Raw genomic sequence first — 57,671 nt, 5'->3', positions numbered from 1 at the left:
AACTGGGACGTCTATCGGCAATTGATGGAGGTAAACTACTTTGCCCCCGTGGCGCTGACTCGACAGTTGTTGCCGCTGATGGTGGAACGGCGTAGCGGGCAGATCGCGGTGGTCAGTTCGGTTGCCGGCAAAGTCGGTGCCCCGCTGCGTACTGGCTATTGCGGGGCCAAACACGCGGTTGTCGGTTATTTCGATGCCTTGCGCGCAGAAGTCGAAGCGGCTTACGGCATTCAGGTAAGCGTGATCCTGCCAGGTTCGGTGCGGACATCGGTTGCCATTAACTCATTGGAAGGCAACGGTACTTTGCGAGGCCGTTCCGACGACAATATTGAACACGGCATACCCGTGAAAACTGCAGCCGAGCTGATTCTGAATGGCTTGAAAATCAATAGTCGGGAAATTGTAGTGGCCGAAGGTATGGAGGCGATGGCCCTGCGGCTGCGCACTCAAGACCCGGAGCAGCTCTACGCAGTGACGGCCCAGGAGGGAGTACGTCTGGCGAAACTTCGTGAGGAGCTGGGGGGCGGTGTTTCCTTGGATCCCGCTAAGCTTTCACCAGGCTAAAGACAACTTCGACGTCTTGAGACATGGACCAAGGCCGATCTTGTTTGCTTCGAGCAATTTAGCGTTCAGAGATAGCCCGTAGAAGCAAGAGGCACTGATAGGTAAATCTCGTCCGCTTAGCAGAGCTGAAATGCAAGGCGGTCGACACGTTGGTGAATATCACTGCTGTTTCACCTGGTGTTGGTCAGGCTGTCGGATGCTCGGTGGCTACCAGCAATCGGGCAATGGTCGTGAATGGGGTAGTGCTGGAATCGACGAGTTTCTAGAAACGAAATCGATTTTTCTCGGTTAGTTTTTAACGCTCCTATGGTCGTGTGATCTGGGGAGCGTCTTAGGGAACGGTTGACGCTAATTCGGCGGTAAACTACCGAGAAACGGCTCTTCTGAAAGGTAATGACGTAAGTAGGTAATCATTAGAGTTTTGCTATCTTCGAATGCTTCGTCATTCAAGGTGCTTCGCCGATCTATCACTATCTCAATTGTCGATGCAGTATAAATTAGTCAATCCAACGGAGAGCTTTCTCTATTGATCTTCCCGGCATTCTAGAGATTGTGAGTGCGTCCAAAAAAACGCCCCATTGGCGTTCAAGAATATATATGTAGCAGGTGCTGCAATTCCAAGTTCAGGAGCGGTGAGGGCTATGCCATGTCGGTATAACCGTCATAGTCCACTTATATTTAGTTTGGTTTGCAGTTGATAACTATTCGAGCCGTCTGATCATACTAATAATGCCCAGCGTAAGGAGTCACTGTGCAGCACCTAACTCGCATTCTGCTCGACTTGAGTCTTCGTATGAAAATGATGATTGGTTTTGGTCTCATTTTTACGATTACTTTGGCAATATCATGGCTTGGGCAGCGAACTCTGGAGAATAACCAGCAAAGCTACGAGGACCTGTTACGCATACGAGATATCGATACCAATCTGGCTCTAGCTCGCCAGCAAGAAAAAAATTATCTGATGCGCGGTCAGGCCCAGTTCATAGAGCAAGCAATTACGTTGGTCAATGAAGTCAGTGACCAAGCCAAGCGTGGTGAGGTGCTGCTACCTAGTGAGGAGAGTAGGGGTTTGATGCGGCAGGTCCAACAGAATGTCATCCGTTATCGAGAGGATTTGCAGCTGCTGCGCAGGGCCACTGAAGAGAACCATGCTGCTCAAAAGGCCATGGAGGACTCGGCTGGAGCAGCGCTGGAGCGTTTCGAGGTTCTCGCTGAGCGCCTGCGTGAAGCGACTGTAACAAGGATCCAGCAGTCCAATGATCAGAGCAGTCTTACTTTGCTCGATCAGGCTTATCAAGCAAACGCTCTGGCTTCCGAGTTATTGGAAACTCGGCGCGTCGAGAAAGATTTCTTATTGAGCGAAGATGAACAGTACATCAATCTGATGGAAGAGCACTTCATGTCGCTTACTGCTAATGGAGAGCAATTGTTGGCGCTGAGTCATGATTCGGATATTCGCAAGACCACCGACGAGGCCATGCAGCTGCTCGAGGGGTACCGCAAACAATTTGCCAAGCTGCACGAAGTTGTTCTAGAGCGTCTGGGCAATGAAAAGTCAATGGGTGCAAGTGCTCGCGCTGTAACAGAGGTTACCAAGAAGTCGCTAGCACAAGAGCGTTTACAACTGGAATATGAGTCCAGCAAGGCGAAACGTATGCTGACAGGGGCTGCTTTAGTAGCCTTGTTTGTAGGTGTTATTTGTGCGCTTATGATTACTCATTTGATTGTCGGACCATTACGGCGCGTCGTCGAGGTTGCCAGGCAGGTCGCTGGTGGCGATCTTACTGTGATGCTGAAGAGCGACCGCCGAGATGAACTTGGCCAACTGATGTTGGCCATACAGCAGATGACAACGAGTTTGCGGGCTTTGCTAGGAGGGCTAGGGAGCGGTATCGCACAACTCGCCTCTGCAGCAGGGACGCTTTCGGCTGTGACAGAGCAAACCAATATCGGGGTCGCTGAGCAACTTCTCGAAACGGAGCAGGTAGCTACCGCAATGAATGAAATGGTTGCCAATGTCCAAGAGGTCGCGCGCAATGCAGACATTGCTGCTAGCTCTGCTCGCCAGGCAGATGAGCAGACCCGAAGGGGGGGGCAGGTGGTGCAGAAAGCTATTGTCAGCATCGAGCAACTGGCCCGGTCCGTTGAAATATCGGCAGAAACTATTAGCAACCTCAAAGGTGACAGCTCAAATATCAGCGCTGTTCTTGATGTCATCAAAGGAATTGCCGAGCAAACGAATCTACTAGCTCTCAATGCGTCCATCGAGGCGGCCCGTGCCGGAGAAGCTGGGCGCGGTTTTGCCGTAGTTGCTGAGGAAGTGCGAGCGCTGGCGCGACGCACTCATCAATCTACTGCGAAAATTGAGCAACTGATCGTTACCCTGCAATGCGGCGCTGAAGGTGCTGTAGGCGTGATGACGAAAAGTCGTGGCATGACCGGCGAAAGTGTTGCTGCTGCACGTAGGGCAGGTGAAGCTCTAGTACTCATTGATCAGGCCGTTTCGCATATCGAACAAATGAACCAACAAATCGCTACTGCTGCGGAACAACAAAGTTGTGCGGCAGAAGGAATTAATCGCAGTATTAGCAGCATTCGTGTCATCGCTGAGCAATCTGCTGTAACCAGTGAGAAGACCTCGATTTCCAGTGCCAATCTGGCGCAACTAGGGGGCGAGCTGCAGGAGCTGGTTAGCCGATTCCGTCTGTAGCGCAAGTGCGTTCAGGCTTCGCCTGAGAAGCCGCAACGGCTAGGGTAGATCGGCACGGTGCACCATTGCGTAGCGCGCCGGGTTTGCGTTCGATGATTGGTACATAAGCTGCCAGTCAAAAAACGAACCTGATCTTGAAAGCACCAAATAGCAATTCGCGCCATGCCGATCTGGCAAGTGCTGGAGGCCCTTACAGTGTGCTCGGCGAGCCCTCAAGGCTGTCGGCAGCGGCATTTCCTCGACCCGCTCCAATACTTGGCCGCCGTCAGCCCGTCCCCCTGCGGATGCACCAACTTGCGATAGGGAGTAGTTGGACACTTGGATCAGTTTCCACTCGTCAGGAACAGCCTTTACTGCGGCGATTTTCGGTAAACGGCGGCACTTGGAGATCCATGCAGGCGGATTAGTGAAGCCGCGGAAAGTCCAGGTATAACAAGGAAGTCGCGAAAGAACGCTTCTGGCGAAAGTCGTGAATTCTGTTTCTTAGCCTTGCAGCAGGTTGAAAGGGCTTTGTCGCGCGCATTTTCCGTTTAATAAGGTCATTCGACGCTCTCTACGGGCCATAATTCGCCAAAAAAACCTGACTTTAGTCAGGAAAATGTTGCGAGTCGACGATGGTATCGGCATCATCTGACCTTTAAATTATCTTCAGACGAGCCTTCTTATGAACGACATCATTGTGATTGGGGCTGGTCTATCCGGCCTAACTGCGGCCAGTACGCTCAAGGCTGCGGGGAAAAACGTTGTAGTGCTTGAGGGTTCAAATCGCGCTGGTGGGCGCACAATGCGCATCACTCACAAGGGTGATGCTGCAGAGGCAGGTGCACAGGGCGTTCACTCCAGTTATTTGGAGTTAATCAAATTAGTAAAGCGACATGGGCTGAGTGGAGATTTGATTCCTCAAAGCAATGTTCAGGCATGCTATCTCTCCCGTTCAGGTGGGCAAGTTTTCCCATCTGGAAATTTGGGGATAACAAAGCTTCTTGGCGTAAGAGGTACCGCTGAGCTGGCTTGGTTCATGGCTCGCTATATGCTGATGATGAAAAAGTTCTCGCTCTACGAAACTCACCGTGATATTCCGGAATACGACAATGTGTCGACCGCGCAAGCTTTCAGTGGGGCTAGCGAGGAATTTAAAGATTACTTTCTGCGCCCTGCTGCACATGCGATGGTTGGCACTGATATCGAGCATACCAACCTTTATCACTTTTTGAATTTGGTCAAGCTAGTTCTAACTACTAAAGTCATGACGTTGCGCAGGGGGAACGCATCATTGGCCGAGACGATTGCGGACACATTGGACGTACGGTATGAATCAGCAGTTGATAAGCTTCTTTATGAGCGTGGTCGTGTGACGGGTGTATTGCTTAACAGCGGTGCAACCATGAAAGCTGATCATGTCATCGTGGCGTGCCCGATTGATGCTGCCGCTAAAATCGTGCCAGAAGAATTGGTAGCGCAGCGGAAGTTTTTATCAGAGTTTCCTAATGTACCTCTCTCTCTGGTTTATTTCTTTCTAGATCGCCCTCTCCAAGCGCCTGCTTATGTCTACATGGGGCATGGGTATCGTAAGACAACCTTCAACATGGCGTTGAACCATACACTCAAAACGCCGCACCTTGTCCCAAGTGGCAAGACCATTATTTCTGCATGGCCTTGTTATCCCGACTCGGCACTGCTTGCGCAGCAGAGCGATGCCGAGATTATTGCTAAGGCCTTGGATGATATGGAGTTATTTTTCCCCGGTATTGCAGGCATGATTGAGGAGGTCAAGGTTCAGCGTCACCATTGGGGGTTTGCACGACTTTCGCCTGGCATGCATGCTAAGATAATTGAGTTTAAGCGCCAAGCCCAGCAGTTGCGGGGCGTTTCATTTGCCGGTAACGACTATGATGGCGTACACATGGAGTCTGCTGTTCAAAGCGGTGCTAGGGCGGCAGAGCGGGTGATTAGGGGGCAATAAAGCCTGCTCTTCACTCAATATTACTTTTAGCAGAAGTGTAGCGTTGACGTGAAGAAAGAGGATGATGATCTCGCAAGAGATGATATTACAAATGTTCGAGAGAAAGCATCTCATCGTAAGGGGCGTACAACTGAGGTTGTACGTTCTGCCCGTGTGCCAACTCAAGAAAGGAGTAAAAAGCGCTATCAGGCGATCTTAGATGCGACTTTAGAGATTTTACAGAGTGCAAATATTGAAGATATAAGTTTGCATGATATCGGTAGGGTAACTGGATTGCCTGCGCCTTCCGTCCACTATCTATTCAATACAGTCACCGCAATATTCATTGAATTGAACAAAATTTTCAATGAGCAGCTAACGAAGAATATCATCGCTCACTCTCAGAATCTGGAAATCCACCAGCTTGGTAGCTGGCAGGACTTGGTTAGGTCTTCTCTAACGATAGCCAGAAACGAGCTGAATAGTAATAGGGCGATGTCTGAAATCATGTTGGGTCCCATCATGCATCGTTCGATGAGGGTGAAGAATCTGGAGACTAACAGGTATCACGGTGCTGCCAGTTTGGAGCTGTTGGAGCAATATTTTTCAGTGCCGGCGATTCCTAATATGGCGACCTATCTGATGTTTTCAGCGGAGTTGGTTGATGGCTTGTGGTGCGGAGCTTATGCCCGCTATGGGGCCATTGATGACGAAACATTTGCAGAGTCCGTCAGGGCAAATCTTGCCTACCTTCGTTGTTACTTTCCGGAGACTATGGTCGTGCGTCGAGATATGTGAGGCCTGTTTTTTTACGACGGAGTTTCTAGGAAGCCCGACTTACCACGTCGGGATCCACTTCTCGCGGTACGGAATCTCCTGCAACTTGTAGTTCGTTGATAACGCTTTATATGTTTGAGGGGCCGGTGATTAAGCTTCCCCCTGCGGAGCGTTAGCTCTCGAGCATTAGCTTTTTACCACGCGCATAAAACTTCTCGTACTCGTCTTGTGGGACGAATAACCCGCCAGTCGTCCATAAAATGTGAGTGGCATTGCTCATCTTCCCTAGCAGGCCTTTCTCTCTAAGATAATTCTCTCCGAGTGGTGAGCCAACGAGCCATTGTGGGCCGTCAAATGCTGCTGCGGCCGATGGCTCGATTCGCAGTGATTCAGTTATTGAAGCACTGTATAGGTGGTGAAAAAGTCGATCATCGTTCACCGTAAATACGCCAGAAATAGTAGGGCGCATGACTTGTACCGCGCATTCAGATGCTCTCGGTACGGCAAGTCCGTCGGCCTCTGTGCAGTTGTCTAGCCCGAGGTCATAGACGCTGGGATGTTTACCACTATTATCCTTGCTGGCCACGAGAAAGCATGGGGCGGCGGTTGGCTCCGCGAAGAAGCAATGGACGTTCGGTCCGAACAGGTGAGCCAGACCAAATGCTACACCGCCTGGTGCGCCACCAACTCCGCAAGGTATGTATACGAACAGGGGGTGCTCTTCGCCTACTGAGATCCCATGTGAGGACAATTGATGCCGCAGACCTAGGGCTGCGGCACTGTAGCCTGAAAAAAGAGAAAAGGAACTCTCGTCATCAACGAAGTGGCAGAAGGGGTCTGCTGCCGCTGCTTTGCGACCTGCTTCCACGGCAGCAGCATAATCGCCCTCATGTTCAATGACGGCTACGCCGCGATCACGAAGACGCTGCTTCTTCCATTCTTTTGCATCCGCCGACATGTGGACGCTAGCTTGAAATCCCAAAGCGGAAGCAATGACGCCGATGCTCAAGCCAAGATTGCCTGTGGAGCCAACTGCTACCTTGTACCTGGAAAGTAGCTGCTTTCCGGATTGGCTGAGTACTGGCTCAAGGTTATCTGGGGTGGCTAGGCCGTGACGTAAAACGATATCTTCGGCGAATTGAAGTATTTCGTGGATACCACCGCGGGCTTTGATAGAGCCTGCTATTGGCAAATTGTGATCTGTTTTTACAAATAGTTGTCCGAATTCTGCGCGCAATCCTAGGGACTTTTGGAGAGTCGGTGTCGGTATCAATTCCGACTCGATGTTGCCTTTGGATTTCTCCAGCTCAGGGAAAAGGATCTTCAATACTGTCTTGAATCGGTCAAAGCGATCCGCGGCATGGAAGATGTCCTTTGGACCTATATTTCGATCTCCCCAAGTGTCTCCAGGTTTACCATTCACGTTGCGATCAGGGTTTATCCAAAGCAGAGGTATCTGTTGCTTAAGTTCGTGGTCGATATTATTTTTTTCGGGAATTTTAGTCTTCATGATTTTATCTCCAAACAAGGCGGTGAACGGCATAGGGTAGGTCTACTGTCCGAATATTTTGTCTGATACCTAGATAGGCGATCATCGTTTTCTGGGTGCTTGGATTGCTTGAGACCATTGTTGCCATGGTCGAGGCATCCATTAAACTAAGATTTTCCACGCCATTTTTTTGCCCTACGCTGGCTGAATTTGGTTTTCGTGCTTGTATTTGAGGCCAATCGTCTTTTGCTCGTTCATCAGAACTTTTGTGGCGAAGTATTCGGTCCGAACCGTGAGGTAGGAACGATGAAGCCGAATTTTGTGGAGGAGCGGCGATCGCCTCCACATAGTTTGTCGGCGCGAACGCAGCCGGCTGTTCCGCCGCCAGTGCTGATGTGGTCGTATTCGATGACGTTGTTTTGCTGTGGCACGTTTGTCCCTCCTATGTGTTTAACAAAAATTGCTGGCGCTTCGATCCGGCACTACTGTCGAGGCAAGGGTATGCACCTCTCTACCTCGATGCCGAGGGCTTAGGCTGCATCTCAAACCAAATTTAAGTCAAGAAATGAAGTGATGTAGAGCAGCCTGAATGCAAACCATGGGGCGTTTCTGTCCCGATCGCTGCCGATCTTTATTGGCGCTAAACGCAGGCGTTATCGTCAGTTCACGACGCGTGCGCTGGATTTTGAGCCGTGTCAGTTTCAGATATCAGGTTCTGATAAAGGTGGATCCAGTCAGGGTCTTAAGCTGATGTATGTCGGATATTAATTCTCCTGAACTGCGTGCGGAAGGGCTCGTTGGGTGCCATTTGGTCAGCGGAGTTTCGATTCTGGCGCGAAACCAGGCTTGGCTTTCCCGACTTAATCGCTAGGTGCCAATCTCCGTCAGCCGATTTGTGGATACGTCGTTTCCGCAGACCGTTCTGTCTCTGAAAATTCAGTTCAACCCCTTATTACGTTGGATTTGAGGTGGGCGAGGAGGAGCTTTTGGATCAACCGAGCATTCACTTGGCCGCTCGCTTGTGAGTCCTCCGTACATGTGTCGCTGTTACTCAGGTTTCCTTCGAAGCGGACATCCTGTTTGGAGCCTCCCTAAAATAGCCTCGCTTTGAGTGTATGAGACGCTTCGGTTTCAGGATCAGCGCTGCCTGCCGGGTGCATGCATAGCCATGGCTGATTGCGTTGCGAGGAAAAAACAGACTTAAGCCTGCTTTATATACTACTATGGTATTAATATTTAATTTTTAATTCATTTTCGTTCCTAAAAATTGGCGTTACGGCTTGCGAGTATGCATCCGCTGAAATAATATCTGACTAATGTCGATTTTAATGAGCTGAGCAACATTAGTAGGAGCAAAAATTGATCAAGCATCAGATTGGTTCAATCATGCAGCAGGCCTACCTCGTAGATGACCTCGATAGCTCCATTGAGGAGTGGCTGGCTTTGGGGGTTGGGCCGTTTTTCGTCTCCAGGCATCCCAAGTACAAAACTCAGGTGTATCGCGGTCAGCCCATAGAAAGCGATTTCAGCGCAGCGTTCGCTTACTCCGGCGACATTCAAATTGAATTAATTCAACTGCACGACGACGGGCCGTCTGCGTTTAAAGAGTTTCTGCAAAATCAAGGCTTCGGAGTGCATCATGTCGGTGTTTTGACAGACAGTATCTCTGCAGACATAGAAGCACTTGAATTGCTTGGCTATTCTCTAGTTCAGCGAATGATGTCTGCGATTGACATTGAAACAGCCTTTATGTCCATTCCGCACAAGTGCGGAGCGACTCTCGAACTGATTCAGCGCTCGCCGACGCTGGATGCTGGATTTGGAATGATGAAGCAAATTACCCAGTCGTGGGATGGCACAGGGCAGGCTGTTCACGAGTTTTGATCTTTATTCAATCGTGGTTAGAAGGAAAAGAAAAATGCCTAAAATTGGTGACATTGAATATCCATCCTTAAAAGGGGAAGTTTCTGAAGAAGAGTGGTCTGCAAGAGTGCAGCTCGCGGCACTCTGTCGTTTGGTTCCGGCCATGGGGTGGGACGATTTATCCAATCAACTGGTCTCCTGCAGAATAGGTAAAGATTTTCTATTTATTCCCGCTGGTGTTCTATTTGAAGAGATGACTGCTTCATGTCTTCTGAAAGTGAATATGGAAGGGGAAATTATTTCTGATAGCCCTTTTAAAATCGTTCCGAATGTTTGGCATCCAATGCGTGCGGTGTTCGAGGTGCGGCCAGATGCCAATACCGTTATTCATACTCACGATGATTATATCGCTGCAGTCGCCGCCACCAAGCATGGACTACTACCGATTTCGCAACCTGCCGCATTGGTAATTGCCGCTGGAATTTCATACCACACATATGAAGGGGCTGAGACATATGCAGAACGGATTCCTGGGATGCGGCGAGATCTAGGATCATCGAATTTTTCACTGTTGTTGCGTAACCATGGTGTAGTGACGCTGGCGCCCACTATCGATTCTGCTTTCATGCTTCACCATCTAGTCAGGAAAGCCTGCCGAATTCAAGTTATGAGCGGCGTTAATAGTGGCGCTGAAGTAACTCATATTTCTGCGGATGTGGTTGCTTCTTTTCCGATTGAGTTGTTGAGGGCAAGCGTTGGTGATGGCAGTAATAACGCATGGCCAGGTTTGCTGAGAAAATTGTACCGTGAAGATCCCAGTTTTCAAAGTTGAGAAAATATCGGTCTGTAAGTTTCTGCGGTAGATGCTGTCTGAATTTACTTTAATTCAATATGTTAGGAGTTTAATAATGAGCTATTCTGTCGACTCTACTCTTGGTGAATTGCTAGACAACGCTGAAACAAAAGCGATTCTTGAAAGGCACCTTCCGGGTATATCTAGTCATCCGCAGATTATGATGGGGCGGGGGTTTGCCTTGAAAGCTGTGGCTCCATTTTCGGGAGGACTCATTAATGAAACCGTGCTTGGCGAGGTCGATGTTGATTTAAAGAAGTTAGTCTAGTGAGATAACGCTAGAGTGAAATAGTGTGGATAGAAGATCGGGCGGTGCGTCTCCCAGTTTTTAAGCTGCCTTTCTTCTGTCTGCTATTTTGGGTTTTACAGGTTTTTTCTGAGAGATTTTTTGGTTTCTTTTGTTTTTCAGTGCTCTATGAGTATTCTGCTACGTCGATATCCACCTTTTGGATGGATTGTAATCCGTCTCTTTAATCGTTTTCAGCGTCACGCTGCATCTTGGCTGGCCAGAGCTAGTTGGTATCCCCTCAATCATGGATTTCTCCGAAATTCATCTTGATTCGATTTTGAGGAAAGGAGTGTGAAGTTGTGTTAATAAAAAATAGCTTCGGCTCCGTAATCAGGTCGTCCTTCATGTTTTTTGGGGGGAGGCTCGCGTTTGGTACACCCAGATATTGAAGGCCGTCATCACGCTTTTTTGTGTACCTTTAGATTTACGAACTTTTTTGCACCCGACGCTGTTCTTCTGCTTCCTGCGCGCATTTTTAAAGAGTGCAGACAATGTGAGCTGGTCTTGCGAGTACTAGATTTTCAGGATGTTGCGTAAATTTATAGGGCGTTCTTTGGCGAGATTGACTATGAGAAATAATCAATGCAATCAAGCATAAATTCTAAAAAAAATGGGGCTGCGAACTGTACTAATTCGTTGACGAAAAAGGCAGCGGACAGGGCGAGTGAAGTAGGAGACCGGATATGTTGTGTGCTAGCTTTAACAATGGGCATCGGCGGTTGGTTTATTGTTTGGATATTAAATTCTTGGTGGGGTGGTTATTGATTTCTATATTCTCACGGATGCATCTATCTGGCATATTAAATTGAGGTTGATCATAGCTCGATTGGGTCAAAGTCCATTGGAGGTGAGCGAACCAGTAAAGGCACTGGTCCGCAATGGGGGATGGATCTTCCCTGGGAGCGAGAGGCTCGGCGTCGAACAGATATGCAAGCGCGCGCCAGATGATTGAAGTGCGGTTTACCCCGCATCGCCCACGCTACGATCGGACTGTCGCTGCCTTTCATTCACCAGACAGATTGCATCTGAACTTGCGGTCCTGGTTCATCAGTCGAACTTGACCAAGTCCTTGAGGATCAGCCGACCAGCTATTTCCCCGCGCCTGCACAAGCATGCTACTTTCTGAAAGCCCTGCGGATCTGCGATTTGACAAGATTGCGCGGACGCGACGTTGCCTAGGGACATGTCTCAGAGCGAGTCACTGTCATGCAGCAGAAAAACCAACGCCGCGTCCAATTGGAGCTTCCGGCTTTGGGCTGAGCCTGATTTGGTGCGCTCTAACACGGTCTTTGTACGCCGTTATAGCCCTTTCTTGGCGCTTTTGATCTCGAAGGTGCACTTCTCTTAAGAGCCATCGACAAGTTGCTCATCAATTTGTACGCGTCAGGGTGACGGAGCCTTCCCGCGGATCAGTACTGTGGACGCCGGCGCCGAATTGACGCACGAGCTGAAGCTGGACTGACCCACCTCTAAATCTGCACAAATCCCGCATAGGCAATGGTTCGAGGGGAACAGACTGGGTCAGTGACATCTCGGCAACTGGGTCAATTCGGCATCGGTGCCCACAACCATGGGTGTTTGCCACACTTTTTCGAACAGTTCCTCGACGGTAAAGCTCACGAATGTGTACATGCAATCTGCCACCTTTGCTTATGGATCACAGCATGGGGACGTTAAATTCCGGTGAACGCAGGTGAAACAGCCCTATGAGGATGTCCAGGTCTCTTTCGTCGTATACGCTGGAAAAGACAACTTCGACTCGTTTGGCGTGTGCTCGTAGGTCGAGGACAGCACCGCACTGAGTCGATCGCCCAGCAGGTTCCAGGCGTTTTTCTTCTCGTCGGCATAGTCGTGATGCAAGTAGTGGTGTCTCACCCGAGAGCCGGCCAGTACATGATTTTGGCAGCGATCAATGACGTCTAGGCTAACGCCTAAGGCTTGCATCATGGTCGCCCCTGTACGGCGCAAGTCATGCGGCGTCCAGTCGCCGTTTTGGCCGTCGGCAAGGACCAGGGTATCGTCATGGCACCGTCTGGAGAGGGCCTTGCGGTTTTTGAACCGGGCCTGGCGATCGCCGACTTGTTTGCTCACCACTTTCACGTCCACATGCGCATCATCCAGCTTGTTCGGAAAGCACCATTGCGAGTCGCCCGTCAGGATTTTGAGTTCCTGAAAGAAATGCAGGGCGAAGGAGGAGAGGAAGACGTGATGATCTTGTTTTTTGCCACGGGTGCCTTTGACATTTTCGCTGGGGAGGAACCAGGTCTGCTGGTCTAGATCGACATTTTTCCATTCGGCCTGCAGCAACTCGCCAATCCGGCATAGCGTGCCCAGGCTGATCCAGAGCGCAAGCTGTGTTTCCTTCTTTAGCGGCCGAATGCCGTCGTATTTTTGGCCGGCGGGGAGGGCGTTGTAATCGGCGGTCATTTGCTGGAAGCGGTTGTGCAGTTCCAACAGCTCCGCCGGGGAAAGGATCCGGCTTCTTTCCGCTTCGTAGTCGGCAGGGATCAAGGGGGAGATGTCGACCAGTTCCGTCGGATCGCCCTCGACCAGTAACGCCCGCCAGGGCTGGCGCTTTCTGGCCCAGCTGAACATCTGGGTGAGGTCGGCGAAAAAGCTGATGGCTTGCCGGTGAGCACCGCGGCTGATGACCACCCGGATCAATGCCCGAACATCGTGCTCGGACACACTGCTCACCGATGTCTTGCCGAGCGCCGGGTATAGGTCCTTGTTAAAACGGCGCTGCAATTCAACATTGCCGTCTTTGCGCGCCACGCCATCCAACAGCCAGGCCTTGGCCAGATCCTGGACGGTCAGTGTTTGCGCCTTCGACGTCTTTACCTGTTCGGCCTCTATATCAGCCGCGGCGTATGCCTGTGCCTTGGCGGTTTTCTTTTGCTCGTTGGGATTGATTTGCTCATCGATGAGCGCCCGGGCCTGGTTGCGTGCTTTACGGATGTCAGTCAGAGATTTGCGCGGCCAGGATCCGCAGGCGTATTCTTTGTTCTGCTCGCCCCAGCGATAGCGATAGAAAAAGCTGACCGACACACCGTCCTTACGCACTGATATTCGACCGGCCAGATTGCCATCCTCCCGGAGAATTCGGCCGGCATCGTTGGCGGTCAGTGACTCGAGTTCTTTGATGGTGATTTTGGCCATGAAACGGACTCCCCCTACTTTTCCCCCCACAAAAACGTCGGCTCTTGATGGATGTTACTGGACTCTCGTAGAGCAGAACACCGCTGGAGCTCAAGTAAATACTAGCTTAGAAAAATCCAGAGTAAAATTTTGGAAGCTTTCAAGAAGTATGAAAAAGGAGATGGGGTGCTAGGGGTCGAGTGTTCGAATCACTCCGTCCCGACCATATTTTCCAATGACTTAGCCCAATCTGAAAAGGTTGGGCTTTTTCATGCCTGGAAAAAACCTTCCGCTTACTCCCCCCGACAATCTACTGCGTGCCCTACACCCATCCGCGTACGCCGCGAAAGCTCCCCACATCCATACGCTTTACCAAAAGTCAGCTTTCGTCTTTGGTAATTGGTCTCCCCCCGCCATCCCCCTATCTTGAACCGGCGATAACACTCGGCAACGATCGGGTGTTGCTCAAGCGCTCAGTCCTACAAAGCATTTTCGCTACCTGCCAATAAAAAACGAGCCTGGGATCAATCATGAAACTCTACGAGCTTTTCGGTTACGACCGTCACGGTACCGTCAGCGAACTCAAGACGGCGCTCAGCAAGGGAAAACTGGGGACCAAGGACGTCAGCTTTTCCGCATTGGGGTTCAACGCGCCGGCCTGGGTGGCCGCGTCTTCGATGTCGATCCTTTATTCGATTTCTGGCCATCAGGCGCCCCTGGCGATCTTGATTGCGTTCTTTTTTCCGATGTTGGTGCTGGCCGTGTGCATGGTTTCGCTGACACGCCAGGCGCCGTCGGCGGGGGGCATCTTTACCTTTTGTTCGCGTTTCCTGCACCCGGATATCGGCTGCATCCTCGGCTGGACCTACGCCGTGGCCTGCATCGCGGTCACGCCGATGTGTGCGCTGATTGGCTCCGAGTACATCCAGGCGCTGATTCCGTCGCTGGCTGGAGAACTCAACGCGAAGATCATCGGCACGCTATTGATCGTGACGTTCTTTGCGGTGTCGGTGCGCGGGGTTGGGGTGACGGCGAAACTTGCCAGTACCTTTCTGATTTTCGAAATCGCCGTGGTCGCAGGGCTCGGTTTCATGGGCTTGATCCATCCCCAGGTCGAGAACCTGTCGTTTGCCTCGATGTATTCCCTGCAAGGCGCGGGTGGCTTGGCGGCGATTGGTCCGGGCGTGCTGTTTGGAGTGTGGATGCTGGCGAACTTCGATTCAGCCATCAACTACATCGAAGAGGCGCGCGTGCCGGTGCGCACGGTGCAGCGTTCGTTGCTGATCGTGCTGACGTCGGCGTTTGTGATCTACAGCCTGGCGGCCATCGGCTGGCAATACGCGGTCCCGGTAGAGCACTTGGCGTCCATTGTTGAAAACGGCAACGGTGGGCCGATCGCGGCGGTCGCCAATGTCTACCTGCCGCCGGCCATGGCCTGGCTGGCGCTGTTTGTGGTGATTACTTCGGCCTGTGCCGGCTTGCAGATTTCCTCCAACTCATCGGCGCGCACCCTGTATCGGATGAGTGAGGAGGGGCATTTACCCGGCGCGTTCAGCGCGGTCAATCGCTTCAAGGCGCCGTGGTTCACCCTGGGCCTCGTCTCGCTTCTCGGCATCGCGCTGCTCTGGTGGAAGCCCTTGGACAAGATCGTCTGGTACTACGACGTGGTCACCATCACCCTGGTGCTGTCCTACATCTCGGCGCTGGCAGCGTTCATGGTCATGACCTGGAGGCAGCACAAGGCGTTCACCGCAACACTGCTGTCGATCCCCGCACTGCTGGCGCTCTTGGTGCTCGCCTACATCGGCTACACCGCCGGTGCCAACCCGGTTTCCCCTGACGATCTGTACACCGCCTGGTACTTGGGCGCGCTGTCGCTGTTGAGTGGCGCGCTCATCGTGCTCTCGGGCAAGCGTCGTCGCAAAGCCGCCTCTTTTACCGTCAACACATCCGCGTTTACCCAGGAGTAATACCGATGCCCCAAGATTTTCCGCAACCCATGGACGCCGCGGTCATCCCCCGGTTTGCCGGTATCCCGAGCTTTATGCGCCTGCCGATATTCTCCAACCCGGCCGATGTGCAGATTGCCTTGCTGGGGATCCCTTGGGACGGTGGCACCACCAACCGCGCCGGCGCCCGGCATGGCCCGCGAGAGGTGCGTAACCAGTCGAGCATGATGCGCAAGGTTCACCACGTCAGTCACATCGCCCCCTACGACCTGGTGCGGGTCGGCGACCTGGGCGATGCCCCTGTCAACCCGATTGACCTGCTCGATTCGCTCAAGCGCATCGAAGGGTTTTATCGAGAGGTCCATGAGGCCGGTACGGTGCCGCTGTCGGTGGGTGGCGATCACTTGGTGACGTTGCCGATCTTTCGCGCGATTGCCCGGGACCGACCTGTCGGCATGGTGCATTTCGATGCTCACTCCGACACCAACGACCGTTACTTCGGCGACAACCTTTATACCCACGGCACGCCGTTTCGCCGGGCCATCGAGGAGGGGCTGCTAGACCCTAAACGCACGGTGCAGATTGGTATTCGCGGTTCAATCTATTCGGCAGAAGACGAAGACTTCGCCAAGGACTGCGGTATCCGCGTGATCCACATGGAGGAGTTCGCCGACATCGGCGTGGCCGCAACGATAGCCGAGGCGCGCCGTATCGTCGGTGATGAGCCGACCTATATCACCTTCGATGTCGATGTGTTGGACCCGGCGTTTGCGCCTGGCACCGGCACCCCCGAGATAGGCGGCATCACCACGTTGCAGGCGCAGCAACTGGTCCGTGGCCTGCAGGGCCTGAACCTGGTGGGCGCCGATGTGGTGGAAGTGTCGCCACCCTTCGACGTGGGCGGGGCCACGGCGTTGGTGGGCGCAACCATGATGTTCGAGTTGCTGTGCATTCTTGCCGACTCAATCAAGCGTCGCTCGTGAAGGAGCCGAATGAATGACTCACTGGCCTGACAACAAACGCTTTGCCGTGACCTTGAGTTTTGACCTGGATGCAGAAAGTGCCTGGGAACCGTCCAGCCTCGGCGGCCGCCGGCTTTCACTGTTGTCGATGGGGGCCTACGGACGCCGCGTTGGCGTGCCGCGCTTGCTGGAGTTGCTGGCCCGCTACGGTGTTCGGGCGCAGTTCTACATTCCCGCCCGCGTGGCCGAAATCGACCCGCAGGTAGTACGCAACATTGCCGCAGCGGGCCATGGCATAGGTTGCCACGGCTACTTCCATGAGCGTGTCGACGAACAGACACCAGAGCAGAATCTGCAGATTCTCAAGGACTCCAAGGCCCTGCTCGAAGCGCTCATCAACCGGCCAGTCACCCACTACCGCGCACCGCTGTGGGAGTTGACGCCGGACGTTGTTGAATCGCTGATTGCCTTGGGCTTTCACAGTGACAGCAGCTTGATGGGCGATGACCGGCCGTACCGCGTCGGCAGCGCTGGCAAGGGCCTGCTGGAGCTGCCCGTCAGTTGGTTGCTCGATGACTGGGAGCAGTTTGCCTATTCGGCAGAGCCTGCGGTTGGCAGCGTGATCGAAGACCCGGACAAGGTCTTTCGACTGTGGTCGGCGGAACTGGAAGGCATGCGTCACTACGGCAGTCATTTCATCCTGACCATGCACCCGCAATTGATTGGGCGCGCCTCGCGTATCGCCATGCTGGAGCGGCTGATCCAGCAGATTCAAGGCTATGACGATGCGTGGATCTGCACGCCTGACGACGTCTATTCACACTGGCAGGCGGGCGGTTTGGCCATGCCGCTGCATCCTTACTGAGGGCAGGTCATGAATATATTGGTAACCGGAGCCAACGGGTTTCTAGGCCAGGAAGTGGTGCGCCAACTATTGGCTCAGGGCAATGAAGTGGTGGGGTATGACCGCAGCCTGGTGTGCGCGATCGAGCACGCTGCGTATCGTTACGTGCAAGGCGACCTGGCCGACCTGGCCAGTTTGCTGGAAAGCTGCCGCAGCCGGCCGATCAGCGCGATCATCCACACGGCGGCGATCTCGCACCCGGTGGACTCGCGGCGTATACCTCTGCAAACGGTGCTGACCAATGCACTGGGCACCACCCATGTGTTTGAGTGCGCCCGGCTTAGCGGTATCTCCCGAGTGGTCAACCTCAGCTCCGAATGCGCCTACGGCCCCAATCGGGACATGGGCGTAATCGATGAGCGCGCACCGCTTGAGCCGACCACGCCGTATGGCTGTACCAAGGTGTTTACCGAAAAACTCGGCCAGGTCTACAGCGACCTGTACCAGGTCAGCGTAGTGTCGTTGCGCCCGGGCTGGATCTACGGGCCTGGCCAGTTCATGCAGTGCTACCTCAAGAGCATGCTCAGGAGTGCGATCGATAACGCGCCGTGGCATGAGGAGGAGGGCGGCGACTACCGCTTTCAATACGTGCATGTGATGGATGTCGCCCACGCGTGTGTGCTGGCGGCCAGCGTGCAGGAAGAACGCCTGCAACAGCGGGTGTTCAATGTGACGGCCGGTGAACAGGACAGTTACCGGTCGGTCGCGGCGCGCATTCGCAAGGTCTATCCCCATGCCCAGCTCAGCATCGGCCCTGGCACCTTGGGCGTGCTGGATGAAAACGCGCGGTTCGACGTCACGGCGGCGGGCGAACAACTGGGCTACCGCCCGCAGTTCGATCTGCACGAAGGCATTGCGATGTATGCGCAGTGGCTGGAACAGCATCCTTACTAATGATCTGAAGGCCAAGGTGATTGATGAAAACCTATCTGGTAACCGGCGCTGCCCAAGGCATTGGCCGTGCGGTCGCGGTCGCGCTCGGCGAACAAGGCAGCCTCGCCGTTCTCAACGATTTGCACGAGAGCCCGGCCCTGCTGAGTCTGTCCGATGAACTGAAGGAGAAAGGTGTGCACGTGCGCTTGGCACTGGGTGATGTGTCGGACCCCGCAACCGCGGAGCGCGCCTTCGCCGGGCTCGAACGCCTGGATGTACTGGTCAACAATGCCGGGTTCTTGCAGGAGTCGCCGCTGAGCGAGATGAGCTTTGAGGCGTGGGACCGGATGATCCGTGTGCATCTCTACGGGGCGTTTTTATTTTGCAAGCCGGCGGCGGCGCTGATGGTACGCCAGGGCAGTGGCGCCATCGTCAATATCGCTTCCGACCTCGGGCAACTCGGGTGCGCGAATCTCTGCCATTATTCCGCTGCCAAAGGCGCAATCATTGCGTTGACCAAGTCGTTGGCGCGAGAGTTGGCGGCCCATGGCATACGGGTCAACGGCGTGGCCCCTGGCGGCACGCTGACGCCGATGGTCGAACGGCTGGGCGAGGCTTATATTCGTGAAGAGGCGCTGCGTTACCCGATGCTGCGGCTGGGTACGGCGCAAGAGATTGCCGCTGCGGTGATCTTTCTCGCCTCGCAGCAGGCCAGTTTCATGACTGGGCAGATACTCGGCGTCAATGGCGGCGGCGTCATGAGCGGCTGATGAGTTGGCCCCCACCACACGAGGAGCAGGCAGCATGCTGGTGAATTTGACGGATGTGGACCTGCGCATGCTGCGTATTTTTTGCGCGATTGTGGATGCCGGTGGTTTTACGGCGGCACAGGTTCCGTTGAACACCAGCCTGTCGCGCCTTAGCGTGCTGGTTCGAGACCTTGAGGTCAGGCTCGGCTATTCGTTGTGCAAACGCGGGAAAAGCGGTTTTCAGTTGACCGAAGAGGGTGAAGAAACCTACGCCGCCGCCCAGGAACTGTTCGCCAACATCGGTCATTTTCGCCAGCGTACGGCGATGCTCAGTGGGCGCCATCGGGAGTTGTTGCGCATCGGCACCGTCGACAGCCTGATCACCCTCGAACACAGCCCGGTACCGGCGGCCATTGCCCAACTGCGCGCAGAACTCCCTGGCGTGCATATCGATTTGCACGTCATGCGCCCCGACGAGCTTGAGCAGGCCGTGCTTGAGGAGCGTATCCAGGTGGCTGTCGGCGCGTTTCACCACCGCTTGTCCGGGCTTCACTATCAAGCGCTGTTCGAAGAGGAGCAGCACCTGTATTGCGGTAGCGGGCATCCATTTTTCCCGCGACTGGACCAGAACCTGACCTATGAAGAATTGAGTGCAGCGGACTATGTCGACAGAGGGTATGTCGCCGAGAACAAACGCCCGTGCGAGCTCAGGTTCGCCAGCGCGGTCAGCGCGTTTTCCATGGAGGCGATCGCGTTGCTGATCTTCTCCGGCACCTACATCGGTTATCTGCCCACGCACTACGCCGCAAGTTGGGTTGAGCGTGGCAGGCTTCGATCGATCATGCCGCAACGCTTGGCTTATTCGTCAGCCTTTCATTGCATTACCCGCCAAGGCGTCGATCAGAAAAGTACGGTGAGCCGGTTTCTTGAAAAGCTCACCGCTCATGCAAGCCTTCATCTTCCATGAAGCCTAGAGGCGCATTGCCTCAACTTGTGCCAACGTCACGCGAGGAACGACACTCTCCGGAATTCTTGAACAATCAGAAAGGTTATAGACCCTGAAGTCATCCCCCATGACCTTGTGTGACATCAACTCCAACGACGGCAGTATGCGGGTGTAATAGTGCTGGTCCAGGCCGCAAGGGGAATGAGCGGATTCGCGGTTTTCATAAAACCTTCCAGACTTTTCGTTCAGATCAACGCCAACCATAAACACCTTGGAGAATCCGAGGTGGTAGGCCAACTGAAGCGTCACGTAGGCCACGGTTCTTGCATCAAAGAAACCTTCGCTCATGTCCTTGCTGAACCCCAGAGGGCGTTGGCCAGAGCCTGGCAAAGGGTGGTTGGTAACCAGCGCCGTGTGCTTGCCTCGCATCGCGTCGAGCCAGGAGGGGCGTTTGGCCTTGGACAGCGGGTAAAGAGCTCCTGAAGGGCGAATGCCCGACGAGCGTGCGTGATCTTCCCAAAGCGCGACGTTCTGGCTGACAGCCATTGCGTATTTGAATAAGTCCGGCTGTTGTTCCGAGAAGCTATCGTCGGTGCACGCGTAAAAGCACGGTTTGATGTCGGTGCCCAAAAACATCGAAATAGCACCGTTCATCGTAATCATCGGCACGTGCGCAAATTGTTCCAGTGGAAACGACTTGGCCGACATGCCCGAGGCAACGATGAAAACAGCGCCTGATTCGGTGTTCCGACAGCTCTCAAAGTCGTGCAGGGTCAGGTGGGATCTGTGTGATCGCCACGATCCTGACACGGGTGCATACACCGCCTGCTCAGTGTTGCCAGCGTGCTTGGCGTCGACGAGGGGCATAGGTTTCATGGGACCCTACCGTGCTGTGAAATAGAAATACATACATGAGTGGATCTTAGGTCGGTTGCAGGGTTCCATTTATGAAGAAGGTGTCAGAATTGGTCCCATACCCGAACGCCTTATAACTACTGGGAATGGTTATCGTCTTCAAAACGTCTGCCCCATAGAGAACTGAAACACCTGCTTATCTGCGTTTTCAGGCGTTTTGATCGGGTACGCCAGGTTCACGCTCAACGGTCCCAACGGGCTGTACCACGTCACCCCCACCCCCACCGAACTGGCCATCTGGCTCAGGTCCACGCTGCCGCAACCTTGCGTGGAGCTGAGGTAGCACTTGTCCGAATACACCGTGCCCACGTCCCAGAACAGCGAAGTGCGCACCGACTTGTTGTCCTTGATGAACGGCACCGGAAACAGGTACTCCGCGCCGCCGGTGATCAGGATATTGCCGCCCAGCGCATCGGTGTCCCGGTCTGAGTAGTACGCTTGGCCAGCACTCGCATAGGCGCCGGTGGCCGGGGTGCTGCGCGGCCCGAGCGTGCCGCTTTCAAAGCCGCGTACCGATCCCTCGCCACCCGCAGTGTAGTTTTCGTAAAAAGGCAGACCGTCCGTCGAGCCATAGCTGTTGCCGTAGCCGAGCTTGGTATGAAAGCGCAGCGTGGTGGAGTTGGTGACGGGAATGTAGGCCTGCCCCGTATAGTCGATCTTGTAGAAACTCAGGTCGCTACCCGGCACGGTTGTCGTCAAGTTGAGGTTCTGCGAGTAACCACGGGTGGGCAGCACGCCCTTGTTCAGCGTGGACTCCGACCAGCCCAGGTTGGCCTTGAAGTTGGTGAACTCCTTGCCTTCACGTTCGACAAAATCGTAGATCTCATCCGCGCTGTAGGTGCCTGGCTCGATGCTGTCGTGCTGCACCGTCAGGCCGAAGCTCAGGCGCGAGGTTTCGTTGATCGGGTAACCGAGGGTGGCGCCAAGGCCATAGCTGTTGATCGAGTAATACGACACCCCATCGTCGTAGTACTTGTTGTAATCGGTGTTGCTGTAGAACGCGTTGTACCCAAGGCTCACGCCGTCGGCGGTGAAGTAGGGGTTGGTAAAACCGATGTTGTACTTGCTCTGGTACGACGAACGCGTCAGCCCCAGGCTGGCGTAGTTGCCGGTGCCGAGGAAGTTGTTCTGGGTGATCGAGCCACCGAGGATCAAGCCCGCGCTCTGGGCGAAACCGACACTGGCGGTGATCGAGCCGGAGGCTTGTTCCTCCACGGCGTAGTTCACATCCAGCTGATCATCCACACCTGCGACCGCCGGGGTTTCGACATTCACCTCCTTGAAATAGCCCAGGCGCTCAAGGCGCACCTTGGATTGGTCGATCAGGTAGGTCGACGCCCAGCCACCTTCCATCTGGCGCATTTCGCGGCGTAGCACCTTGTCGTCAGTCTTGGTATTGCCACGGAAATTGATCCGGTCGACATACGCCCGCTTGCCGGGGTCGACTGAGAACGTGACGTCGACAGTGTGGTCTTCATCGTGCGCCTGGGGCACGCCGTTGACGTTGGCGAAGGTGTAGCCTTCGTTGCCCAGTCGGCGGGTGATCAGCTCCGAGGTGGTGGTCATCAGCTTGCGCGAAAACACCTGGCCCTTCTGCACTAGCAACAACGACTGAACCTGGTCTTGCGGGACTTTCAGCTCGCCGCTGAGCTTCACATCGCGCACCGTGTATTTCTGGCCTTCCTGGATATTCACGGTGATGTAGACGTGCTTTTTATCCGGGGTCATGGAGACCTGGGTCGAGGCGATATCCATATTGATATAGCCACGGTCCAGGTAGTAGGAGCGCAGCCGTTCCAGGTCGCCGGTGAGTTTTTCCCGTGCGTATTTGTCGTCGTTCTTGAAAAACGACAGCCAGTTGCTGGTCTTGAGGGTGAACTGGTCAAGCAGCACATCGTCGGGGAATACCGTATTGCCCACCACGTTGATGTGTTGGATCGCCGCCACTTCGCCCTCGTTGATCTTGATCTTCACGCCCACCCGGTTGCGAGGCTGGGCCACCACTTCGGTGTCGACCGAGGCCGAATAACGCCCCTGGGCCACGTACTGGCGTTGCAACTCGTTGCGCACACCCTCCAGGGTCGCGCGCTGGAAAATCTCGCCTTCGGCCAGGCCAGACTGCTTCATGCCTTTCATCAAATCGTCGGTGGAGATCGCCTTGTTGCCCTCGAACTCGATACTGGCAACCGAAGGACGCTCGACTACATTGATAATCAGCACATCGCCTTCGCGGCTCAGGTGGATGTCCTGGAAATAGCCGGTCTTGAATAACGCACGGGTGGAGTCCACCAAACGCCGGTCATCCGCCTCGTCGCCAACATTGAGCGGCAGAGCGCCAAACACGCTGCCTGCCGACACCCGTTGCAGGCCGTTGATTCGGATATCCGAGATTTTGAAACCTTGGGCGAGTACCACAGAGGCATTGAGCAGCAGCGCAACCGAGCAGAGCAGGCGCGAAAAATTCATCAAGATCTTTTCCAGAACACATCGACAAGCAGCGCCGGCGCGGCCGGACTGGTGAACATCCAGCTTAAGAGCGCCAGGCGTTTGGTGCGGTTAACCGAATGTCAAGTTAGGTAAAGGTTGGCCAGAAACCCTCACGCAAGGCTGATAATGCGCAGCCCCCCACTGACGAGCCCGCGATGATCTGCGTACTGTTGGTCGACGACGACCAGGAACTGACAGCCATGCTGAGCCAATACCTGGCCAGCGAAGGCTTTGCGGCGACCGCTGTGCACACCGGCGAGGAGGGCGAGGTCGAGGCGCTGTCGGGGCGCTACAGCATCGTGGTGCTGGACGTCATGCTGCCCAAACGCTCGGGTATCGAGGTGCTGCGGCGCATCCGTGCCGTCAGCCAGGTGCCGGTGGTGTTGCTCACCGCCCGTGGCGATAACATCGACCGCATCACCGGGCTTGAGCTCGGCGCCGATGACTACGTGCCCAAGCCCAGCTCCCCAGGCGAGCTGGTCGCACGCCTGCGCGCGATCATGCGCAGGGTGCAGCCGGTGGGCCAGCCGACCACGGAAGTGATCAGGACCGGTGCGCTGGTGCTCTGGCCCGGCAAACGCCAGGCCCTGTGGCACGGCGTCGAGTTGGGGGTGACCAGCACCGAATTCAGCCTGCTCGAAGAACTGGCCCGCAGCGCCGGCCAGGTGGTGAGCAAAAAGGACCTGTCGCTCAACGCCCTCGGTTGCCCGCTGACCCGCTATGACCGGCGCATCGACGTGCATATCAGCAGCATCCGGCAAAAGCTCGGGCCGCGACCGGACGCCAAGGCCTGGATCCAGAGCGTGCGCGGCCTCGGTTACTTGTTGATTGCCGAATGACCAAGCCCAGCTTGTTGTTCTGGAAACTGTTCCTGGCGTTCTGGCTGGCCACGACGTTGACGTTCCTGGTGGGGATTGGCGTTCTGGAGTTGGGTCGTTTCCGCCCAAACGACCCCCATGTGGAAGCCATCCTGTCGGCTGAGGAGAAGTTACTGCAGCAATTCGGTGTCGAGGCGGCTGGCGAGCTCCTTACGGTGTGGGAGCGCCCGTCCGACGAGGGCATCGGCGTTTATGACAGTGCAGGCCAACTGCTGGTTGGGGCACCGGTTACCCACGTGGCCCATGAACGATCAGTCATCAGCAAGGAAGGCCTGGTGCTGTCGATTCGTTCCACCCATGCACCTGGCAAGGACCCCGGTCGGCCCTGGCACGAGATCCCGCTGATCATTGGTACGGTGATGAGTGCGCTATTCAGTGGTTACATGGCCTATTACCTGGCGTGGCCGCTGGCTCACCTGCGCCGTGCAATGAGCGATGCTGCCCAAGGGCGCTTCGAAACCCGAGTCAAGCCCGCCATGGGCAAGCGTCGCGATGAAATCGTCGACTTGGCCGAAGATTGCGACCGTATGGCCAACCAATTGAAGGTGTTGGTGAGTGCCCAGCAACAATTGTTGCATGACATTTCTCATGAGCTGCGCTCCCCGCTGACGCGCATTCAGGCGGCCATCGGTTTGTTTCGCCAGGATTGCACAAGGGTGGAAATGCTCGAACGCATTGAGCGCGAATCCGAGCGTATGGACACGCTGATTGAGGCGTTACTGACCCTGGCACGTCTTCAGGGCCGGCCCGAAAGCATCGAGCGCGAGTCTCTGGATATCGTCGAATTGCTAAGAATGATTGTCGAGGATGCGCAGTTCGAAGCCGCGATCAAAGGCTGTCGCGTCGAGCTGCAAGCCTGCCCGCCGTTTATTGCCTGTGTCAGCGGCGAGTTGCTGTATCGCTGTTTCGAAAACGTGATCCGCAACGCCGTTCGTTATACCCGCCAGGACTCCACGGTTCGGGTATCGGCCCAGACCAGCGCCGAAGGCAACCGCTTGAACGTGCGCATCACCGACCAAGGCCCAGGCGTCGCAAACGACCGCCTGCAAAGCATCTTTCACCCCTTCGAACGCGGCGTGGGCGATGCCAGCGTAGGCTTTGGCCTGGGCCTGGCCATCGCGGCCAGGGCCGTGCAAATGCACGGCGGCAGCATCGTCGCACGCAACGAGGTGGACGGTGGTCTGACGGTTGAGATCAACCTGCACAGCGCGCGATCTTTACACGACATTACATTGGCTTGACCGCCCTGTACGTCACGCCTGATTAGACTTGCCATCACTGATTGAGTGGAGGTGGCGATGTTTCAGGTGCATAAAAAGGGTTTCGTGCCCGGCAGAAAAATGGTCGACGGCCTGGTCCCCTACGACTTCTTTTGCGAAGACAGCCCGGCGATCAACCTCTTCGTCTTTACCGGTGCAGCCACGCCGGATGCGACCGTCGAGGAACAGACCCTGTGGGGCTTCACCCGCCTTGAGCGCTTCGAAGCGATGACCAGCGCCCTGGTCACCCACAAGAAACACGCCGGTTGGTTCCAGAACGTCAGCGTACTCACCGGGCCGAATCAGAACGGCACGCAAAACGTGAAATTCCAGCGTGTGCTCAAGATCATCAAACACGCCAGCGCTACACGCAAAGTCGACTACGAGATTCTGACCGACGAAGGCGACACCTACTTCACCCGACAATCCGTCGCCGCCGACAGCGCTCAAACCATCATTTATTCAGCAGAACCTGCGGTTGCCATGTAACTCAAGGTCATGCGGCTCAACGCACGAATGCCTACGGCCAGGCTCGGGTCATCCACCTGGAAACCCGGCGAGTGCGTCGGCCAGACGGTCTTGCCTTCCAGCGCGGGCGGCGTCACGCCCATGCGCATGAACATCCCCGGCACCTGGCGCGCGTACTCGGCGAAATCATCGGCGCCGTAGGTGCCGTTGTCGATGCGCACCGGGGTGGTCGACACCTGTTGCAGCACCGGTAGCAACTGGTCTACCAGCGCCGTGTTGTTGTAGCCGGCGCGGTAGTTTCCGGGCAGGTATTCGACCTTGGCCGATGCCCCCGAGGCTTCGGCGATTTTCTCGGCGGTGCGGGTCATGCGTTGAAGGACGTCCTCGCGCTTTTCATCGCTGACCGTGCGAATCGAACCTTCCAGGCGCACCTCGGCGGGGATGATGTTATGACGGTCACCGGCTTCGATGCGGCCCACGGAAATCACCGGCGCCGGTAACAGGCTGAGGTTCGACTGGCGGCTGGGAATGGTCTGCCACGCCAGGATCACCTGGGCCGCCACCGGCACTGGATCGATGCCAGTCCACGGGAACGCGGCGTGGGTCTGGCGACCGATGATGTGCGCGACAAAGGTATCCGCCGCCGCCGTGGTGCGTTGCCGACTGAGGGTGAAGGTGCCCGCTGTCCCCGCTGTTACGTGAATGCCAAAGATCACCGCCGGTACCGGATTCTGCAGCGCACCTTCTTTGATCATCAATTGCGCGCCGCCTTGTTCGCCCAGTGGCGGGCCTTCCTCGGCCGGCTGGAAGATCAACTTGAGCGTGCCCGGCAGTTGCTCGCGGTGGGCCGCCAACACTTCGGCGACCCCAAGCGCCATGGCCATATGCGCATCATGACCGCAGGCGTGCATCACCCCAACCTCCTTGCCCCGACTGCGAAAATCCCCGCCTTCATCTTTGCTGTGCACCGTCGAGGCGTAGGGCAGCCCGGTCTGCTCGGTCAACGGCAGCGCATCCAGCTCCGCCCGAATCGCCACCACCGGGCCGGGTTTGCCACCGCGCAAAACGCCGATTACGCCGGTGTGGGCGATGCCGGTCTGCACCTCCAGGCCCAGTTCGCGCAGGCGCTGAGCGATACGCTCGCTGGTGTGGAATTCGCGATTGCCCAACTCCGGTTGTTGGTGAATGGCGTGACGCAGTTCTATGACGCCGGGCAATACCTGGCTGATCTGTGCATCCAGGTCCGCCCAAGGCTCGGCGGCGGACACGGTGCCGCACAGAAACAGCAGGACCATCGGTAGCTTTGACATAACAAGGGCTCAGTACGTAAACGCAATCGGTGGCGCTTTCGCGTTCAGCAGGTAGTCGCCAATCGCCTTGTACTTGTAGGCGAGGGCGTCATGGGTGGTGTGGGTGCGCGCATTGCGCCAGTGCCGGTCGAAGTTGTAGCGCGACTGGGTGGTAGCGGCACCGCCGACCTCATACAGGCGCTCGCACACAAACAAAGCGGCACGGGTCGAGGCAATTTTGGCTTCGGCCACCGTAATCGAGGATTTCACCAGGATTGCCTCCAGTTCCTCGCCCTCGGCCAACCCTTGCAACTGCGTACGCGCCGCCAGGTCCACCGCGCCAGCGGCTTTTTCTACCAGCGCTTCGGCCCCGTGGATACGTGCTGCCAAGTCGCCAAGGGTGTGCAGGATGTACGGATCGTTGCGTGCCGAATCCACGCCACTTTCCCGCACTGGGCGCGTACCGCTGCGGGCCCAGTGCACCGCGTCATCCAGCGCGGCCAGGCCGATGCCGACATCCAGGGCGCAGTGGATCAACTGCGCGCTGGCGCCGATGTAGTTGCGCCGCTGGTACCACTGCGCCAGAGGGATCACCTGCTCCGGGCGCACCGGCACATTCTCCAGCAAGGTGCTGCCGCTGGCGGTAACGCGTTGGCCCATGCCGTCCCAGTCATCCAGCAGGGTAATGCCGGCGGTGTTGGCGGGCAGCATCACGTACACCGCGTTGCCGGACTCGTCCACCGCCTGGATTTTCAGCAGGTCGGCAAACAGGCATCCGGTGCTGTAGAACTTGCTGCCGTTGAGCACCAGTTGGTCGCCGCGACGCTCCAGGCGCGTGTGGATCTCACCGCGAAAGGTGCCGCTGCGTTCGGCAATCGCCCCCGACGACAACTGGCGTTCGGCAAACGCGCCGAGGTACTCGCGCTGTTGCGCCGGGTTGGCGATCAGGCGCAGATGCTCGACGGTCGCGAAGTGCGGGAACAACGCCTGCGCCACACTCGGGTCGGCCTTGGCCAGGGTGATGAAAATCTGCGCTACTTGCAGCTGGCTGATGTCGCCGCCGCCCAACTCGGTGGGCACCCGCGCGGCGCCCAGGCCCGACTCGCGGATCAGGTCGAGCTGGGCGTACGGCAATATCCGGCCCGCGTCGCGGTCGGCGGCACCGGGTTGGATCTGCGCGGCGAGTTGGTGGGCGAGGGCAAGGTAGTCGGTCATGGAAGTGTCCATCAGAAAGGTCAGGAAGCGTCGCGCAGGGCGCTGCGTGGAACGCCGAACAACAGGATCAATGTGCCGCCAGCCACCAGCGCCGCGACGATGTACAGCGCCAGGCTGATGCTGCCGGTGGAGGTCTTGATCGCACCGATCATGATCGGCGTGAGCAGGCTGCTGATCTGCCCGCAGCAATTGACCAGCGCCAGGCCAGCGGCCTTGGCATGGTCCGACAGGTAGTACGTGGGGATAGTCCAGAAAATCGCCGTGGCCACCAGGTAGCCGCTGGTCATCAGGGTCAGCACGGCAATCGCCGAATACGGGCTGAACAGGAAGTTGGGCAGCACCAGCATCGCCAGTGCTGCCGTCAGGCCGCCCAACGCGAAGTGCCAACGCCGTTCCTGGTGCACATCCGAATGACGGCACGCCCACAACATTGCGCACACGCCAACCACGTAGGGCAGGGCCGACAGCAAGCCCAGTTGCCCCAGGTTGCTCACTCCCGAATCGCGGATGATCGACGGCGCCCAGATATTGGTGACGTTGCCGGTGCACATGATGGTCAGGCAGTACGCCAGGGTGATGAACCACACCTTGCGGTCCTTCAGCGCTTCGACAAAACGCGTATGCCCGCCGGGTTTTCGCTGCTGGCGTTCATGGGCCAGGGCCCGTTCGATGGCGGCTTTTTCATCCGCGCTCAGCCACTTGGCCGACGCCGGTTTATCGTCCAGCCAGTACCAGGCGAACAACCCCGCGAGCACCGGCGGAATGCCGGTGATCACGAACAGCCATTGCCAGCCGGTAAACCCGCCGACGCCTGCGAAGTGCCCCATGATGCTGGTGGACAGCGGCCCGCCGATAATCCCGCACACCGCAATCGCCATGATGAAGCGCGAGGTGATGCGCGCCCGGTGGCTGGCCGGGAACCAGTAGGTGAGGTACAGGATCACCCCCGGAAAGAACCCGGCTTCGGCCGCCCCCAGCAACACCCGCAGCACATAGAACTGCGACGGGGTCTGGGCAAACGCGGTGGCGATGGTCACCAGCCCCCACAGCACCATGATGCGCATCATGGTTTTTTTGGCGCCGATCTTTTCCAGCAGCAGGTTGCTGGGAATCTCGAACAGCAGGTAGCCGATGGAGAACACCCCGACGATGATGCCGAACGTGGCGTCGCTGATGTTCAGGTCGGTCTTGAACTGCAAGTGCGCAAAGCTGATGTTGACCCGGTCCAGCCAATTGAGCACAAAGCACAGGAACAGGAACGGCATGATCCGCCACGCCAGTTTGCGGTACAGACGCTGGTCGAAGGCTGCTTGCGGGCGTTCGAAGTTAGTCATTACCAGCTCACGTCGACTTTAGCGAAGTAGTACGCGCCTTCCAGGCCGTAGGGGGAGTACCAGCTGTAGGTCGGGTTGTCGGTGGGGAAGAAGTAGAAGCGCTTGGCCTCGTCATTCAACTGCTCGGGGCGTTTGTCGAAGATGTTCTCGCCGCCCACGGTGACTTTCACGGTGTCGCTCAACCAGTAACCCACGCTCAGGTCGGTAATGAACGCCGGTTTGACCACTTCATCGCGGCTGGCCGCAATCTGGTTGCGCCCGGTGACCTTGGAGTAACGGGTTTCCTTGAGATTGACCTCGAAATTCCCCAGTTGCCAGGCGGCATTCAGCGAGGTGGTGTTCTTCGGATACGCCGAGGTCAGGTTGCCCTGGCGGTCCCGGCCCACGGCGCTGACACCGGTACCGGCCAGCGCTGCAGGCTCCTTGATTTTCTCGATGGTCTGCAGGCTCTGGTTGCTGAGCAAGGTCCACTTGGTCTTGCCGTAGCGGCCCAGGTCATAGCGATAGTCCGCCACCAGGTCGATGCCGCGGGTGCGGGTGTCGGCCAGGTTGCCGAAGTACGAGACGATCTGGTTCGGGTTCAGGCCGTTGGCAGCGAGCACGTTGGACACGGCAGTGCCCTGCAGGTTACTGGTCTGCAGGATGCGGTCCTTGATGTCGATCTGGTACAGGTCGACAGTGACGTCCAGGTTCTCGGTGGGCGTGGCGACAAACCCGAGGCTGTAGTTCATCGAGCGTTCAGGCTTGAGCTGCTTGGCGCCCAACGCCTGGCCGGCGGCGTCGTTGACCGTCACGTAGCGCGTGGTCGCCTGTTCCAGTTGCCCGGTGATCGGGCTGGTGCGCCAGGCCGTCAGCGACGACGAATAGAACTGCTGTTGCAGGGACGGCGCACGGAAACCGTTGCTCACCGTACCGCGCATGGCGAACTGTGGAGTGAACGCATAGCGAGTAGAGAACTTGCCGCTGCCGGTGTCGCCAAAATCGCTGTAGTGCTCAAAACGCCCGGCCAGGCTTACGTCCCACTTATCCGTGACGCTCTGGCTGAAATCCACATAGCCTGCGGTATTGGTACGCGAGTAGTTATGCGCGTCCGCCGGGGTGAAACCCACCAGCCCAGGCGCGCCGGGGTTGGGGCGTTGACCGGCCAACGGGCTGCCGGCCGGGAACACATAGCCGCCGTCGGCATAGGAGGCGTAATCGCCGGCCTGGATCTCAAAGCCGTCGCGGCGGAACTCAAGTCCGGTGGACACGTTCAGTGGCTTGGCGAACAAGCCGGTATCGAACGCGCGGGTCAGGTCGAGGTTGTTGGTCCACTGGCTGGCGATCAGGTTGCCGCCGTCCATATTCTGCGGGCTGTTCGGCCCCAGTGACGGGTTCAGCGAACGTTCGTTGCGGGTGTTGGCGTTGTTGTAGCCATAGCTGGTGCTCAGGTCCCAGGCCCAGCCGAGCAGGTCGTCGTTGCGCACGCCGAACACGCTCTGGAAGTCGTCTTCTTCCACGACGAAACGCGGCGAGAAACCGTCCGGGTACACCGAGACAATGTTCTGTGGCGAGTTGGCCGTGCGGTAGGTGCCCCAACTGGTGGAGTTGCGATGGCTGAGGGTGGAGAACGAGTACAGCGTGTAGTCCTCGTTCAGCGGCAACTCGGCGTTGTAGCCGAAGTTGTAGGTTTGCGAACGCGGCTGGCCCAACTGCTGGCGATAGCGGCTCTCGCTGGTCTCGCGCGGGTCGGGCTGGCCGTTCTGGCGGAAATAGATGCTGGTGCGATCCGGCACCGCGCCGGCCACGTTGGAGCTTTCCTGGATGCCGACGTCGGCGCTGAGGCTGAAGAAACCGTCATTGGGCAACTCGAAACCCTGGTTGACCTGGCCCTGGCCCCGCGCACCGAAGTTGCCCTTGCCACCCACACGGTTGGCGTATTGCCCGTACAAGGCGCTGCCGCTGCCGCCGGAATGGTTGCGCTTGAGGATGATGTTGATCACCCCCGCGATTGCATCCGAACCGTACTGCGCCGCTGCGCCGTCACGCAGCACTTCGACGTGGTCTACCGCCGCGATGGGGATCAGGTCGAGGTCGGCAGGCGACTGTCCGCTGGACGTGGCGGCGGTCTGCACAAAGATCAGCGAGGTGTTGTGGCGGCGCTTGCCGTTGACCAGCACCAACACATGGTTGCCGCCCAGGCCGCGCAGGGTTGCGGATTTGACCGACAGCCCGGTGCCGCCGGTAAAACCTGCTGCGTTGGTATAGGACGGTACGCTGGCGGCCAGGGCATCGCGTAGGTTCTGCTTGCCGGAACGGGCGAGGTCGTCGGCGCTGATCACGTCGATCGGCGCCAGGCTCTTGGCCACGGTGCGGCCGCTGTCACGGGCACCGGTGACCACCACGGTTTGCAGGGCGGTGTCGCTGCTCAGGGATTTCTCTTCAGCTTGGGCCGCGTGTTGGGCACACAGCCCAAGGATGCCGACAGTCAGCAGGCTGAGCCTGGGGCGAAAGCGGGTGTAAGGGCGAGACATGGTGAGGCTCCAATGTTTAGGTGCCGCTTTCCATTCCTGGTGGTGGGAGTTCCTGACAGTACTGGGGAGGCTTAGGTGTTGGCTGTTTCTAGTTATGGGGGTGGGGTCAGCGCCCCAGCATCACGTCCTGGCGGGCCTGGTCGACCAGTGCCATCTGCCGGGTGAGGCGGGCCTTGCGTTCGGCCAGCAGCAAAATCTTGGTCCACTCCACCGCCTTGCCGGAGTGGCTGGCCAGGCGTGCGGCCAGTTCCAGTGAACTGGCGTAGGCGTCGTCCACCACTTGGTTGACCAGGCCGAGGGCCAGGGCCTGCTGGGCGTCGAATTTGCGTGCGCTGAGCATGATGTCCAGGGCTGCTGCTTCACCGATCAGGCTGGGCAGGGTGATTGCACTGAAGCCGGACAACATGCCGTGCTGCACTTCCGGGAAGTGAAAACGCGTGTCATGGCGCGCGATGCGGAAATCGCAATGAATCGCCAGGCTGATGCCCAGGCCGAGGGTGTGGCCATGCAATGCGGCGATCACCGGTTTGCTCAGGTCGTTGCCGACGCCGGGCAGGGCACGGGCCAACACGTCGCTGCTGACGGTCTCGCCCGTGGCTTCAATTTCCTTGAGGTCGGAGCCGGCGCAAAACGCTCGTTCCCCAGCACCGCGCAACACGATGGCGCGCACGCCGGCGTCGGCCTGGGCACGCTGCCAGACCTCGGCCAATTCGTGTTTGGCCTGGCTGTCCAGCGCGTTGAGGCGCTCCTGGCGGTTAAGCGTGACCACCAGGATGCCATCGCCAATAGGTTGGTATTCGACTGTCATGAAGGGCTTTTCATCCGGTGTGAAAGAAAGACGCGATTGCCCCTTGAGGTCCGCGTCAAAGTGAGGAAAACTTAAAGCATGTGCACAATGCAAACAATATGTTTGTTATATGAACATATTCTTATCGGGTCAGAAACGGTTATAAAAGATGAAAGCCATAGTTCTAAAAGCCTTCGGTGGACCGGAGCAATTGCAGGTCGAGGAGGTGCCCACCCCGCAGGTTGGCGCGGGTGAAGTGTTGGTCAGGGTCGAGGCAGCCGGGGTTTGCCACCATGATTTGCTGCACCGCGCCGGGCATCTCCCGGGGGCGCACACCGGCGTGGTGCTGGGCCACGAAGTGGCGGGTGAAGTGGTCGAGGTGGGTGTTGGCGTGCATCATTTGGCAATTGGCGCCAGGGTCGTGGTGTATCAGCGCCGCTTCTGTGGCCAGTGCCGCGACTGCCTGCGCGGTCGCCAAGACCTGTGCCGCGCCCTCGGCCTGCCGTCGGTAGACACCGAAGGCGCTTACGCCGAATACCTGCGAGTGCCGGCGATTTCCGCGATTGAACTGCCGGATGGCCTGGATTACGTCCAAGCCGCATTGGCCTCCTGCCCAATCGGCACCAGCGTGCGCGCGCTGCTCGGTGAAGCCGCGCTCAAGCCCGGTGAAACGGTATTGATCAACGGTGCCAGCGGCGGCCTGGGAGTGCATCAGATTCAACTGGCGAAAGCCTATGGTGCACGGGTGATCGCCGTAACCGGCAGCGCCGACAAGCGCGAGCTCCTGCACAACCTGGGGGCTGATGACGTCATCGTCGCCAACGGCAACTACAGCGCCGAGGTGTGGGCACTCACCGGCAAGCGCGGTGTGGACGTGGCCATGGAAAACCTCGGCAGCACCCTTGAAGACACCCTGCGCAGCATGGCCCTCGGTGGTCGCGTGGTGGTGTTGGGCAACGTCGCGCCCGCCAGCGTGCCGGTCAACCCCGGCTTGTTGATCGGTCGGCGAATTCGGCTGCAGGGCTCAGGCAGTGCCACCCTGGAAGAGGTGCGCGTGGCCTTGGCGTTGATCAAAGGTGGGCAGGTCAAGCCGCTGATCGACCGCGTGCTGCCGTTTCATCAAGTGGCCGAGGCCCATGCGCTGCTGGAATCACGCCAGGTCACTGGGCGCATTGTGTTGAGCGGGTGGTAAGCATGGATATCAGTACGCTGCTGAGCCAGGCAGCCTTCAAATGGCCAGACCGGGTCGCGTTGCATGAAGCCGCCAGCCAAAAAACGCTGACCTTTGCCGAGCTCGATCGCGCCCTCAGCGGCGTCGGCCAGGCGTTGGATCAATTGCTCATCCCGGCCGGTGCGCGGGTGGCTTTGCTGGCCGACGCCTGCCTCGATTATCTGCTGGCCGATTATGGCTGCATGGCCACCGGCCGCGTGCGCGTGCCGCTGGACCCGGCGCTGGCGCCCGACGAATTAGTCGCCCAACTCAACGATGCGGGCGCCGCCTTACTGCTGTATTCCGAGGCGTACGCCGAGGTGGCGCACGGCTTGGGCATTCGTTGCCTGCCACTGCAGGCCGTCACCGACACTCAAGCCGGCGATCTCGCCACACGCCCCGCGCAATCGCCCCAGGCGTTGGCCTCGCTCAACTACACCGGCGGCACCACCGGCACACCCAAGGCCGTGATGCACCGGCATGCCAGCCTGTGCGCGGTGTTGCAGAACATCGTCATGGGCCGAGGCGCCGCCGTGGGGGATGTCCTGCTCAATGTGCGCCCGCTGTGGCCGATTGCAGCGGTGGCGGTGTTCGCCCATGTGCTCAGCGGCGGCCAGGTGGTGCTCGGTGGGCGTTTCGATGGCAAGACCTTCATCGCCCAACTCACTGAATACAACGTGGCGTTCAGTTCCCTGGTGCCGACGCAACTGCTGCGGTTGCTGCGTGAAACCGGTTCGACGCCGGCCGATCTACCGGCGTTCAAGAGCCTGGATGTTGGCGCTGCCGCGTTGACCGGCGAAGTGCTGGAAGGCTCCTGCCGCCTGTTCAGCGAACGTATCGGCGTGCTTTACGGCATGACGGAGGCACCCTGGAGTTGCTACCTCTCGCCAGCGCAGATGCAAGCGGTGCGTGCGACCGGCGACAGTGGTGAAGGCGTGGTCGGTCGCCCGCTGTTCAGCGCCGCCATCCGCATCGACCGGCCAGACGCCAATGGCCTCGGCGAGATCCTGCTGGGCGGCCCGCAATTGATGAGCGGCTACTGGAAGCTTGAAGCCCTCAGCGCCAAGACGCTCGACAACGGCTGGCTGCGCAGCGGTGACCTGGGCTGCATCGGTATCGATGGGTTGCTCAAGGTACTGGGGCGCTGCAAGGACATCATCCGCACGGGTGGCAAATCCGTGCAGCCCGGCGAGGTCGAGCAGAACCTCTTGAGCCACCCCGGTGTGCAGGACGTGCACGTATTCGGCCTGGCGGATCTGGAGTGGGGCGAGCAAGTCTGCGCGGCGGTGGTAGTGGACGGTTCGCAGCCACTGTCGGCGCAGCAGTTGATGGACCACTGCCGCGCCGGGCTGTCGCGCTACAAGGTGCCGCGCCGCGTCTACTTCATCGACGAACTGCCGCGCTCGCACTACGGCAAGGTGCAGAAAAACCGCCTGCTTGCCGCACTGGACCTCAAGCCCTAAAGGTTGCCCAATTGCGCCGCGATGCCTTCACAGGCGCGGCGCACGTGGCTGGCCAGGGACGAGGCGGGGTGGGTTTCGTCTTCCATCTCAAGCCCGGCGACGACCACTGCGCCGATGGCTTGGCCGGCGTCCACACGAATTGGAAACGCCACCGAGGACAGTCCCGGCTTGAACTCGCCATGGCCAAATGCAAAGTCCTGTTGGCTGCGGATCTGCTCCAGCGCGGGCCGCGCCTTGGCGTAACGCGCTTCACCGAGGATCGCCTGCGCTGCCGCTTCGCTGTAGGTGGCAAGCACCGCGCGGCCACTGGGGCTGCCGTCGATGGGGAATTGGTCGGCCAGGTCGACAATCACGTTGAGCGGCGTGGTCGGCGTCCACATCCGCTCGATCAGCACCACTTGGTCGCCCACCGGCACCGACAGCGACACAATCGCCTGGCGCTCGCCGATCACCCGCTGCAACTCGATCGCGTAGGGCAGGGCGATCTTGCGCAGGTTCAGGCGGTTCAAATACGCCGCCGAATAGATCAGGCATTCCGGCCCGATGCGATAGGTACCGCCCTGGGATTCGATCAGGCTCCAGTGGGTGAGGGTCTTGAGCAGGCGGTGGATGGTGGTGCGGTCAATGCCGGTCAGTCGCGCCAGGTCCAGGGCGCTGGCGCCGTGCTTGAGGCCCGAGAGGGTGCGCAACAGCACAATCGAACGGTCGATGACCTGAACGCGTCCGCCAGCATTTTCCTTGTTGCTGGCGGGCGGGGGAGGCGTCGAAGAAATATCCATGGTGGCAGCAGCTTCCGAAATCATGAAGTTCGGCAAGCGCGGATCGCAGGCTTGGCCGGTGGCCAAGGTTAGCCGCGATCCGTTGCGGGGTGAAGCCTTGATTTAGCTGTCGAAGAACACCAGTGCCCGCAATTCGATACTGCGCCGGGGTGGCGCGTCCTTTGGCGTGGTGGGGTCATCGAACGCGGTGTGCGCACTCAGCCTGGCCACGTCCTGTCGCGAATCATGGATCTTCAACAACAAGGCCTCGTCCGGCCGCAACTGTGGGTAGTAAAACCAGCGGTGCGCCGGGTTGGCCTTGACCGAGAATGTCTCGCCAACCTTGTCGCGGTACACCAGGTCGCTGGGCAACAGGTCACCGTCGGCCATGCTGCGCGCATCGCACAGGGCCAGGGGCGTGCTCTGGACCGCCGCGCCGATAGGGCGCCAGACGTTGATGATCGCAAAGCGCTTGAGCAGGCGTTGTTCGGCTTCGTCCGCCGGCAAGTGGTCGCGCACCCGGCGGATGGCCGAGCGTTCGGTCTGATCGTTGTGCACGTAGCGCACCGGTTCGCGCAGGCCGCGTGCTTCGCGGCCAGGGTCATCGACGCGGATCGTATGGTCGAAGATCACCACCTTCACCGCGCCGGTCTGCTGTTTGAGCAGGGCTTCGGTTTCCGGGTAGTAATGCAGGCGTACCTGCTCGTCATCTTCCAGGTTGGCCACGGCGCTGGCGTGATCGATTCGCTCGAAGCCTTGGCGATTGATACTTGCCGGCTCATCCAACAGCCGTGCGTTATGGATGCTCACCTCGGTAGGGTCCAGCACGCCACTGCGCTGGGCCTCGCCGTCGGGTGGCGGGTAGGTGTAGTTCACCGGGCGCTGGCCGGTGTCCTGCAAGTAATTGAGCACGCCGCGCACGGAGGCGGGGGTGAGTCGAGTCTGGTGCGTTCCCATAAAACCACCTCCAGGTCAGAACGGTTCCTTGAACGGCCGCAGGTCCAGCTCCTGGGTCCAGGCGCTGCGCGGTTGGGTGTGCAGGTACCAATAGGCATCGGCGATATCGTCGAGCTTCAACGAACCGTCCTCGCCCAGCTTGGCCAGGTATTCCGGTGCGCGGCTTTTAATGCGTTCGCCGTCGATGGAGCCGTCGATGACCACGTGGGCCACGTGCACGTTTTTCGGGCCGAATTCACGGGCGAACGACTGCGCTATCGAACGCAAACCGGCCTTGCCTGCCGCGAATGCGGTGTACGGCGGCTTGCCGCGTAATGACGCAGTGGCCCCGGTAAACAGCAAGCTGCCACCGCCGTTGGCGAGCAAGGCGCGGGTGGCTTCACGGGCAAACAGAAAACCGCCCAGCGTGGAGGCGCGCCAGGTTTGCTCGAACAGTTCGGCGCTCAACTCCAGGGCCGGTGCAGACACCGCGTTGCCCACATTGAAGATCGCTGCCTTGAGCGTACCGAGCTGATTGACCTGCGCGATCGCTGCGAGCACATCGGCTTCAACGCCGGAGTCAGCCACTACCGCATTCGCCTTGCCGCCGCTGGCTTCAATCTGCGCGACCACCGCCTGCAACTTGTCCAGGCTCCTGCCGCTGACCGCCACGCGATACCCCTCGCGGGCAAAGCGACGCGCCAACGCCGCCCCCAGCCCAGCGACCGCGCCGACCCCGGCCACCCACACCACTGACTCAGTCATTTGCCACATCCTCTAAAAGACACGTGGCTATCAATCTACTCATCGGCGGGCGTGAGGAATAAGAACATCGACAGCTAAGGTTATGCCCGCAGCCCGTTACTTCTGCCCACAGATGGGGCGCTTTCTGAGCCGTTTGGTAGCAATTTCCTACGCGCATCTTCCGCTCACTCATGGGCCATTCCCGGCTATTTCATCCGAATCAATCACTTGGCTCTGCATTGAGGCAGTTGGCACGCATTCTGCTTTTTTGCATTCGTGGATAATTGGATACAAAAATTCAAAAGGTGCTGCCGATGCAATTTGCCCCCACTTACGTTGACCGCCAGCCCCTCACCGCCGAGGAGGAGGCCTACAACTTCTTGCTCGATGCCATTTGCAGCGGGCGCTACCGCAAGGGCGACCGGTTGATTGCCGAAGACATCGCCAGCGAGATCGGCATGAGCCGCATGCCGGTGCGCGAAGCCTTTCGCCGCTTGGATGCTCAAGGGTTAGTGACCCTTCGACCCAATCGTGGCGCGGTCGTCAGCGGCCTGGATATCGATGAATTGCACGAAGTGTTCGAGATGCGCAGCGCCCTCGAAGGCCTGGCGGTACGGGTTGCGGTAGGGCGTATCGGCGAGCGCCAACTGGCCGCGCTGGAACGCATGCTTGACGAGATGGACGATTACCGCGACGAAAGCGCCGCCTGGGTCAGTCGCCACCGCGCGTTCCACGAATACCTGTGCAGCCTCAGCGGTCGTCCGCGTTTGATGAAACAAATCTCGGCGCTCTATTCGCTGGTGGAAGCGCCCATGCGCCTGTGGTTGCAGCACGGCGACAAACCCCTCAGCGCGCGCCAGGAACATGCGGTGATCCTCGATGCGATCCGCGCCGGCGACGCCGCCCGCGCCGAAGCCGTGGTGCGCGAGCACATCGAAGGCACCGTGCCGGCGCTGATCCAGTTTTTGCAATCGGAAAAATAATCAGAGGTGGGCCCAAGCCCGCCCGTGTTTTGACTTTGAGTCCTGCCCCGTTAACCAACGAACTGGAGTGTCTGGTCATGCATAAACGCCGCGCCTTGCTGGTGGCTCTCTCCCTCGGCCTCTGTACCCAATGGGCAACTGCTGCGCCCCAGGTACCGGAGCGCTTGCAGAAAGTCGACAAACTCACCTACTGCTCGGGGATGGACTCACCGCCCCTGGTGTCCTTCGATGAAGCCCAGAAACCACGCGGACTTACCGTCGACCTGGGCCTGGAAATCGCCAAGCGTCTGGGCGACAAACAGGTGCAATGGCGGGTGATTCCGTTCTCCGGCCTGGTGCCCGCATTGCTTGCCCAGCAGTGCGACATGATCGTCGACCAACTGTTCGACAAGCCCGAGCGGCGCCAGGTGATCGACATCGTCAACTACATGTATTCCAGCCAGTCGGTGGTGGTGTCCAAGGGCAACCCCAAAGGCATCAAGGCGCTGGATGACTTGTCCGGGCACAAGGTCGCGGTGCTCAACGGCTCCACCATCAAGACCCTGCTGGACACGCAAAACGAAAGCCTGGCCAAAGCCGGCAAGCCACCGATGAAACTGGTGGTCTACAACACCGACACCGATGCCTTCCAGGCCCTGCGCATCAGCCAGGTCGACGCCTACGGCACCACCGTGGAAACCGCCGGTTACTACGCGGCGATGGCCCCGGACCTGTTCCAGGAAGGCGTGCCGGCATTCAGCCGCATCCTCACCGGCCTGGGCATGCGCAAGGACGACCCGCAACTCACCGCTGCCGTGCAGCAGGTGATCAGCGACATGCGCAGCGACGGCAGCTACGTGGCATTGCTGAATAAATGGCATGTCAGCAGCGACACTCTCGACTGAGGTTTCCCGCAATGAACTTCAATTGGGATGTGTTCTGGCAGTACCTGTTGCAGCCCAGCGGGGTGTACCTCACCGGGCTTTGGCTGACCTGCCTGATCAGCGTATTGGCGATGTTGTTGGGTTGCGTGCTGGGGTTGGCGGCGGCGCTGTTGCGCCTGTCGAAGAACCCACTGCTGCACCTGCCGGTGCGTTTTTATGTGTGGCTGATGCGCGGTACGCCGCTGTTGGTGCAGATCGTGTTCCTGTACACGGCGCTGGCGGCGGGCGGGCTTTTCCGCTTCGAGGATATTGAACTGTTCGGTCTGGTCGTGCCGGGCAATATCCAGGCCGCCATCATCGCCCTGGGGCTAAACGAAGGCGCATACATGGCCGAGATCATCCGCGCCGGCATCGGCGCGGTGGACAAGGGCCAATACGAAGCCGGGCGTTCCCTGGGCATGGGCTTCGCCAAGCTGATGCGGCGCATCGTGCTGCCCCAGGCGTTCCGCGTGATCGTGCCGCCGCTGGGCAACGAGTTCAACGTGATGCTCAAGAACACGACCCTGGTCAGCGTGATCGGCGTGCAGGAGTTGCTGCTCAGTACGCAAATGGTCACCTCGGCGACGTTCCGTGTGTTCGAGTTGTACCTGGTGGTCGCCATCTACTTCTTGATGCTCACCACCTTGTGGGGCTTCTTCCAGCGTTGGCTGGAGGCACGTTTCGGCCAGTCCGACCGGCCTTCGACACCGCCGCCCGCGTCCAGCCGCATGTTCGGGCGCAGCACCTTGAAACTGCTGAGGGGACGCTAACCATGGCGCACAAAAGTGACGAACTGATCATCGAAGCCCTGGACCTGCACAAGTCGTTCGGCGACTTGCAGATCCTCAAGGGCATCTCCCTGCAAGTGCGGCGCGGCGAAGTGGTGGTGCTGATCGGTGCCTCGGGCTCGGGCAAGACCACCTTCATTCGCTGCATCAACCTGCTGGAGGACATCCAGGGCGGGCGCATTCGTGTCAACGGCCGTTCCATGGGCTATCGCGAACGCAGCGACGGCAGCCTGGTGCGCGATTCGGAGCGCAACATTGCTCGCCAGCGCCGCGATATCGGCATGGTGTTCCAGCGCTTCAACCTGTTCCCTCACATGACCGCACTGGAAAACATCATCGAAGCACCGATCCACGTGCTCGGCACACCGCGCGCCGAAGCCTTGGAACAGGCGCGTGCCCTGCTGGCACGGGTGGGCCTGGCGGACAAGGCCAGCCATTACCCCTCGATGCTTTCCGGCGGCCAGCAGCAACGAGTGGCCATCGCCCGCGCCCTCGCGATGAAACCCCAGGCGATGCTGTTCGACGAACCCACCAGCGCCCTCGACCCGGAAACCGTCGGTGAAGTGCTGCAAGTGATGAAGGAGCTGGCCGAGGAGGGCATGACCATGGTGGTGGTCACCCACGAAATGGGCTTTGCCCGTGAAGTGGCCGACCGCGTGGTGGTGCTCGACCAGGGCGAACTCATCGAACAAGGACCGCCAGAGCAGATTTTCAGCCACCCCAGCCATCCCCGTACCCGGGCCTTTCTCAGCCGCGTGTTATGACCCTTCCAAGGAAATTTGCCATGCGTTTATCGAGTGTGTTTGTCGCCCTGTGCTGCGCCGCCGTTGTGCCCATGAGCCAGGCTGCCGATTCGGTGGTCAAGGTCTACAACTGGTCCGACTACATCGGCCCCGACACCCTGAAGCACTTCGAGAAAGACAGCGGCATCAAGGTGCAGTACGACATTTTCGACACCAACGAAATGCTCGAAGCCAAGCTGCTCTCTGGGCATTCGGGCTACGACGTGGTGGTGCCGTCCAGCCAGTTCCTGTCCAAGCAGATTCGCGCCGGTGCCTACCAGCCGCTGCAACGCAATCTGCTGGACAACTGGAAGCATCTAGACCCGCGCCTGATGCAACGCCTTGAGGCCGCCGACCCCGGCAACCGCTACGCCGTGCCGTACATGTGGGGCACCGTGGGCATCGGCTACAACGCCGAAAAAGTGCGCGCCGTGCTGGGTAAGGATGCCGTGCTGGATTCCTGGTCCATGGTGTTCGAACCGGGCAACCTGGCCAAGCTGAAAAGTTGTGGGGTGGCCTTTCTTGATGCGCCGGTGAAGATCATTCCCCAAGTCATGCTCTACCTCGGCCTGGACCCCAACAGCACCAAGCCCGATGACTACAAACAGGCCTCGACCCGGCTGATGGCGCTGCGCCCATCGGTGACCTACTTCAACTCCTCGAAATACACCGCCGACCTGGCCAACGGGGATATTTGCGTGGCAGTGGGATATTCTGGCGACGTGATGCAGGCCCAGAGCCGTGCCAAGGAGGCGGGTAAAAACATCGACATCCGTTACCTGATCCCCAAGGAAGGTGTGAACCTGTGGTTCGACATGCTGGCGATCCCCAAGGATGCCGGTAACGCGGCCAACGCCCATGCCTTCATCAATTACCTGCTGCGCCCTGAAGTGATCGCGCCCGTCAGCGACTACGTCGGCTACGCCAACCCGAACAAGGACGCCACGCCACTGATGGACCCCAAAGTCAGCGGCAACCCAGGCATCTACCCCGGTGACGACGTGATCAACCACACCTTTGTCTCCGCCGACCTGCCGGAAAATATCCAGCGCCTGATGACCCGGGAATGGAACCGCATCAAGTCCGGCCAATGAATCGAAGAGTCTCTGCCATGTTGAAATTTTCTGCTCACGAGTACCCCTATCCGTCGCAGCGCCAAAGCGTGTTTGCCCAGCGCGGCATGGTGGCGGCGTCCCAACCGCTGGCCGCCCAGGCCGGTATCGAGGTCATGCAAAAGGGCGGCAACGCCATTGATGCGGCCATTGCCACGGCGGCTGCTTTGACGGTCGTAGAGCCCACCGGTTGTGGCTTGGGCGGCGATGCGTTTGCGTTGGTCTGGGCCAAGGGCCAACTGCATGGCCTTAACGCCAACGGCCACGCGCCGGCGGCCTTGAGTATCGAGGCGGTCAAGGCGGCAGGGCATGACCAGATGCCGCTGTATGGCTGGACTCCAGTCACCGTGCCCGGTTGCCCGTCGGCCTGGGCCGAGCTGTCGCAACGCTTCGGCGCGCTGCCGTTTGAAGAGCTGTTGCAACCGGCCATCCGCCTGGCGCGGGACGGGTTCCCGCTGTCGCCGGTGGTCGCCCACCAATGGCAGATCGCACTGGACGAATTCAGCCCCCATCGCGACACGGTGCTGGACGCCTGGTTTGACACCTTCCTGATTGAAGGCCGCGCGCCTCGGGCCGGCGAAATTTTCCGCAACCCGGCCCAGGCTCGCACCCTCGAAGAACTGGCCGCAACCCGCTGTGAAAGCCTGTATCGCGGCGCCCTGGCCGAACGCCTGGACGCCCATTCACGCGCCAGCGGTGGCTACCTGCGCGCCAGTGACCTCAAGGATTACCGTGCGCAGTGGGTCGAGCCGATCCACGTCAACTACCGTGGCGTCGACGTCTGGGAAATTCCCCCAAGCGGCCAGGGCCTGGTGGCGTTGATGGCGCTGAAAATCCTCGAAGGCTTCGAGTTCGACCACCGCGACAGCCAGCAGACCTGGCACCGCCAGTTGGAGGCGATGAAGCTCGCCTACAGCGACGGCCTGCACTACATCACCGACCCGCAGCACATGCGCGTCGCTGTTGCCGATCTGCTCAGCGACGACTACAGCCGCCGACGTCGCGCGCAGATCGGCGAACAGGCGCAGCCGCCCAAGCCCGGCGACCCCCATGCCAGCGGCACGGTGTACCTGGCCACGGCGGATGCCGAGGGCAACATGGTTTCGTTTATCCAGAGCAACTACCACGGCTTTGGCTCCGGCGTGGTGCTGCCCGACAGCGGTATCGCCTTGCAGAATCGCGGGCAGGAATTCAGCCTCGACCCGGCCCACGCCAACTGCCTGGCGCCGGGCAAAAAAACCTTTCACACCATCATCCCGGGCTTCCTTACCAAGGACGGCCAGGCCCTTGGGCCGTTCGGCGTAATGGGCGGCTATATGCAGCCCCAGGGCCATGTGCAGATGGTGATGAACCTGGTGGATTTCGGCCTCAACCCGCAAGCGGCGCTGGATGCACCGCGCTGGCAATGGTTGGGGGAGATGAAGGTGGGGATCGAGCAGGGCGCCTCCCGAGACCTGGCCAATGCCTTGGCACGGCGCGGGCATCAGGTGCAGATTGCCAGTGATCTCACAGAATACGGGCGTGGCCAGATCATCCTGCGTGATCCGGTTAGCGGGGTGCTGTGCGGCGGCACCGAGCCGCGGGCGGACTCCCATATTGCGGTGTGGTGAATGTGGGATGGCGGTGTGTCAGTCGCTACAAATGCTGGCTGATACACCGTTATCGCAGGCAAGCCAGCTCCCACATTTTGATCTGCGTCCAGCCGGGAAACTGCGCGCACCGCTAGCCTCTGGTGATCGAGGTATTTGGCCGCGTTGAAAAATAATTAAATAAACCTGTCCCTTTTCTTTGCGTCGCCGGTCATTCCAGGTATGTGAACAAAATCGAGAGCTTCCTCCCATGCCCGTCGTCCGTCCCTTGCTCAAGCTGAGCCTGTTGCTGAGCCTCAGCGCCAGTCCGTTTTTCACCGCCGTCAGTTTCGCCGAAGACACCGCCGCCCGCCGCAGCTACCAAGTGCCAGCCGGCAGCCTGAGCGCGGCGTTGACCCGTTTTGCTGGCTTGGCCGGGGTCAATCTGTCGGTGGACCCGGCGCTGGTGAGCGGGCGCAGCAGCAGTGGTTTGTCCGGAGAATTTGGCGTGGAAGAGGGCTTTGCCCGGTTGCTGCAAGGTTCTGGCCTGCAACTGCAGGCCATGGGTGAACAGGCCTACAGGCTGGTGCCGGTGCCGGAGGGCAGTACGCTGGAGTTGGCGCCGACCTCGATCCTCGGCACCACTGGCCTGTACGACGGCGATACCTACGCCGGTGGCCAAGTGGCGCGACGCACCGCGCAAGGCATGCTGGGCACGCGGGACTTCATGGAGACCCCGTTCAGCATCACCACCTACACCGCAGAAGCGGTGAAGAACCAGCAGGCGCGCACCTTGGGCGACCTGATCGCCGCCGACCCTTCGGTACGCGCCACCAACCCGGCCGGTGGGCGTTACGAGCAGTTCACTATTCGTGGTTTCAGTCTGTTCAACAGCGATGTGGCCTACAACGGCCTGTACGGCGTGTTGCCGACGTACACCATCGATATGGAAATGGCCGATCGCGTCGACATCCTCAAGGGCCCGAGCCAGTTGATCAATGGCATCTCGCCCCGTGGCAGCGTGGGCGGTGGGATCAATGTGGTGCCCAAGCGCGCCACCGACAAGGACATCAATTCGTTCACCGGCACCTGGGCCTCTGGCAGCCAGGCCGGCGGCGCGGTGGACGTAGGGCGGCGCTTTGGCGAAGACAACAAGTTCGGCATCCGCTTCAACGGCGTGAAGCAGTCCGGCGATACCGAATGGGATCACCAAACCGTCGACCGCGAAATGGCCGTGCTGGGCCTGGATTTTCGTGGCGAGCGCCTGCGCCTTTCCACCGATATCGGCCACACCGAACGCGACACCGATGCCCCCCAGGAACGCGTGCAGGTGGCAGCCGCCGCGCCGGTGCCCAGCGCCAACGATGTGCGCCGCAACTATGCGCAATCCTGGAGCAAGGCCCGCACCCACGACACCTTTGGTACGGTCAACGCTGAATACGACCTCAGCGACAACGTGATGCTGTACGGCGGTGTCGGCGCGCGTAAAAGCAACCACGATTTCCTGCGTCATGCAGTCTCCGTGAGCAATGCGGCTGGGGATTTCAGTGTGCAGCCGCGCGACTTCACCCGCGATGAAAACGTGCGCACCTACACCGCCGGCGTGCGTAACTGGTTCCATACGGGGCCGGTGAGCCACGAAGTCAACCTGGCGGCCAGCTACTTCTACATGGACTTCACCAACGGCGGCGCACGGTATGCGGCGGCGCCGAGCAATCTGTACAACCCGGTGCAAACCCCAACGCCGTCCACGGCAACGCGCCAGGACGCCAAGGTTTATACCGAGAACGCCTTCAGCGGTGTGGCCCTGTCCGACACCCTTGGCTTCTTCGACGACCGCCTGTTGCTGACCCTCGGCGCGCGCTGGCAGCGGGTCAAGGTGGATGACTGGAGCGACGGCATCAAAGGCAAAACCAACTACGACGAAGAAAAACTCTCGCCGTCGGGCGGCCTCCTGTTCAAGGCCACCGACAAACTGTCGTTGTACGCCAACTACATGGAAGGCCTGAGCCAGGGCAAGATCGCGCCGTCCACTTCGCGTAACGAGGACGAGATCTTCCCGCCGTTCATCAGCCGCCAGGTGGAAGTCGGCGCCAAATACGACGCCGGCGCCTTCGCCGTGACCGCCGCCGTGTTCCGCATCAAACAGCCGGCCTATGAAACCAACGCCACCACGCGGCTGTTCGGCCCCAATGGCAAGCGCGAAAACACCGGTGCGGAGCTGAGCGTATTCGGCGAACCGCTCAAGGGCGTGCGCCTGTTGGGCGGGGTGATGTACATCGACAGCAAACTCAAAGACACCACCAACGGCACTTGGGACGGTAACCGCGCACCGGCCACGCCAGAGTACAACGTCAACCTGGGCGCCGAATGGGACGTGCCGGGGCTTGAAGGCCTGACCCTGACCAGCCGTGGCATCCATTCCAGCTCGCAGTACCTGGACCAGTCCAACGTCAAGGAAATCGACGCCTGGAACCGTATTGACGTCGGCGCACGTTATGCGTTCAAGGTGGACGACAAGCACGTGACCCTGCGCGCGAATGTGGAAAACGTGGCGGACAAGCGCTACTGGAGCTCGGCCGGTGCGTCGGATGACAGCGAGCCGGGGCTGACCCTGGCGACACCGCGTACCTACCTGTTGTCGGCCACTGTCGATTTCTAATCGCTGGTCCTGATGTGGGCGGGCTTGTGTGGGAGCTGGCTTGCCTGCGATAGCATCACCTCCGTACCTGTGACACACCGAGGTGCCTGTATCGCAGGCAAGCCTGCTCCCACAAAAAGCCCGCCAATGCCCGGTGGGTGGCGCCAATGAGAATGTTTTTTGATTGCGCCGCCCCGATATGGAATAGTACCCGCCGTTTTCCCCGGCCTGTCTAGCTGGGGTGTTTTAACGCCGAGGTCCTTGTCATGCGATTGCTGCGCTCCATCCCCACCCTGGCCGCCTGCCTGCTGGCGTTCTCTTCAAGCGTGTTGAGCGCTGCTCCCATCGACCTCAACGACGGCCAGCACGCCGTACACCTGCCGGATGCGCCCAAGCGCGTGGTGGTGCTGGAGTTTTCCTTTCTTGATAGCCTCGCCGCCGTTGACGTCACCCCGGTAGGCGCTGCCGATGATGGCGATGCCAACCGCGTATTGCCGCGCGTGCGTCAGGCCATCGGCCAGTGGAAGTCGGTGGGCTTGCGCTCGCAGCCAAGCATCGAGGAAATCGCCCGGCTCAAGCCGGACCTGATTGTCGCCGACCTCAACCGTCATCAAGCCTTGTACAGCGACCTGGCGAGCATCGCGCCGACCCTGTTGCTGCCGTCACGCGGTGAGGACTACGAAGGCAGCCTGAAATCCGCCGAGCTGATCGGCAAGGCGTTGGGCAAGAGCCCGCAGATGCAAGCGCGTATCCAGAAGAACCGCGACAATCTGAAAGCCATCGCGCAACAGATTCCCGCCGGCGCCAGCGTGTTGTTTGGCGTTGCCCGTGAGGACAGCTTCTCGATGCACGGCCCGGACTCCTACGCCGGTAGCGTGCTGCAAGCCATCGGCCTGAAAGTGCCGTCGGTACGCGCCAATGCTGCGCCCACCGAGTTTGTCAGCCTGGAACAACTGCTGGCACTGGACCCGGGCTGGCTGCTGGTCGGCCACTACCGCCGCCCGAGCATCGTCGACACCTGGAGCAAGCAGCCGCTGTGGCAAGTGCTTGGCGCGGTGCGTAACAAACACGTAGCCGAAGTCGACGGCGACAGCTGGGCGCGTAACCGGGGCGTGCTGGCCTCGGAGCAGATCGCCGAAGACGCGCTGGCGATTCTCAAAGGCGGCAAAGCCGTACTGAGCCACTAAGCGTGCCGCGCAGTTCCGCCGCCGTCGGCATTGTGTTGCTGGGGGCCGTGTTGTTCTGGTTCTCGCTGTACAGCTGGTCGCCGTTCACGCTCACCGCAACAGATGCGTGGAATGGCCTGGTTCACCAGGGCAGCGAGGGCGGCAATATGGCGTATATCGTCGCCCAATTGCGGGTGCCGCGTGCCGTATGTGCAGCGCTGGTGGGGGCTTGCCTGGGCCTGGCCGGTGCGCTGATGCAGGGCATCACCCGTAACCGCCTGGCCTCGCCATCGTTGTTCGGCGTAACGGCGGGAGCGGCATTGGGCTTGGCATTGTTCTCGACAGGCTTGGTCGCGCCACCGTTTGCCGGTGGCGCGTTGTTGATGACTTGCCTGGGCGGCGCGTTGGCCTGGGTCACGGTGTTCAGTCTCGGCGGTGCCTGGTCGCCGACTACCGCCCAAGGCCGCTTGGTGCTGGCCGGTGTGGCGGTTGCGGCATTGTGCGCGGCATTGACCCGCCTCACAGTGATCCTGGTCGAAGCCCAGGCGCAAAGTGTGCTGAATTGGCTGGCCGGTTCATTGACCAATGTCGGCGCCGCGCAGGTGCAATTGCTTTGGCCGTGCACCCTGATCGGCGGCCTGTGGGCGCTCTGGTGTGCACCGCGCTTGAACCTGATCAACCTCGGTGAAGACGCCGCGCGCTCCTTGGGCGTGGGCATCGCCAGCCTGCGTTTGCAGGTGTTTGTCGCGAGCCTGTTGCTGGTGGGGGCGAGTGTCTGCGCGGTGGGGCCGATTGGGTTTGTCGGGCTGATTGCGCCGAATATCCTTCGCCAGTTTCTGGGCAATGACTACCGCTGGCTGATCCCGTTGAGCGCGGCATTGGGCGCGGTGATCGTGCTGGGTGCCGACTTGCTTAGCCGCGCCGTGGCGTTTCCGGTCGAAACCCCGGCGGGTGTGGTGACTGCATTGATCGGTGCACCGTTCTTCCTCTTTCTCGCCAGGCGCGCCCTATGATCCGCCCACGATTGCGCCTTTGGCTGCTGCTGGGGCTGTTGCTGCTGGCAACGTTCATCAGCCTAAGCGCCGGTACCCAGTGGCTCAAGCCCGAAACCGTGCTCGACCGCCTGTTGGCCCACGACGCCCTCGACTTCGAAGTATGGAACCATCGCCTGCCGCGCAGCCTGATCGCGATTCTCGCAGGTGCTGCCTTCGGTCTGGCCGGGGCGATTGTGCAGGGCGTAATCCGCAACCCGCTGGCCTCGCCGGAAATCCTCGGCGTCACCCAGGGCGCAGGCTTGGCGCTGACCGTGGCGATCATCAGTTGGCCGCAGCTGCCGATTGCCTGGCTGCCGCTGGTGGCGTGCCTGGGCGGTGCCGGCGGCGCGTTGCTGCTGGCGCTGTACAACACCGGCGTGAGTTTTTCCGGGGTGCGCTTTGCGCTGTCCGGGGTGGCGATTGCGGTGACCTTGTCCAGCGTCACCGAGTTCTTGATCCTGTCCCACCCGCTGGACATCAACACCGCGTTGCTCGCGCTCACGGGCAGCCTGTGGAGCCGCAACTGGCACCACGTGGCGCTGGTGTTGCCGTTTTTGGTGTTGATCCCGCTGGGCTTGTGCCTGGCCAAACCGCTGAACCTGATTGCCCTCGGCGATGAGGCGGCGCACAGCTTGGGCACGGCGCTGAACCGTACGCGCTGGCTGGCGATGGCGTGTGCGGTGCTGCTCACCAGCCTGGGGGTTGGGGTGATCGGGCCGATTGGTTTTATCGGGCTGGTCGCACCGCATATGGCGCGGCGCTTGGTGGGCGGGCACCACCAGTACCTGCTGCCGGCAGCGATGGTGATCGGTGCGCTGTTGCTGGTGCTGGCCGACACGCTGGGGCGTACGTTGATCGCGCCCAGCGAAATCCCCGCAGGGGTGCTCACAGCGGTGATTGGCGCACCGTATTTTCTTTGGTTGCTGGCACGGTTCAAGGGCTGATGACATGAGTATTTTGCAGGCACATCAGCTCGATATTGGCTACGGTGCGACGCGCATTGTGCAAGGGCTGTCGTTCACGCCGCCGGCCGGGAAGGTCACCGCATTGATCGGGCCGAACGGCTGTGGCAAGTCGACCTTGCTCAAGGCGTTTGCGCGCATTCTCAAGCCGACCCAGGGCGAACTGACGTTGGACGGGCAGGCCTACGCCAGCGTGTCTGCTCGCCAATTGGCACGGCAGATCGCGTTTTTGCCGCAGGTGCTGCCGGTGCCGGAAGGCGTCAGCGTGCGCCAGTTGGTGGCTTATGGGCGCAGCCCGCACAACTCGCTGTGGGGGCGCTTGAGCGGCAACGATCAAGCCCATGTGACCCAAGCCATGCAGCGCCTGGAGCTGGACGGTTTGGCGGATCGCGCGTTGGCAGACTTGTCCGGTGGCCAGCGGCAACGGGCGTGGCTGGCAATGGTGCTGGCGCAGAATGCGCCGGTGGTATTGCTGGATGAGCCCACCACTTACCTCGACATCAGTCATCAGGTTGAGCTGTTGGATTTGATGAGGGAATTGGCGGCAGAGGGCAAGACGGTGATGACGGTGTTGCACGATATCAACCAGGCCTGTCGTTATGCCGATCACCTGGCGGTAATGCACGGCGGCAGGCTGGTGGCGCATGGTGCGCCGGGGGAAGTGATCAGTGCCGAGTTGATGCGCCAGGTATTTGATGTGCAGGTGCAGGTGATGCAGGAACCGATTGCCGGAACCCCGATGTGCCTGATCGAGAAAAGCACCCGTAATCACGCCTGACGCGGTAAAAACTGTGGGAGCGGGCTTGCTCGCGAAAGCGGCGGGTCAGCCAATACATCTATTGACTGACCCGCCGCTTTCGCGAGCAAGCCCGCTCCCACATTTGGAGATCAGTTGGCTTCTGATCTCCACACGGCTTTTTTCACGTCGATGGCCTTGGGCAGCAACCGGTTCTGGTAGAACAAATCCGCCGTCGCCTGCTGCGCCTGGATGATCTTCTCGTCAATCGGCAGGATCGGCGAAGGCGGGCGATTGTCCATGTAGCGCGCAATCACATTCGCTGGCAGCCCCATAAAACGGGTCAACACCTTCAAGCTGTCTTCGCGTTGGCTACGGGTCAACGCTTCTGCCGCAGTCAGTTCGCCCAGCAGGTCATGCACAAACGCGCTATTGGCCTTGGCATACTCGCGCCGCGCCGTGTACACCGGCCCCGACAACCCCAACCCTTCACCGTTGGCCAACACATGGCTTGGGCTCTGGCTAAGCGCCAGGGACGAATAGGGTTCCCAGATCGCCCACGCATCCACGCTGCCTTGCTCGAACGCCGCACGGGCATCGGCCGGGGGCAGGTACACCGGCTGGATATCCTTGTAGCTCAGGCCAGCCTTGTTCAGCGCACGCAGGATCAGGTTATGGGAGCTGGAGCCTTTCTGGAACGCAACTTTTTTGCCCTTGAGGTCCGCCACTGAGTGCAGCGGACTGTCGTTGCGCACCAGGATCGTTTCGGCAGTGGGCTTGGGCGGTTCGGCGCCGATGTAGACCAGGTCCGCGCCTGCGGCCTGTGCGAACAGGGGCGGGATGTCGCCGGTGGAGCCCACGTCCAGCGCGCCGACGTTGAGGGCTTCAAGCATCTGCGGGCCAGCGGGGAATTCGATCCACTTCACGTCGGTCTGCGGGAAGCGTTTTTCCAGCAGGCCGTGTTCCTTGGCCAACACCAGGGCAATCGAGCCTTTTTGGTAGCCGATGCGCAGGGTGGCAGGGTCGGCGGCCAGGGCGGTTTGGGTCACCGCCAGCAGGGCCAGTAACAGCGCCGGAATTTTCATGCGTCGTCCTTTTTAAAGCGGTTTTCGGGGCGTGCCAAACCGAGGTTTTCACGCAAGGTAGAGCCAGTGTATTCGGTACGGAACAGGCCGCGCCGTTGCAGTTCAGGCACCACCCACTGGGCGAAATCTTCCAGCCCGCCGGGCAGGTGCGGTACCAGGATATTGAAGCCATCAGCCGCGCCGTTTTCGAACCAGCGTTGCAGCTCATCGGCGATCTGCGCAGGTGTGCCGATCAAGCTGTAATGCCCGCGCCCGCCGGCGATGCGCCGGCCCAGTTGTGCCAAGGTCAGGTTCTCGCGGTTGGCCAGGTCACTGAGTAACTGCTGACGGCTGCGCTGCCCGCTGTCGGTCAGGGGCAGCTCCGGCAGTGGCCCGTCCAGCGGGTAGGCGGACAGGTCGAAATTACCCAGCATACGGCCCAGCAATGCGACGCCGACTTCTGGCTCGACCAGCTCCTGGAACGCCTCGAATTTTGCCTGTGCCTCAAGCTCCGTTTGCCCGACCACCACAAACACGCCGGGCATGATTTTCAGCGAGTCCGCGTCACGTCCGTACTGCAAGAGACGGCGCTTGAGGTCGGCATAAAACGCTTGGGCATTTTCCAGCGAGGTCTGTGCGGTAAACACCACTTCGGCGGTTTGCGCTGCCAACTCACGGCCGGTTTCCGAAGAACCCGCCTGCACGATCACCGGCTGGCCCTGGGGTGAGCGCGCCACGTTGAGTGGGCCTTTGACGCGAAAATGTTCGCCGACGTGATCCAGCACATGCAATTTGGCCGAATCGTAGTAGGTGCCGCTGGCCTTGTCGCGCACAAAGGCATCATCTTCCCAGCTGTCCCAGAGCCCGGTCACCACCTGATGAAACTCCCGTGCGCGGCTGTAGCGTTCGCCATGGCCAAGGTGTTCATCGCGGCCAAAATTCTGCGCTTCGGCGGCGGCGTCCGAGGTCACCAGGTTCCAGCCCGCCCGCCCGCCGGAGAGGTGATCCAGCGAGGCGAATTTACGTGCCACATGGTAAGGCTCGTTGTAGGTGGTGGTCGCCGTGGCGATCAGGCCGATGTTATCCGTCACTGCACTCAACGCCGAGAGCAAGGTCAGCGGCTCGAAATGATCCGAACGCGCCATATGGCTGGCAATCTCACCGGTGGCCGCGGCAATGCTGTCAGCCACGAACAGCGCATCGAACTTCGCCCCTTCGGCCACGCGTGCCAGGTGTTTGTACTGGGCGAAATCCAGCCCGGCGTTCGCCGGCACGTCCGGGTGGCGCCAGGCGGCGACATGGTGACCGGTGGCCATGAGAAAGGCGCCGAGTTTCAGTTGACGGCTCATGCTTAGAAGTCCTTGCGCAGTTGCACGCCGAAGTAACGTTCATCGTCACGGGGTACGGCGCGGTAGATGTAGTTGCCACCGCTGGCCAGCAGCGGCGAGTAAGACTTGTCGGCGAGGTTTTTGGCCAGCAAGGCGACGCGCCAGCCGTTGCTGTAGTCGGCCAGGGCCACGCTGGCGTTCCAGATGCCGTAGGCGCCTTGCTGGGTGTCGACGTTCTGGCTGATGTCGTACTGCACTTCGCTCTGCCAGCTGTAATCGGTGCCCAGTTCAATGTCCAGGCCGTTATCCAGCGGGATCGTGTAGTCGGCACGTACGTAGCTTTTCCAGTCCGGGCTGAAGGGCAGGGGCTTGCCGTTCACGTTGCAGGTGGCGGCTGCACCTGCTGGGCAGGCGAACTCGTCGATGCGCGCACGGGTGTAGGCCAGTGCCCCGGAAAACTTCAGTTGTTGGGTAGCCTGCAAGGCGTAGTCCAACTCGACGCCTTCGGTGCTGACGCTGCCGGCGTTGATCAAGCGCGTTACCACTTGGCCGGCCACGGTGTCGAAGAAGTTGGCCTGGTAGTTGTCGTAGTCGCTGTGGAATACCGCCAGGTTAGTGGTCAGGCGGTTGTTCCAGGCCGTGGCCTTGATCCCGGCTTCCCAGGTGTTGGAGGTTTCCGGCTTGAGCGCGTCGGTATCACGCGGCTGCATATTGAAGAACACGTTGTACGCCGGGCCCTTGTAGCCACGCGAATAGGTCAGGTAGCTGGTGACGTTGTCCGTGATGTCGTACTGCACGCCCAGGCGGCCCGACCAACCGTCTTCATCCACCGAGCCCGAGCTGGACGTGGCCGGTTGAATCCCACTGACCGTGGTGGCTGAGGTCGAGACACGGCGGTGATCGTATTTCAGGTCGTCATGGGTGTAGCGCAAGCCGGCGATGCCGCGAAAGCGCGAGGTGAAGTTCAGCGTGGTCTCGCCGAACACCGCGTAGCTGTCGTTGGTGGTGCTGTAGTCGGCGATGCCACGGTCGGTGCGCGTGGTGGTGGTGAGCGTGCGCTGGTAGGTTTCTTCATCCTTGCCGTGCATATAGAACAGGCCGCCGACGTACTCCAGAAACTCACCTTTGGGCGAAGCCAGGCGCAGTTCCTGGGAGTACTGGTTGAATTCCAACTGGCCCTTGTCGGCGGTGCCGGGGAAGGCAGCGGTCACGGTACCCAGGCGGTCGCCATCCTGGTACTGGGTGTTGTCCCAACCGCGCCAGGCGGTGATTGACGTGAGGGTGTAGTCGCCGAGGTTCCAGTCCAACTGCGCCGACAGGCCCTTGTTGGTGTCTTCCACATGGCTGCGGGTATCGGTGTTGATGTCGCGGTTGTCGCTGGAGGCACGCACCGGGCTCAGCGCGTTGGCGAACGCAGGCGTCAGGGACTTGCTCACCACGCCATTGGGCGCGTCGTCGTGGGATTGCATGTAGTCGGCGATCAGGGTCAGCTTCACGTCGTCGTTGGGGGTGAACTCCAACTTGCCGCGAATGCCCTTGTGGTTGTAGCCGTTGACCTCCTGGCCGTTGTGCTGGTTGTCGACGTTACCGTCGTAGCTGCCGAACAAGGTGCTGACCGAACCCTTCAACACATCCGGCACCAGGCTGCCGCCGATGCCGAAGCGGGTGCGGCTTTCATTGCCGCTGTAGTAGGACTGGTCGATATAGCCGTGGGTCTCGGCGGTGGGCGCCTTGCTGGTGATGTTCAACACACCGGCCGAAGCGTTTTTGCCGAACAGCGTGCCCTGGGGGCCGCGCAGCACTTCGATGCGCTCCAGGTCGAGCAAGTCGAGGGTGGCCTGGCCGGGACGGGCGTAGACCACGCCGTCGATCACCGTGGCCACCGTCGGCTCCACGCCTGGGGAGGTGGAGATGGTGCCCACGCCACGCACGAACAGCGAGGTGTCCTTGTTGGACGCGCCTGTGCGGAAGTTCAGCGAGGGCACCTGCTGGGCGATGCTGGCCACGCCGTTGCGGTTGTCGCGTTCCAGCTGTTCGCCATCGAGCACCGAGACCGCCACCGGGACTTTTTGCAGCGACTCTTCGCGCCGGGTGGCGGTGACGGTCACCGGCTTGAGCGTCGGCTCCTGCTCGTCAGCCGCAAAGGCGGGCAGGGCCGTCAGCCCGGCCAGGATCAATAACGTAGTGCGTTGGACGTTGTACATGGTATGCCCGCTCGAAAAAAATGCCCTGAACCGTTACCGTTCTGCGACGGCGACGCCTGTGAATTCGTCTCTGGCACTCGCTCGAGCGAGTAGCAGACAAAGCGCTTTGTTAGCGCTAACATCGGCATTATTGGTGGGTCTGATTTAGAACGTCAAATACTGAAAAATTAGTCCTATATTCCTTTTTGTTGTTAACAGGATTTCCCCGTGAGCGAAGACAAACCGCGCAAACGTCGTGGCGCCGGGCGCGTGACCCTCAACACCGTGGCGCGTCAGGCCGGGGTCTCGGCGATTACCGTTTCGCGTTACTTCAACCAACCGGAGCAGGTCTCGCCCGAGCGTCGCGAACGCATCGCCGAGGTAGTGGCCGAGTTGGGTTACGTGCCCAACCTGGTGGCGGGTGGGCTGGCCTCGGCGCGTGGACGCATCGTGGCGATGGTGATCCCGAACATCTCCGGGCCGATCTTTGCCAATACCATCCAGGGCTTCAGCGACACCCTCAGTCGCCATGGTTATCAGTTGTTGTTGGCATCGAGTTACTTCAGTGCCGAGCAGGAAGAGAGCGCGGTGCGCGCGTTCCTCGGCTGGTCGCCGGCAGCGCTGGTGCTGACCAGTCGCTTTCACAGCGCGGGCACCGAAAAGATGATCGCCGACGCCGATATCCCAGTGGTGGAAACCTGGGACTACGTGCCTGAACGCGAGCCGTTGCAGATCGGTTTCTCCCACTACGAAGTGGGCGTCAGCGCCGCGCGCTACCTGCATGGCCAGGGCTATCGGCGCATTGCCTTCGTGCAGAACAGCGCGGCCGGCGACTTTAGCGCGATGGAGCGCGGGGAGGGGTTTGCTGCCACGCTGACCGAGTTGGGTGTGCAACCCTGGACCTTCGCCCCGGACGCCGACCGTGCGCCGTTCGAAGCTGGCAAGCAGGCAATGGAGGCGCTGATGAGCCACGCCACACCGCCCGACGCGATCTTCTTCGCCAACGACAACCTGGCCGCCGGCGGCCTGTTGGCCGGTCAGCGTGCCGGCTTGAAAATTCCACAGGACTGCGCAGTACTCGGTTTTGGCGATTATCCATTTGCCGAAATGCTGCTGCCGAGTCTCAGCACCATCAAGCCGCCAGCGTTGGAGATCGGCGTGCTGGCGGCCACCCGTGTGCTGGAAAGCCTGGGCGTGCTGCCGGTTGAGGATGAAGTCCAACGGTTGAACCTGTTGGACTGTCGCCTGATCGAACGGGAAAGCTCAAGGATTTCTCCATGACCGAACCCACCCCCAAGACTCGTCGTGCACCCAAGGGTGAAAAACGCCGTGAAGAACTGCTCGACGCGGCCTTGCAGGTATTTTCCCTGGAAGGCTATGGCGGCGCCTCCATGGCCCAGGTGGCGGCGATTGTCGGCATATCCGTGGCGGGTTTACTGCATCACTTTCCAAGCAAGATCTCGTTGTTGATGGGGGTGTTGCAGCGTCGGGATGAGGTCAATCAACGGATTGCCGATGAAGTGCGCGCGGAAAAGTCCTTGAATGGCTTGCTTGGCAGCCTGCGGGCGATCAACCGCTCGAACGCCACGGCGCCGGGGGTGGTGCGGGCGTTTACCATTTTGAATGCGGAGAGTTTGTTGGACACGCACCCGGCGTGGGGCTGGTTCCAGGCGCGGTATGCGGCGATTCATCAGCGGATGCAGGGGCAGTTTGCTGAACTGGTGGCGATGGGGGAGGTGCGGGGGGATGTGGATCTTGCGGGGTTGGTGGAGGAGATTCTGGCGATGATGGATGGGTTGCAGATTCAGTGGTTGCGGTTTCCTGAGCAGGTGGATTTGGTGGGGCGGTTTGATACGTATATTGCTCGGGTTGAGGCGGCGATCAGGGCTTGATGCCTACTGAGTGTCGGTGGGGGTACATATCCGTTGCTGCGGTAACGGCTACTTAGGGTTCCGCTCTTACAGCGGGTCACTTTTGGAAGAGCGCCAAAAGTAACCAAAAGCGCTTCGCCCCAACACTCGGCACCTCGCCTAGGCTCGGTGTGCCCTCACTCCGGCTTTGGAGCGTGGGCCGCCGCGATGGGCCATCCCTGGCCCAGCGCGGCTAACCCGGCGTCCTGCCGGGTTACCCACGCTCCAAAGCCTGCGTTCGGCCAGCG

General features: G+C 59.3%; 45 protein-coding genes and 2 pseudogenes (1 of these 47 running past the window's edge). 31 read left to right on the top strand and 16 right to left on the bottom strand.

The window, feature by feature from the left end; genetic code table 11:
• Together CFE47_RS11685 and CFE47_RS11680 are read left to right on the top strand one after the other, a co-directional pair.
• A protein-coding gene (locus CFE47_RS11685; RefSeq protein WP_286837163.1) for an SDR family NAD(P)-dependent oxidoreductase crosses the window boundary here: on the top strand, positions 1-564 show its 3' portion. It extends 294 nt beyond the left edge of the window; 564 of the gene's 858 nt are visible here — the last part of the coding sequence; its start codon lies off the left edge, out of view; the stop codon is at positions 562-564.
• Between the two features lie 793 nt (positions 565-1,357).
• Positions 1,358-3,274 (top strand): methyl-accepting chemotaxis protein, encoded by a 1,917-nt coding sequence (locus CFE47_RS11680; protein ID WP_286837162.1) that lies wholly within the window; start codon positions 1,358-1,360, stop codon positions 3,272-3,274.
• Between the two features lie 42 nt (positions 3,275-3,316).
• Here CFE47_RS11680 and CFE47_RS31775 read toward each other — a convergent pair.
• Positions 3,317-3,582, bottom strand: a pseudogene (locus CFE47_RS31775) (IS21 family transposase); the annotation flags it as partial.
• A 356-nt stretch (positions 3,583-3,938) separates the two neighbouring features.
• Between CFE47_RS31775 and CFE47_RS11675 the strand changes: the two are divergent.
• Both CFE47_RS11675 and CFE47_RS11670 read left to right on the top strand, forming a co-directional pair.
• Complete coding sequence (locus tag CFE47_RS11675) at positions 3,939-5,237, top strand: protoporphyrinogen/coproporphyrinogen oxidase (protein WP_286837160.1); 1,299 nt, start codon at positions 3,939-3,941, stop codon at positions 5,235-5,237.
• A 48-nt stretch (positions 5,238-5,285) separates the two neighbouring features.
• On the top strand, positions 5,286-6,014 hold the full coding sequence (locus CFE47_RS11670; protein ID WP_286837158.1) for a TetR/AcrR family transcriptional regulator: 729 nt from the start codon (positions 5,286-5,288) through the stop codon (positions 6,012-6,014).
• Between the two features lie 151 nt (positions 6,015-6,165).
• Here the strand turns inward: CFE47_RS11670 and dsdA are convergent, their stop codons facing one another.
• Entirely contained in the window at positions 6,166-7,503 is a 1,338-nt protein-coding gene (dsdA, locus tag CFE47_RS11665) for a D-serine ammonia-lyase (protein ID WP_286837156.1), read from the bottom strand.
• Between the two features lie 1,338 nt (positions 7,504-8,841).
• On the opposite strand from dsdA, the gene CFE47_RS11660 reads away from it, so the two are divergent.
• From CFE47_RS11660 to CFE47_RS11650, 3 genes are all read left to right on the top strand, one after another.
• Complete coding sequence (locus CFE47_RS11660) at positions 8,842-9,366, top strand: VOC family protein (protein ID WP_223508365.1); 525 nt, start codon at positions 8,842-8,844, stop codon at positions 9,364-9,366.
• 34 nt (positions 9,367-9,400) lie between these two features.
• Entirely contained in the window at positions 9,401-10,177 is a 777-nt protein-coding gene (locus CFE47_RS11655) for a class II aldolase/adducin family protein (RefSeq protein WP_286837152.1), read from the top strand.
• 76 nt (positions 10,178-10,253) lie between these two features.
• Entirely contained in the window at positions 10,254-10,466 is a 213-nt protein-coding gene (locus tag CFE47_RS11650; protein ID WP_286837151.1) for a hypothetical protein, read from the top strand.
• Between the two features lie 1,725 nt (positions 10,467-12,191).
• Here the strand turns inward: CFE47_RS11650 and CFE47_RS11645 are convergent.
• Positions 12,192-13,646, bottom strand: coding sequence for a tyrosine-type recombinase/integrase (locus CFE47_RS11645; RefSeq protein WP_286837149.1), 1,455 nt, complete (start codon positions 13,644-13,646; stop codon positions 12,192-12,194).
• A 509-nt stretch (positions 13,647-14,155) separates the two neighbouring features.
• On the opposite strand from CFE47_RS11645, the gene CFE47_RS11640 reads away from it, so the two are divergent.
• Genes CFE47_RS11640 through CFE47_RS11615 form a run of 6 tightly spaced genes read left to right on the top strand, consistent with a single transcriptional unit; the run spans position 14,156 to position 20,029 of the window.
• The gene (locus CFE47_RS11640; protein WP_286837147.1) at positions 14,156-15,595 is read left to right on the top strand and encodes an APC family permease; all 1,440 of its coding nucleotides are present in this window, start codon (positions 14,156-14,158) and stop codon (positions 15,593-15,595) included.
• A gap of 5 nt (positions 15,596-15,600) precedes the next feature.
• Complete coding sequence (speB, locus tag CFE47_RS11635) at positions 15,601-16,557, top strand: agmatinase (protein WP_286837146.1); 957 nt, start codon at positions 15,601-15,603, stop codon at positions 16,555-16,557.
• 13 nt (positions 16,558-16,570) lie between these two features.
• Positions 16,571-17,401, top strand: a complete 831-nt coding sequence (locus CFE47_RS11630; RefSeq protein ID WP_286837144.1) for a polysaccharide deacetylase family protein — start codon at positions 16,571-16,573, stop codon at positions 17,399-17,401.
• A 9-nt stretch (positions 17,402-17,410) separates the two neighbouring features.
• Positions 17,411-18,334 (top strand): NAD-dependent epimerase/dehydratase family protein, encoded by a 924-nt coding sequence (locus CFE47_RS11625; protein WP_286837142.1) that lies wholly within the window; start codon positions 17,411-17,413, stop codon positions 18,332-18,334.
• A gap of 23 nt (positions 18,335-18,357) precedes the next feature.
• On the top strand, positions 18,358-19,083 hold the full coding sequence (locus CFE47_RS11620; RefSeq protein ID WP_286837141.1) for an SDR family NAD(P)-dependent oxidoreductase: 726 nt from the start codon (positions 18,358-18,360) through the stop codon (positions 19,081-19,083).
• A gap of 34 nt (positions 19,084-19,117) precedes the next feature.
• Positions 19,118-20,029: a LysR family transcriptional regulator gene (locus CFE47_RS11615; protein WP_286837139.1), complete on the top strand. Its 912-nt coding sequence runs from the start codon at positions 19,118-19,120 to the stop codon at positions 20,027-20,029.
• Between the two features lie 3 nt (positions 20,030-20,032).
• Here CFE47_RS11615 and CFE47_RS11610 read toward each other — a convergent pair whose 3' ends face one another.
• Both CFE47_RS11610 and bamA read right to left on the bottom strand, forming a co-directional pair.
• The gene (locus CFE47_RS11610) at positions 20,033-20,884 is read right to left on the bottom strand and encodes a WaaZ-like lipopolysaccharide core biosynthesis protein (protein WP_286837138.1); all 852 of its coding nucleotides are present in this window, start codon (positions 20,882-20,884) and stop codon (positions 20,033-20,035) included.
• A 138-nt stretch (positions 20,885-21,022) separates the two neighbouring features.
• Positions 21,023-23,411, bottom strand: a pseudogene (bamA, locus tag CFE47_RS11605) (outer membrane protein assembly factor BamA).
• A gap of 154 nt (positions 23,412-23,565) precedes the next feature.
• Between bamA and CFE47_RS11600 the strand changes: the two are divergent.
• The 3 genes from CFE47_RS11600 to CFE47_RS11590 are packed head-to-tail and all read left to right on the top strand — an operon-like array spanning position 23,566 to position 26,036.
• Positions 23,566-24,249 (top strand): response regulator transcription factor, encoded by a 684-nt coding sequence (locus tag CFE47_RS11600; protein ID WP_286837135.1) that lies wholly within the window; start codon positions 23,566-23,568, stop codon positions 24,247-24,249.
• A complete protein-coding gene (locus CFE47_RS11595; protein ID WP_286837133.1) occupies positions 24,246-25,529 on the top strand; it encodes a HAMP domain-containing sensor histidine kinase in 1,284 nt (427 codons plus the stop codon). The genes CFE47_RS11600 and CFE47_RS11595 overlap by 4 nt, the downstream gene beginning before the upstream one ends.
• A gap of 57 nt (positions 25,530-25,586) precedes the next feature.
• Positions 25,587-26,036, top strand: coding sequence for a hypothetical protein (locus CFE47_RS11590; protein ID WP_286837131.1), 450 nt, complete (start codon positions 25,587-25,589; stop codon positions 26,034-26,036).
• Here CFE47_RS11590 and CFE47_RS11585 read toward each other — a convergent pair.
• The 5 genes from CFE47_RS11585 to CFE47_RS11565 form a co-directional block, all read right to left on the bottom strand.
• Complete coding sequence (locus CFE47_RS11585) at positions 26,006-27,325, bottom strand: amidohydrolase (protein ID WP_286837129.1); 1,320 nt, start codon at positions 27,323-27,325, stop codon at positions 26,006-26,008. The two genes, CFE47_RS11590 and CFE47_RS11585, sit on opposite strands and share 31 nt — an antisense overlap.
• 9 nt (positions 27,326-27,334) lie before the next feature.
• The gene (locus CFE47_RS11580) at positions 27,335-28,519 is read right to left on the bottom strand and encodes an acyl-CoA dehydrogenase family protein (RefSeq protein WP_286837128.1); all 1,185 of its coding nucleotides are present in this window, start codon (positions 28,517-28,519) and stop codon (positions 27,335-27,337) included.
• Between the two features lie 20 nt (positions 28,520-28,539).
• A complete protein-coding gene (locus CFE47_RS11575; RefSeq protein ID WP_286837127.1) occupies positions 28,540-29,853 on the bottom strand; it encodes an MFS transporter in 1,314 nt (437 codons plus the stop codon).
• Positions 29,853-32,366 (bottom strand): TonB-dependent receptor plug domain-containing protein, encoded by a 2,514-nt coding sequence (locus CFE47_RS11570; RefSeq protein ID WP_286837126.1) that lies wholly within the window; start codon positions 32,364-32,366, stop codon positions 29,853-29,855. The genes CFE47_RS11575 and CFE47_RS11570 overlap by 1 nt, the downstream gene beginning before the upstream one ends.
• 106 nt (positions 32,367-32,472) lie before the next feature.
• On the bottom strand, positions 32,473-33,174 hold the full coding sequence (locus CFE47_RS11565) for an enoyl-CoA hydratase/isomerase family protein (protein WP_286837124.1): 702 nt from the start codon (positions 33,172-33,174) through the stop codon (positions 32,473-32,475).
• Positions 33,175-33,322: 148 nt separating this feature from the next.
• Between CFE47_RS11565 and CFE47_RS11560 the strand changes: the two genes are divergently transcribed.
• Positions 33,323-34,345: an alcohol dehydrogenase catalytic domain-containing protein gene (locus tag CFE47_RS11560; RefSeq protein WP_286837123.1), complete on the top strand. Its 1,023-nt coding sequence runs from the start codon at positions 33,323-33,325 to the stop codon at positions 34,343-34,345.
• Positions 34,346-34,347: 2 nt separating this feature from the next.
• Complete coding sequence (locus CFE47_RS11555) at positions 34,348-35,826, top strand: class I adenylate-forming enzyme family protein (RefSeq protein ID WP_286837121.1); 1,479 nt, start codon at positions 34,348-34,350, stop codon at positions 35,824-35,826.
• Here CFE47_RS11555 and CFE47_RS11550 read toward each other — a convergent pair.
• The 3 genes from CFE47_RS11550 to CFE47_RS11540 all read right to left on the bottom strand — a co-directional run bounded on the left by CFE47_RS11550 (position 35,823) and on the right by CFE47_RS11540 (position 38,285).
• Positions 35,823-36,605 (bottom strand): IclR family transcriptional regulator, encoded by a 783-nt coding sequence (locus CFE47_RS11550; RefSeq protein ID WP_286837119.1) that lies wholly within the window; start codon positions 36,603-36,605, stop codon positions 35,823-35,825. The genes CFE47_RS11555 and CFE47_RS11550 overlap by 4 nt on opposite strands.
• A gap of 102 nt (positions 36,606-36,707) precedes the next feature.
• Positions 36,708-37,541 (bottom strand): CmcJ/NvfI family oxidoreductase, encoded by an 834-nt coding sequence (locus CFE47_RS11545; protein WP_286837117.1) that lies wholly within the window; start codon positions 37,539-37,541, stop codon positions 36,708-36,710.
• A 15-nt stretch (positions 37,542-37,556) separates the two neighbouring features.
• Positions 37,557-38,285: an SDR family NAD(P)-dependent oxidoreductase gene (locus tag CFE47_RS11540; RefSeq protein ID WP_185704245.1), complete on the bottom strand. Its 729-nt coding sequence runs from the start codon at positions 38,283-38,285 to the stop codon at positions 37,557-37,559.
• A 293-nt stretch (positions 38,286-38,578) separates the two neighbouring features.
• Here CFE47_RS11540 and CFE47_RS11535 point away from each other — a divergent pair, with 293 nt between their 5' ends.
• The 11 genes from CFE47_RS11535 (at position 38,579) to fecE (ending at position 50,980) form a co-directional block, all read left to right on the top strand.
• The gene (locus CFE47_RS11535) at positions 38,579-39,247 is read left to right on the top strand and encodes a GntR family transcriptional regulator (RefSeq protein WP_286837114.1); all 669 of its coding nucleotides are present in this window, start codon (positions 38,579-38,581) and stop codon (positions 39,245-39,247) included.
• A 77-nt stretch (positions 39,248-39,324) separates the two neighbouring features.
• Positions 39,325-40,131 carry an ABC transporter substrate-binding protein gene (locus tag CFE47_RS11530; protein ID WP_286837113.1) on the top strand — a complete coding sequence of 269 codons (807 nt, stop codon included), beginning with the start codon at positions 39,325-39,327 and terminating at the stop codon, positions 40,129-40,131.
• Between the two features lie 11 nt (positions 40,132-40,142).
• Entirely contained in the window at positions 40,143-40,919 is a 777-nt protein-coding gene (locus tag CFE47_RS11525) for an amino acid ABC transporter permease (RefSeq protein ID WP_286837111.1), read from the top strand.
• A gap of 2 nt (positions 40,920-40,921) precedes the next feature.
• On the top strand, positions 40,922-41,701 hold the full coding sequence (locus CFE47_RS11520; RefSeq protein ID WP_286837109.1) for an amino acid ABC transporter ATP-binding protein: 780 nt from the start codon (positions 40,922-40,924) through the stop codon (positions 41,699-41,701).
• A gap of 20 nt (positions 41,702-41,721) precedes the next feature.
• Entirely contained in the window at positions 41,722-42,813 is a 1,092-nt protein-coding gene (locus CFE47_RS11515; protein WP_286837107.1) for a polyamine ABC transporter substrate-binding protein, read from the top strand.
• A 17-nt stretch (positions 42,814-42,830) separates the two neighbouring features.
• A complete protein-coding gene (locus tag CFE47_RS11510; RefSeq protein WP_286837105.1) occupies positions 42,831-44,441 on the top strand; it encodes a gamma-glutamyltransferase family protein in 1,611 nt (536 codons plus the stop codon).
• 229 nt (positions 44,442-44,670) lie between these two features.
• Positions 44,671-47,061 carry a TonB-dependent receptor gene (locus tag CFE47_RS11505; protein WP_286837104.1) on the top strand — a complete coding sequence of 797 codons (2,391 nt, stop codon included), beginning with the start codon at positions 44,671-44,673 and terminating at the stop codon, positions 47,059-47,061.
• 245 nt (positions 47,062-47,306) lie between these two features.
• Positions 47,307-48,227 carry a Fe(3+) dicitrate ABC transporter substrate-binding protein FecB gene (locus CFE47_RS11500; protein WP_286837102.1) on the top strand — a complete coding sequence of 307 codons (921 nt, stop codon included), beginning with the start codon at positions 47,307-47,309 and terminating at the stop codon, positions 48,225-48,227.
• Between the two features lie 2 nt (positions 48,228-48,229).
• Positions 48,230-49,219, top strand: a complete 990-nt coding sequence (fecC, locus tag CFE47_RS11495; protein ID WP_286837101.1) for an iron-dicitrate ABC transporter permease FecC — start codon at positions 48,230-48,232, stop codon at positions 49,217-49,219.
• Positions 49,216-50,184 (top strand): iron chelate uptake ABC transporter family permease subunit, encoded by a 969-nt coding sequence (locus CFE47_RS11490; protein WP_286837099.1) that lies wholly within the window; start codon positions 49,216-49,218, stop codon positions 50,182-50,184. The genes fecC and CFE47_RS11490 overlap by 4 nt, the downstream gene beginning before the upstream one ends.
• Before the next feature lie 4 nt (positions 50,185-50,188).
• Positions 50,189-50,980 carry a Fe(3+) dicitrate ABC transporter ATP-binding protein FecE gene (gene fecE / locus CFE47_RS11485; protein ID WP_286837097.1) on the top strand — a complete coding sequence of 264 codons (792 nt, stop codon included), beginning with the start codon at positions 50,189-50,191 and terminating at the stop codon, positions 50,978-50,980.
• 110 nt (positions 50,981-51,090) lie between these two features.
• Here fecE and CFE47_RS11480 read toward each other — a convergent pair whose 3' ends face one another.
• From CFE47_RS11480 to CFE47_RS11470, 3 genes are read right to left on the bottom strand one after another with little or no spacing between them, the layout of a single operon-like run.
• Positions 51,091-52,023, bottom strand: coding sequence for a sulfonate ABC transporter substrate-binding protein (locus CFE47_RS11480; RefSeq protein WP_286837095.1), 933 nt, complete (start codon positions 52,021-52,023; stop codon positions 51,091-51,093).
• Positions 52,020-53,351 (bottom strand): LLM class flavin-dependent oxidoreductase, encoded by a 1,332-nt coding sequence (locus CFE47_RS11475; RefSeq protein WP_286837093.1) that lies wholly within the window; start codon positions 53,349-53,351, stop codon positions 52,020-52,022. Before CFE47_RS11475 ends, CFE47_RS11480 begins: the two co-directional genes overlap by 4 nt.
• Before the next feature lie 2 nt (positions 53,352-53,353).
• On the bottom strand, positions 53,354-55,534 hold the full coding sequence (locus CFE47_RS11470; protein ID WP_286837092.1) for a TonB-dependent receptor: 2,181 nt from the start codon (positions 55,532-55,534) through the stop codon (positions 53,354-53,356).
• Positions 55,535-55,741: 207 nt separating this feature from the next.
• Between CFE47_RS11470 and CFE47_RS11465 the strand changes: the two genes are divergently transcribed.
• Together CFE47_RS11465 and CFE47_RS11460 are read left to right on the top strand one after the other, a co-directional pair.
• Positions 55,742-56,794 (top strand): LacI family DNA-binding transcriptional regulator, encoded by a 1,053-nt coding sequence (locus CFE47_RS11465; RefSeq protein WP_286837090.1) that lies wholly within the window; start codon positions 55,742-55,744, stop codon positions 56,792-56,794.
• Positions 56,791-57,405, top strand: a complete 615-nt coding sequence (locus CFE47_RS11460) for a TetR/AcrR family transcriptional regulator (RefSeq protein WP_286837082.1) — start codon at positions 56,791-56,793, stop codon at positions 57,403-57,405. The genes CFE47_RS11465 and CFE47_RS11460 overlap by 4 nt, the downstream gene beginning before the upstream one ends.
• Positions 57,406-57,671 lie beyond the last annotated feature (266 nt).

Source organism: Pseudomonas sp. PGPPP1, assembly GCF_002255865.1.
Classification (GTDB): Bacteria; Pseudomonadota; Gammaproteobacteria; order Pseudomonadales; family Pseudomonadaceae; genus Aquipseudomonas; species Aquipseudomonas cremoris.
The sequence above is the reverse complement of the archived record's forward strand: the minus strand, read 5'-3'. Positions and strand labels throughout refer to the sequence as shown.

Bases quoted from the DNA above. Each gene is read 5' to 3' on its own strand.
- CFE47_RS11680 (WP_286837162.1), top strand. From the start codon at position 1,358: ATGAAAATGATGATTGGTTTTGGTCTCATTTTTACGATTACTTTGGCA.
- CFE47_RS11675 (WP_286837160.1), top strand. From the start codon at position 3,939: ATGAACGACATCATTGTGATTGGGGCTGGTCTATCCGGCCTAACTGCG.
- dsdA (WP_286837156.1), bottom strand. From the start codon at position 7,503: ATGAAGACTAAAATTCCCGAAAAAAATAATATCGACCACGAACTTAAG.
- CFE47_RS11655 (WP_286837152.1), top strand. From the start codon at position 9,401: ATGCCTAAAATTGGTGACATTGAATATCCATCCTTAAAAGGGGAAGTT.
- CFE47_RS11650 (WP_286837151.1), top strand. From the start codon at position 10,254: ATGAGCTATTCTGTCGACTCTACTCTTGGTGAATTGCTAGACAACGCT.
- CFE47_RS11645 (WP_286837149.1), bottom strand. From the start codon at position 13,646: ATGGCCAAAATCACCATCAAAGAACTCGAGTCACTGACCGCCAACGAT.
- CFE47_RS11640 (WP_286837147.1), top strand. From the start codon at position 14,156: ATGAAACTCTACGAGCTTTTCGGTTACGACCGTCACGGTACCGTCAGC.
- speB (WP_286837146.1), top strand. From the start codon at position 15,601: ATGCCCCAAGATTTTCCGCAACCCATGGACGCCGCGGTCATCCCCCGG.
- CFE47_RS11630 (WP_286837144.1), top strand. From the start codon at position 16,571: ATGACTCACTGGCCTGACAACAAACGCTTTGCCGTGACCTTGAGTTTT.
- CFE47_RS11625 (WP_286837142.1), top strand. From the start codon at position 17,411: ATGAATATATTGGTAACCGGAGCCAACGGGTTTCTAGGCCAGGAAGTG.
- CFE47_RS11620 (WP_286837141.1), top strand. From the start codon at position 18,358: ATGAAAACCTATCTGGTAACCGGCGCTGCCCAAGGCATTGGCCGTGCG.
- CFE47_RS11615 (WP_286837139.1), top strand. From the start codon at position 19,118: ATGCTGGTGAATTTGACGGATGTGGACCTGCGCATGCTGCGTATTTTT.
- CFE47_RS11610 (WP_286837138.1), bottom strand. From the start codon at position 20,884: ATGAAACCTATGCCCCTCGTCGACGCCAAGCACGCTGGCAACACTGAG.
- CFE47_RS11600 (WP_286837135.1), top strand. From the start codon at position 23,566: ATGATCTGCGTACTGTTGGTCGACGACGACCAGGAACTGACAGCCATG.
- CFE47_RS11595 (WP_286837133.1), top strand. From the start codon at position 24,246: ATGACCAAGCCCAGCTTGTTGTTCTGGAAACTGTTCCTGGCGTTCTGG.
- CFE47_RS11590 (WP_286837131.1), top strand. From the start codon at position 25,587: ATGTTTCAGGTGCATAAAAAGGGTTTCGTGCCCGGCAGAAAAATGGTC.
- CFE47_RS11585 (WP_286837129.1), bottom strand. From the start codon at position 27,325: ATGTCAAAGCTACCGATGGTCCTGCTGTTTCTGTGCGGCACCGTGTCC.
- CFE47_RS11580 (WP_286837128.1), bottom strand. From the start codon at position 28,519: ATGACCGACTACCTTGCCCTCGCCCACCAACTCGCCGCGCAGATCCAA.
- CFE47_RS11575 (WP_286837127.1), bottom strand. From the start codon at position 29,853: ATGACTAACTTCGAACGCCCGCAAGCAGCCTTCGACCAGCGTCTGTAC.
- CFE47_RS11570 (WP_286837126.1), bottom strand. From the start codon at position 32,366: ATGTCTCGCCCTTACACCCGCTTTCGCCCCAGGCTCAGCCTGCTGACT.
- CFE47_RS11565 (WP_286837124.1), bottom strand. From the start codon at position 33,174: ATGACAGTCGAATACCAACCTATTGGCGATGGCATCCTGGTGGTCACG.
- CFE47_RS11560 (WP_286837123.1), top strand. From the start codon at position 33,323: ATGAAAGCCATAGTTCTAAAAGCCTTCGGTGGACCGGAGCAATTGCAG.
- CFE47_RS11555 (WP_286837121.1), top strand. From the start codon at position 34,348: ATGGATATCAGTACGCTGCTGAGCCAGGCAGCCTTCAAATGGCCAGAC.
- CFE47_RS11550 (WP_286837119.1), bottom strand. From the start codon at position 36,605: ATGGATATTTCTTCGACGCCTCCCCCGCCCGCCAGCAACAAGGAAAAT.
- CFE47_RS11545 (WP_286837117.1), bottom strand. From the start codon at position 37,541: ATGGGAACGCACCAGACTCGACTCACCCCCGCCTCCGTGCGCGGCGTG.
- CFE47_RS11540 (WP_185704245.1), bottom strand. From the start codon at position 38,285: ATGACTGAGTCAGTGGTGTGGGTGGCCGGGGTCGGCGCGGTCGCTGGG.
- CFE47_RS11535 (WP_286837114.1), top strand. From the start codon at position 38,579: ATGCAATTTGCCCCCACTTACGTTGACCGCCAGCCCCTCACCGCCGAG.
- CFE47_RS11530 (WP_286837113.1), top strand. From the start codon at position 39,325: ATGCATAAACGCCGCGCCTTGCTGGTGGCTCTCTCCCTCGGCCTCTGT.
- CFE47_RS11525 (WP_286837111.1), top strand. From the start codon at position 40,143: ATGAACTTCAATTGGGATGTGTTCTGGCAGTACCTGTTGCAGCCCAGC.
- CFE47_RS11520 (WP_286837109.1), top strand. From the start codon at position 40,922: ATGGCGCACAAAAGTGACGAACTGATCATCGAAGCCCTGGACCTGCAC.
- CFE47_RS11515 (WP_286837107.1), top strand. From the start codon at position 41,722: ATGCGTTTATCGAGTGTGTTTGTCGCCCTGTGCTGCGCCGCCGTTGTG.
- CFE47_RS11510 (WP_286837105.1), top strand. From the start codon at position 42,831: ATGTTGAAATTTTCTGCTCACGAGTACCCCTATCCGTCGCAGCGCCAA.
- CFE47_RS11505 (WP_286837104.1), top strand. From the start codon at position 44,671: ATGCCCGTCGTCCGTCCCTTGCTCAAGCTGAGCCTGTTGCTGAGCCTC.
- CFE47_RS11500 (WP_286837102.1), top strand. From the start codon at position 47,307: ATGCGATTGCTGCGCTCCATCCCCACCCTGGCCGCCTGCCTGCTGGCG.
- CFE47_RS11490 (WP_286837099.1), top strand. From the start codon at position 49,216: ATGATCCGCCCACGATTGCGCCTTTGGCTGCTGCTGGGGCTGTTGCTG.
- fecE (WP_286837097.1), top strand. From the start codon at position 50,189: ATGAGTATTTTGCAGGCACATCAGCTCGATATTGGCTACGGTGCGACG.
- CFE47_RS11480 (WP_286837095.1), bottom strand. From the start codon at position 52,023: ATGAAAATTCCGGCGCTGTTACTGGCCCTGCTGGCGGTGACCCAAACC.
- CFE47_RS11475 (WP_286837093.1), bottom strand. From the start codon at position 53,351: ATGAGCCGTCAACTGAAACTCGGCGCCTTTCTCATGGCCACCGGTCAC.
- CFE47_RS11470 (WP_286837092.1), bottom strand. From the start codon at position 55,534: ATGTACAACGTCCAACGCACTACGTTATTGATCCTGGCCGGGCTGACG.
- CFE47_RS11460 (WP_286837082.1), top strand. From the start codon at position 56,791: ATGACCGAACCCACCCCCAAGACTCGTCGTGCACCCAAGGGTGAAAAA.